The 55430-nt window shown below is 71.0% G+C and carries 52 protein-coding genes (2 of these 52 only partly in view); 28 read left to right on the forward strand and 24 right to left on the reverse strand.

The genetic code is table 11. The features are described from left to right. The 3 genes in view from ACFQMF_RS02125 to ACFQMF_RS02135 are tightly spaced (at most 6 nt apart) and all read right to left on the reverse strand, a layout consistent with a single transcriptional unit that may run on beyond the window. Nucleotides 1–1517, reverse strand: the 5' portion of a protein-coding gene (locus ACFQMF_RS02125) for a b(o/a)3-type cytochrome-c oxidase subunit 1 (protein ID WP_256407462.1). The gene continues 277 nt to the left of window position 1, outside the view; 1517 of the gene's 1794 nt are visible here — the first part of the coding sequence; its start codon is at nucleotides 1515–1517; its stop codon lies off the left edge, out of view. Next, on the reverse strand, nucleotides 1514–2029 hold the full coding sequence (locus tag ACFQMF_RS02130; protein WP_256407463.1) for a cytochrome c oxidase subunit II: 516 nt from the start codon (nucleotides 2027–2029) through the stop codon (nucleotides 1514–1516). The genes ACFQMF_RS02125 and ACFQMF_RS02130 overlap by 4 nt, the downstream gene beginning before the upstream one ends. 6 nt (nucleotides 2030–2035) lie before the next feature. Next, nucleotides 2036–2215, reverse strand: coding sequence for a hypothetical protein (locus ACFQMF_RS02135; protein ID WP_256407464.1), 180 nt, complete (start codon nucleotides 2213–2215; stop codon nucleotides 2036–2038). A gap of 98 nt (nucleotides 2216–2313) precedes the next feature. On the opposite strand from ACFQMF_RS02135, the gene ACFQMF_RS02140 reads away from it, so the two are divergent. Together ACFQMF_RS02140 and ACFQMF_RS02145 are read left to right on the forward strand one after the other, a co-directional pair. Then, nucleotides 2314–2520 (forward strand): hypothetical protein, encoded by a 207-nt coding sequence (locus ACFQMF_RS02140; protein WP_256407465.1) that lies wholly within the window; start codon nucleotides 2314–2316, stop codon nucleotides 2518–2520. A 27-nt stretch (nucleotides 2521–2547) separates the two neighbouring features. After that, a complete protein-coding gene (locus ACFQMF_RS02145) occupies nucleotides 2548–4971 on the forward strand; it encodes a heavy metal translocating P-type ATPase (protein WP_256407466.1) in 2424 nt (807 codons plus the stop codon). A 7-nt stretch (nucleotides 4972–4978) separates the two neighbouring features. Here the strand turns inward: ACFQMF_RS02145 and ACFQMF_RS02150 are convergent, their stop codons facing one another. From ACFQMF_RS02150 to ACFQMF_RS02165, 4 genes are all read right to left on the reverse strand, one after another. Beyond that, nucleotides 4979–5221, reverse strand: a complete 243-nt coding sequence (locus ACFQMF_RS02150; RefSeq protein ID WP_256407467.1) for an Rdx family protein — start codon at nucleotides 5219–5221, stop codon at nucleotides 4979–4981. 54 nt (nucleotides 5222–5275) lie between these two features. Next, nucleotides 5276–6679 carry a heme o synthase gene (locus ACFQMF_RS02155; protein WP_256407468.1) on the reverse strand — a complete coding sequence of 468 codons (1404 nt, stop codon included), beginning with the start codon at nucleotides 6677–6679 and terminating at the stop codon, nucleotides 5276–5278. An 89-nt stretch (nucleotides 6680–6768) separates the two neighbouring features. Next, a complete protein-coding gene (locus ACFQMF_RS02160) occupies nucleotides 6769–7230 on the reverse strand; it encodes an FAD synthase family protein (protein WP_256407469.1) in 462 nt (153 codons plus the stop codon). Further along, nucleotides 7227–7748: a Mov34/MPN/PAD-1 family protein gene (locus ACFQMF_RS02165; protein WP_256407470.1), complete on the reverse strand. Its 522-nt coding sequence runs from the start codon at nucleotides 7746–7748 to the stop codon at nucleotides 7227–7229. The genes ACFQMF_RS02160 and ACFQMF_RS02165 overlap by 4 nt, the downstream gene beginning before the upstream one ends. A 151-nt stretch (nucleotides 7749–7899) precedes the next feature. Here ACFQMF_RS02165 and ACFQMF_RS02170 point away from each other — a divergent pair, with 151 nt between their 5' ends. After that, the gene (locus ACFQMF_RS02170; protein WP_256407471.1) at nucleotides 7900–9846 is read left to right on the forward strand and encodes a DHH family phosphoesterase; all 1947 of its coding nucleotides are present in this window, start codon (nucleotides 7900–7902) and stop codon (nucleotides 9844–9846) included. Nucleotides 9847–9883: 37 nt separating this feature from the next. Here ACFQMF_RS02170 and ACFQMF_RS02175 read toward each other — a convergent pair whose 3' ends face one another. Next, nucleotides 9884–11632, reverse strand: coding sequence for a phospholipase D-like domain-containing protein (locus ACFQMF_RS02175; protein WP_256407472.1), 1749 nt, complete (start codon nucleotides 11630–11632; stop codon nucleotides 9884–9886). Nucleotides 11633–11695: 63 nt separating this feature from the next. Then, nucleotides 11696–13186: a HEAT repeat domain-containing protein gene (locus tag ACFQMF_RS02180; protein ID WP_303654641.1), complete on the reverse strand. Its 1491-nt coding sequence runs from the start codon at nucleotides 13184–13186 to the stop codon at nucleotides 11696–11698. Between the two features lie 276 nt (nucleotides 13187–13462). Here ACFQMF_RS02180 and dpsA point away from each other — a divergent pair, with 276 nt between their 5' ends. Continuing rightward, a complete protein-coding gene (gene dpsA / locus ACFQMF_RS02185; protein WP_256407473.1) occupies nucleotides 13463–14011 on the forward strand; it encodes a DNA starvation/stationary phase protection protein DpsA in 549 nt (182 codons plus the stop codon). A 140-nt stretch (nucleotides 14012–14151) separates the two neighbouring features. Here dpsA and ACFQMF_RS02190 read toward each other — a convergent pair whose 3' ends face one another. Continuing rightward, nucleotides 14152–14565 (reverse strand): Lrp/AsnC family transcriptional regulator, encoded by a 414-nt coding sequence (locus ACFQMF_RS02190; protein ID WP_256407474.1) that lies wholly within the window; start codon nucleotides 14563–14565, stop codon nucleotides 14152–14154. A 96-nt stretch (nucleotides 14566–14661) separates the two neighbouring features. Between ACFQMF_RS02190 and carA the strand changes: the two genes are divergently transcribed. After that, nucleotides 14662–15723, forward strand: coding sequence for a glutamine-hydrolyzing carbamoyl-phosphate synthase small subunit (gene carA / locus ACFQMF_RS02195; protein WP_256407475.1), 1062 nt, complete (start codon nucleotides 14662–14664; stop codon nucleotides 15721–15723). A 209-nt stretch (nucleotides 15724–15932) separates the two neighbouring features. After that, nucleotides 15933–16841: a 5'/3'-nucleotidase SurE gene (surE, locus tag ACFQMF_RS02200; RefSeq protein ID WP_256407476.1), complete on the forward strand. Its 909-nt coding sequence runs from the start codon at nucleotides 15933–15935 to the stop codon at nucleotides 16839–16841. 30 nt (nucleotides 16842–16871) lie between these two features. Here surE and ACFQMF_RS02205 read toward each other — a convergent pair whose 3' ends face one another. Next, nucleotides 16872–17099, reverse strand: a complete 228-nt coding sequence (locus ACFQMF_RS02205) for a hypothetical protein (RefSeq protein WP_256407811.1) — start codon at nucleotides 17097–17099, stop codon at nucleotides 16872–16874. Nucleotides 17100–17464: 365 nt separating this feature from the next. Here ACFQMF_RS02205 and ACFQMF_RS02210 point away from each other — a divergent pair, with 365 nt between their 5' ends. Together ACFQMF_RS02210 and ACFQMF_RS02215 are read left to right on the forward strand one after the other, a co-directional pair. Then, complete coding sequence (locus ACFQMF_RS02210; RefSeq protein WP_256407477.1) at nucleotides 17465–19237, forward strand: glutamate--tRNA ligase; 1773 nt, start codon at nucleotides 17465–17467, stop codon at nucleotides 19235–19237. A 110-nt stretch (nucleotides 19238–19347) separates the two neighbouring features. Beyond that, entirely contained in the window at nucleotides 19348–19677 is a 330-nt protein-coding gene (locus ACFQMF_RS02215; RefSeq protein WP_092567127.1) for a 4Fe-4S dicluster domain-containing protein, read from the forward strand. Nucleotides 19678–20091: 414 nt separating this feature from the next. On the opposite strand, the gene tmcA is transcribed toward ACFQMF_RS02215, so the two are convergent. Then, entirely contained in the window at nucleotides 20092–22365 is a 2274-nt protein-coding gene (gene tmcA, locus ACFQMF_RS02220; RefSeq protein ID WP_256407478.1) for a tRNA(Met) cytidine acetyltransferase TmcA, read from the reverse strand. 162 nt (nucleotides 22366–22527) lie between these two features. Between tmcA and ACFQMF_RS02225 the strand changes: the two genes are divergently transcribed. Then, entirely contained in the window at nucleotides 22528–22977 is a 450-nt protein-coding gene (locus tag ACFQMF_RS02225) for a UPF0179 family protein (RefSeq protein WP_256407479.1), read from the forward strand. 33 nt (nucleotides 22978–23010) lie between these two features. Here the strand turns inward: ACFQMF_RS02225 and ACFQMF_RS02230 are convergent, their stop codons facing one another. Next, entirely contained in the window at nucleotides 23011–23736 is a 726-nt protein-coding gene (locus tag ACFQMF_RS02230) for a nucleoside phosphorylase (protein WP_256407480.1), read from the reverse strand. A gap of 481 nt (nucleotides 23737–24217) precedes the next feature. Here ACFQMF_RS02230 and ACFQMF_RS02235 point away from each other — a divergent pair, with 481 nt between their 5' ends. The 3 genes from ACFQMF_RS02235 (at nucleotide 24218) to ACFQMF_RS02245 (ending at nucleotide 27734) form a co-directional block, all read left to right on the forward strand. Then, a complete protein-coding gene (locus ACFQMF_RS02235; RefSeq protein ID WP_256407481.1) occupies nucleotides 24218–25516 on the forward strand; it encodes a hypothetical protein in 1299 nt (432 codons plus the stop codon). Nucleotides 25517–25799: 283 nt separating this feature from the next. Further along, nucleotides 25800–27143: a hydroxymethylglutaryl-CoA synthase gene (gene hmgB, locus ACFQMF_RS02240; protein WP_256407482.1), complete on the forward strand. Its 1344-nt coding sequence runs from the start codon at nucleotides 25800–25802 to the stop codon at nucleotides 27141–27143. Nucleotides 27144–27278: 135 nt separating this feature from the next. Next, nucleotides 27279–27734, forward strand: coding sequence for a 30S ribosomal protein S19e (locus ACFQMF_RS02245; RefSeq protein WP_256407483.1), 456 nt, complete (start codon nucleotides 27279–27281; stop codon nucleotides 27732–27734). A 263-nt stretch (nucleotides 27735–27997) separates the two neighbouring features. Here the strand turns inward: ACFQMF_RS02245 and ppc are convergent, their stop codons facing one another. Further along, nucleotides 27998–30700 (reverse strand): phosphoenolpyruvate carboxylase, encoded by a 2703-nt coding sequence (gene ppc, locus ACFQMF_RS02250; RefSeq protein ID WP_256407484.1) that lies wholly within the window; start codon nucleotides 30698–30700, stop codon nucleotides 27998–28000. Between the two features lie 248 nt (nucleotides 30701–30948). On the opposite strand from ppc, the gene ACFQMF_RS02255 reads away from it, so the two are divergent. Continuing rightward, on the forward strand, nucleotides 30949–31791 hold the full coding sequence (locus tag ACFQMF_RS02255; protein ID WP_256407485.1) for a Rieske (2Fe-2S) protein: 843 nt from the start codon (nucleotides 30949–30951) through the stop codon (nucleotides 31789–31791). Between the two features lie 107 nt (nucleotides 31792–31898). Next, nucleotides 31899–32273 carry a hypothetical protein gene (locus tag ACFQMF_RS02260; RefSeq protein ID WP_256407486.1) on the forward strand — a complete coding sequence of 125 codons (375 nt, stop codon included), beginning with the start codon at nucleotides 31899–31901 and terminating at the stop codon, nucleotides 32271–32273. 40 nt (nucleotides 32274–32313) lie between these two features. Here ACFQMF_RS02260 and ACFQMF_RS02265 read toward each other — a convergent pair whose 3' ends face one another. The 3 genes from ACFQMF_RS02265 to ACFQMF_RS02275 all read right to left on the reverse strand — a co-directional run bounded on the left by ACFQMF_RS02265 (nucleotide 32314) and on the right by ACFQMF_RS02275 (nucleotide 34418). After that, nucleotides 32314–32787 (reverse strand): hypothetical protein, encoded by a 474-nt coding sequence (locus ACFQMF_RS02265; RefSeq protein ID WP_256407487.1) that lies wholly within the window; start codon nucleotides 32785–32787, stop codon nucleotides 32314–32316. After that, nucleotides 32784–33803, reverse strand: a complete 1020-nt coding sequence (locus ACFQMF_RS02270) for a DUF7490 domain-containing protein (RefSeq protein WP_256407488.1) — start codon at nucleotides 33801–33803, stop codon at nucleotides 32784–32786. The genes ACFQMF_RS02265 and ACFQMF_RS02270 overlap by 4 nt, the downstream gene beginning before the upstream one ends. Before the next feature lie 84 nt (nucleotides 33804–33887). Beyond that, a complete protein-coding gene (locus tag ACFQMF_RS02275) occupies nucleotides 33888–34418 on the reverse strand; it encodes a DUF5817 domain-containing protein (RefSeq protein WP_256407489.1) in 531 nt (176 codons plus the stop codon). A gap of 541 nt (nucleotides 34419–34959) precedes the next feature. On the opposite strand from ACFQMF_RS02275, the gene hemC reads away from it, so the two are divergent. The 4 genes from hemC to ACFQMF_RS02295 all read left to right on the forward strand — a co-directional run bounded on the left by hemC (nucleotide 34960) and on the right by ACFQMF_RS02295 (nucleotide 38308). Next, on the forward strand, nucleotides 34960–36144 hold the full coding sequence (gene hemC, locus ACFQMF_RS02280; protein ID WP_256407490.1) for a hydroxymethylbilane synthase: 1185 nt from the start codon (nucleotides 34960–34962) through the stop codon (nucleotides 36142–36144). After that, nucleotides 36137–36958: a uroporphyrinogen-III C-methyltransferase gene (cobA, locus tag ACFQMF_RS02285; RefSeq protein ID WP_256407491.1), complete on the forward strand. Its 822-nt coding sequence runs from the start codon at nucleotides 36137–36139 to the stop codon at nucleotides 36956–36958. The genes hemC and cobA overlap by 8 nt, the downstream gene beginning before the upstream one ends. Continuing rightward, a complete protein-coding gene (locus ACFQMF_RS02290) occupies nucleotides 36955–37746 on the forward strand; it encodes a uroporphyrinogen-III synthase (RefSeq protein ID WP_256407492.1) in 792 nt (263 codons plus the stop codon). Before cobA ends, ACFQMF_RS02290 begins: the two co-directional genes overlap by 4 nt. A 160-nt stretch (nucleotides 37747–37906) precedes the next feature. Beyond that, nucleotides 37907–38308 (forward strand): hypothetical protein, encoded by a 402-nt coding sequence (locus ACFQMF_RS02295; RefSeq protein ID WP_256407493.1) that lies wholly within the window; start codon nucleotides 37907–37909, stop codon nucleotides 38306–38308. On the opposite strand, the gene ACFQMF_RS02300 is transcribed toward ACFQMF_RS02295, so the two are convergent. Continuing rightward, nucleotides 38309–39364: a DUF4382 domain-containing protein gene (locus ACFQMF_RS02300; protein ID WP_256407494.1), complete on the reverse strand. Its 1056-nt coding sequence runs from the start codon at nucleotides 39362–39364 to the stop codon at nucleotides 38309–38311. It lies immediately after the preceding gene. Nucleotides 39365–39685: 321 nt separating this feature from the next. Here ACFQMF_RS02300 and ACFQMF_RS02305 point away from each other — a divergent pair, with 321 nt between their 5' ends. Beyond that, nucleotides 39686–41062: a cytochrome P450 gene (locus ACFQMF_RS02305; protein WP_256407495.1), complete on the forward strand. Its 1377-nt coding sequence runs from the start codon at nucleotides 39686–39688 to the stop codon at nucleotides 41060–41062. Between the two features lie 20 nt (nucleotides 41063–41082). Here ACFQMF_RS02305 and ACFQMF_RS02310 read toward each other — a convergent pair whose 3' ends face one another. Continuing rightward, nucleotides 41083–42408, reverse strand: coding sequence for a 5'-deoxyadenosine deaminase (locus ACFQMF_RS02310; protein ID WP_256407496.1), 1326 nt, complete (start codon nucleotides 42406–42408; stop codon nucleotides 41083–41085). A 93-nt stretch (nucleotides 42409–42501) separates the two neighbouring features. Next, a complete protein-coding gene (locus ACFQMF_RS02315) occupies nucleotides 42502–42954 on the reverse strand; it encodes an SHOCT domain-containing protein (protein WP_256407497.1) in 453 nt (150 codons plus the stop codon). Nucleotides 42955–43071: 117 nt separating this feature from the next. On the opposite strand from ACFQMF_RS02315, the gene ACFQMF_RS02320 reads away from it, so the two are divergent. After that, entirely contained in the window at nucleotides 43072–43725 is a 654-nt protein-coding gene (locus tag ACFQMF_RS02320; protein ID WP_256407498.1) for a non-canonical purine NTP pyrophosphatase, read from the forward strand. Between the two features lie 57 nt (nucleotides 43726–43782). On the opposite strand, the gene ACFQMF_RS02325 is transcribed toward ACFQMF_RS02320, so the two are convergent. From ACFQMF_RS02325 to ACFQMF_RS02335, 3 genes are all read right to left on the reverse strand, one after another. Next, nucleotides 43783–45123, reverse strand: a complete 1341-nt coding sequence (locus ACFQMF_RS02325; RefSeq protein WP_256407499.1) for an aminotransferase class III-fold pyridoxal phosphate-dependent enzyme — start codon at nucleotides 45121–45123, stop codon at nucleotides 43783–43785. A 153-nt stretch (nucleotides 45124–45276) separates the two neighbouring features. Then, nucleotides 45277–45552: a PadR family transcriptional regulator gene (locus tag ACFQMF_RS02330; protein WP_256407500.1), complete on the reverse strand. Its 276-nt coding sequence runs from the start codon at nucleotides 45550–45552 to the stop codon at nucleotides 45277–45279. Between the two features lie 547 nt (nucleotides 45553–46099). After that, nucleotides 46100–46246 (reverse strand): hypothetical protein, encoded by a 147-nt coding sequence (locus tag ACFQMF_RS02335; RefSeq protein WP_176697281.1) that lies wholly within the window; start codon nucleotides 46244–46246, stop codon nucleotides 46100–46102. Nucleotides 46247–46722: 476 nt separating this feature from the next. Here ACFQMF_RS02335 and priS point away from each other — a divergent pair, with 476 nt between their 5' ends. The 3 genes from priS to ACFQMF_RS02350 all read left to right on the forward strand — a co-directional run bounded on the left by priS (nucleotide 46723) and on the right by ACFQMF_RS02350 (nucleotide 50284). Next, nucleotides 46723–47886 (forward strand): DNA primase small subunit PriS, encoded by a 1164-nt coding sequence (gene priS / locus ACFQMF_RS02340; RefSeq protein ID WP_256407501.1) that lies wholly within the window; start codon nucleotides 46723–46725, stop codon nucleotides 47884–47886. Beyond that, nucleotides 47883–48953 carry a DNA replication complex subunit Gins51 gene (locus ACFQMF_RS02345; RefSeq protein ID WP_256407502.1) on the forward strand — a complete coding sequence of 357 codons (1071 nt, stop codon included), beginning with the start codon at nucleotides 47883–47885 and terminating at the stop codon, nucleotides 48951–48953. The genes priS and ACFQMF_RS02345 overlap by 4 nt, the downstream gene beginning before the upstream one ends. An 86-nt stretch (nucleotides 48954–49039) precedes the next feature. Further along, the gene (locus ACFQMF_RS02350; RefSeq protein WP_256407503.1) at nucleotides 49040–50284 is read left to right on the forward strand and encodes an MBL fold metallo-hydrolase; all 1245 of its coding nucleotides are present in this window, start codon (nucleotides 49040–49042) and stop codon (nucleotides 50282–50284) included. A gap of 103 nt (nucleotides 50285–50387) precedes the next feature. Here the strand turns inward: ACFQMF_RS02350 and ACFQMF_RS02355 are convergent, their stop codons facing one another. Further along, nucleotides 50388–50645 carry a hypothetical protein gene (locus ACFQMF_RS02355; protein ID WP_256407504.1) on the reverse strand — a complete coding sequence of 86 codons (258 nt, stop codon included), beginning with the start codon at nucleotides 50643–50645 and terminating at the stop codon, nucleotides 50388–50390. Nucleotides 50646–50781: 136 nt separating this feature from the next. On the opposite strand from ACFQMF_RS02355, the gene ACFQMF_RS02360 reads away from it, so the two are divergent. The 5 genes from ACFQMF_RS02360 to ACFQMF_RS02380 all read left to right on the forward strand — a co-directional run. Beyond that, nucleotides 50782–51579 carry an inositol monophosphatase family protein gene (locus ACFQMF_RS02360; RefSeq protein ID WP_256407505.1) on the forward strand — a complete coding sequence of 266 codons (798 nt, stop codon included), beginning with the start codon at nucleotides 50782–50784 and terminating at the stop codon, nucleotides 51577–51579. Nucleotides 51580–52078: 499 nt separating this feature from the next. Continuing rightward, nucleotides 52079–53356, forward strand: coding sequence for an aminotransferase class V-fold PLP-dependent enzyme (locus tag ACFQMF_RS02365; protein ID WP_256407506.1), 1278 nt, complete (start codon nucleotides 52079–52081; stop codon nucleotides 53354–53356). Nucleotides 53357–53736: 380 nt separating this feature from the next. Continuing rightward, nucleotides 53737–54300: a response regulator gene (locus ACFQMF_RS02370; RefSeq protein ID WP_256407507.1), complete on the forward strand. Its 564-nt coding sequence runs from the start codon at nucleotides 53737–53739 to the stop codon at nucleotides 54298–54300. 57 nt (nucleotides 54301–54357) lie between these two features. Further along, a complete protein-coding gene (gene sufU / locus ACFQMF_RS02375; protein WP_256407508.1) occupies nucleotides 54358–54780 on the forward strand; it encodes a Fe-S cluster assembly sulfur transfer protein SufU in 423 nt (140 codons plus the stop codon). Between the two features lie 85 nt (nucleotides 54781–54865). Continuing rightward, a protein-coding gene (locus ACFQMF_RS02380) for an Sjogren's syndrome/scleroderma autoantigen 1 family protein (protein ID WP_256407509.1) crosses the window boundary here: on the forward strand, nucleotides 54866–55430 show its 5' portion. 77 nt of this gene lie beyond the right edge of the window; 565 of the gene's 642 nt are visible here — the first part of the coding sequence; the start codon lies at nucleotides 54866–54868; its stop codon lies off the right edge, out of view.

Consider the following 55430-nt stretch of genomic DNA (forward strand, 5'->3'; position numbering starts at 1 on the left):
AGCCCGGAGACCCGCGGGTTCCCCATCGTGAGCACGAGGTTCCCGACGAACAGCACCGTCGAGACGAACAGCAGCGTCCCGCCGATCGCGATCTGGACGTTGAGCTCCTCGAACCCGCCGAACATCGTCGGGTAGTCGAAGCCGCTGTACTCGGGCTCCGCCGTCCGGCGCGGCACGCCCATGATCCCCTGCGCGTGCATCGCGTTCGACATCAGCGCCATGCCGACGAACCAGAGCACGACCTGGAACAGCCCGATCGGCCGGCTGTAGATCGGTTTGTTGGAGATCTGCGGCCAGATCCAGTAGGTCGCGGCCATGAACGTGAGCGCGACGGCGGTGCCGACGGTGAGGTGGAAGTGTCCCGGCACCCAGATCGTGTTGTGGATCATGTAGTTGATGTTCATGCCCGCGTTCACCATCCCGGAGAAGCCGCCGGCGGCGAACATCAGCCCCGCGAGCATCATCCCGGTGAACTCGGGCTTCCGCCACGGGAGGTCGGTGAGCCAGCCTAAGAGCCCGGTCCCGCCGCGCTGCCGGGCGCCGTACTCGACGCTCGCGACGACCGTGAACGCCGTGAGCAGGCTCGGCAACAGCAGGAACATCGTGTTCGTCATCGAGATGAACTTGAACCCCTCGGCGATCCCGGGGTCGAGGTACTGGTGGTGGATGCCGACCGGGGTCGACAGCAGGAGGAACAGCACGAAGACGACGCGCGCGAGCGGGTCGCTGAACAGCCGTCCGCCGGCGATCTTCGGGAGGACGGTGTACCACAGCAGGTACGCCGGCATCAGCCAGAAGTACACCACCGGGTGGCCGAAGAACCAGAACAGCGTCCGGGTGAGCGTCGGGTTCACCTGGTCGATGAAGCCGAGCGACCACGGCAGGAGGAAGAGGAGCACCGACGCCGCGACCGCCGACGAGGCGATGTACCACATCGCCATCGTCGTCAGCACCATGAACGTCTGCAGCGGGATTCGTTCGTCGGGGTGGTCGCGCCGCCACGCGAGGAACGTCCGGAACCAGTCGGCGCCGGCGATCCACGAGCCGACGATGAAGACGGCGAGGCCGGCGTAGAACAGGGGATGCGCCTGCAACGGGGCGTAGAAGGTGAACAGGACGTCCGCGCTCATGTCGAGCGCGGGGAAAAAGCCGGCGAGGATCGAGACGCCGGTCATCGTCATCCCGACCGCCATGATCGCGTACCACGTCCACGTGATCCGGATGTCGACGAGCGGGCGGTCGAGGCTGCGCGTCACCGCCCACGTGAACAGCCCCACGAGGAAGAACGTCGTGAAGCTGATCGCGAGGAACACGCCGTGTGCGGTGAGGGACGTGTAGTAGTCGGTCGAGGAGATGATCCCCCGGAACACCCCCGTCCGGTGGAGCGTCTGGACGATCCCGAAGACCGCGCCGAGCGTCAGCGCGAAGAAGGAACTGAGGAGGGCGGCGCGGACGACGCGCGCCTCGTCGGGGAACTCGTCGACGAAGGAGCGCTCGGCCTCGATGGCGTCGCTCACGCCTCGTCACCCCCCTCGTTCCGCTCTTCGAACTCGGCCTGGCTGACGACGTTCACCTTCCCCTCCATCACGTGGTGGCCGGCGCCGCAGTACTCGTTACAGATGAGCCCGTACTCCTCGGCGCCGTCGACCTCGACGGTGAGCTCGGAGACCTCGCCGGGCACGACCATCGTGTTCGCGTTCGTGCCGACGACCTCGAACCCGTGGATCACGTCGGCGGAAGTGACGTAGAACGTCACGGTGCTGTTCGCCGGCAAGACGATGGGGTCAGGTTGGAAGCCGAACTGACGCGCGACGACGTACGCCGCGTACTCGTTCTCGCCGACCCGTTCGACGCGGGGCTCCGAGAACCGCTCGTCCTCGTCGAGCGCCTGGGCGTTCACCGTCGGCTCGCTGTCGGCGACCATCGCGACCCCGGGGCCGACGGCGCCGTAGGTGACCGAGCCGATGAGCAGCAGTATCAGCAGGATCGACGCCGCGAGCCAGAGCTTCTCGTAGGCGTGGATATGCATCCGCGGTCACCCCACCACGACCAGATCGCGGCCGAGGAACTCGACGTAGTAGATGTACACCCACGCCAGCAGCAGGATGACGAAGTAGATCCCGATGAGCGTGAGCGTCCCGATCGGGTCGAACTCCGCGTCCCCCTCACCGCTCGCCTCGCCCGTCGCGCCGCGCGCGGTCTCGGTCTGCGCCATGAGTCGCGGTAGTTCACACCCGAATATATACGATCGATCCGTTCCCAGACCGTGGGAATCTTGCCGTTATCTATGACGCGGGCGTTCCACCTCCGGGTATGGAGTTCACGCTGCAGCGGGCCCTGCTCCTCGTGTTGGGCGGTACCGTCCCGGCGGCGGTGTTCCTCGCCGACCGGGCGGAGGTCGTCGTCGCCGTGACGCTGGTGAACGTCCTGATCATCTGGGGGAGCCTCCGGGTCGCGACCGGCGGGAGCCTCCGTCCCGGATCGGCCTCGTCCGACGCGGCGGACCCGGACGAGGCGTAGCGGCGGCGCCGAGCGCCATCTCCACGCATGTCGGACTGCACCCTCTGTGAACTCCCGACCGGGGGCGACCCCCACACCGCTCCCGACGTCGACGGCGAGTTCTGCTGTCGCGGCTGCCTCGCGGTGGCCCGGTCGCTGGACGACGTCGACGACGCCGACGACCTCGACGAGCGACGCCCCGAGAGCGAGCCGGACGAGTCGTTCGACGGCGAGACGACGTTCCTCCGCGTCGACGGGATGCACTGCGCGACCTGCGAGTCGTTCCTGGAGCTGACCGCGGCCGAGCGCGAGGGCGTCGCGGCCGCCGAGGCGAGCTACGCCACCGACACGATCCGCGTCGACTACGACCCCGACGTCGTGAGCGCCGACGAGCTCGCCGAGCGGCTCTCGGTCGCGGGGTACACCGCGAGCGACCGGGCCGACCCGGAACCGGACCGCGACGACGACGTCGTCCGCTTCCTGATCGGCGGCGGCTTCTTCGGGATGATGGCGATGCTGTGGTACGTCCTCTTCCTCTATCCGACCTACTTCGGCTACGAGCCGATCGCGGATCTCGGCGGCGTCTCGGGCACGTACCTGTTCGCGCAGGTGTGGGTGTTCGCCTCGATCGTCCTCTGTTACACCGGCTACCCGATCCTGCGCGGCGCCTACGTGAGCCTCCGGGCGCGGCGGCCGAACATGGACCTCCTCGTGTCGCTCGCGGCGGGGAGCTCGTACGCCTACAGCACGCTCGCGCTGCTCGTCGGCCGCACCGACCTCTACTTCGACGTGACGATCGCCGTGATCTTGGTCGTCACCGCCGGCAACCGCTACGAGTCGATCGTCAAGCGGCGCGCGACCGGGATGCTCTCGGAGCTGACGACGGCCGGCGACCGGACGGTCCGCACCGAGTCCGGCGAGACCGTCGCGGCCGAGGCCGTCGACCCCGGCGACCGGCTCCTCGTGCGCCCCGGCGAGCGCGTCCCCTTCGACGGGACCGTCGTCGAGGGGACCGCCGCCGTCGACGAGGCGCTCGTCACGGGCGAGTCGCTCCCGGCGACGAAGCGCGAGGGCGACGCGGTCCGCGGCGGCACCGTCGTCACCGACGCGCCCGTCGTCGTCGCGGTCGGCGAGGACGCGACGAGCACGCTCGACCGGCTCGTCCGGCTCCTGTGGGAGATCCAGAGCTCGCGGTCGGGCGTCCAGCGGCTCGTCGACCGGCTCGCGACCGCCTTCGTCCCGCTCGTCGTCGCGGTCGCCGTCGCCGGCGCCGGCGTCACCCTCGCGCTCGGATCGGCGCCCGTCGACGCCGCGCTGGTCGGGCTCACGGTGCTCATCGTCTCCTGTCCGTGCGCGCTCGGGCTCGCGACCCCGCTCGCGATCGCCGCCGGGATCCGCGACGCGGCCCGGCGCGGGATCGTGATCGTCTCGGACGCCGTCTTCGAGGAGGCGGCCGACGTGGAGACGGTGGTGCTCGACAAGACGGGGACGCTCACCGACGGCGAGATGCGGCTCGTCGACACGGTCGCGGACGGCGCGTCGCCGGCCGAGGTCCGCCGCCGGGCGGCGGCGGTCGAGCGCGCCTCCGCGCACCCGATCGCGGAGGCGATCGTCGCGGCCGCGGACGGCTCGGCCGCCGCGGACGGTCCGACGCCCGCGACCGACGGCGGGGCGGCGCGGACGGCCGAGACGGACCCCCCCGACGACGAGACGGCCGACGGCTCGTCCCCGTCGGTCGCCGACGTGACGGTCACGGACCGGGGCGTCCGCGGCCGGATCGACGGCGAGGCGGTCGTCGCCGGCCACCGGTCTCTGTTCGACGGGGCGGCGTGGACCGTGCCGGCGTCGCTGGACGCGGCCGGCGAGGCGGCCCGGGCGGACGGGCGCGTGCCCGTCTTCGTCGGCTGGGCGGGCGCGGTCGTCGGCGTCCTCGTCGTCGGCGACGAGGTCCGCGACGGCTGGGACGAGGTCGTCGCCGACCTCGCCGAGGGCGGGCGACGCGTCGTGGTGCTCACGGGCGACGCCCCCGAGGCGGCCCGCCGCTTCGAGGACCACCCGGCCGTGGACGAGGTGTTCGCGGCGGTCCCGCCCGAGGCGAAGGCGGAGACGGTCAGGCGGATCGCGGCGACCGAGCGGGTCGCCATGGTCGGCGACGGGAGCAACGACGCGCCGGCGCTCGCCGCGGCCGACCTCGGCGTCTCGATCGCGAGCGGGACCGACCTGGCGGCCGACGCCGCGGACGCCGTCCTCCTAGAGGACCGCCTCGCCGCGATCCCGGAGCTGTTCGCGGTCACCCGCGGGACGAACCGGCGGCTCAGGCAGAACCTCGGCTGGGCGTTCGCCTACAACGCGGCGGCGATCCCGATGGCGCTCGCCGGCGTGCTCAACCCGCTGCTCGCCGCGCTCGCGATGGCGACGAGCAGCGTCCTCGTGGTGACGAACTCGGCGCGGGCGGTCTACGCCGAGGAGTGACGGACCGTCACGCCGCCGCGCCGACGTACGGCCTGACGGCGCGCACGATGGCGTCCACGTCGTACTCGTCCTCGGTCTTGTCGAAGACGACCTCGCCGTCCGCACGGACGACGAACACGCCGTCGTCGCCCGTGACCAGCGCGACCTCGTCGAGCTCCTCGCCGAACTGTGTGAGCAGGGCTTCCGAGACGTCCTGAGCGCGGTTCAACATGCCGCACGGTACGCAGTACTCTATCTCGACTCGTGTCATACGAACCCACGTTCGCGCCGAACGCTTTTAAATTCGCGCCGCCCGGCCCGCCCGTCAGACCACGAGCGCGTCGAAGACGACGGCGAACAGCAGCAGGCCGAGGTAGGCGTTCGAGGCGTGGAACGCGCGGAACGCCGCCGACTCCGTCTGCTCGTAGTGCAGCCGGACGACCGCCCACAGGAACACCGCGCCGAGAGCGACGCCGACCGCGGCGTAGAGCGCGCCGAGCGGCTCGGCGACGGCGGCGAGCGCGACCGCGGCGACGAGCGTCGCGCCGAGGTACCAGACGATGTGCCGGCGCGTCGCCGTCTCGCCGCGGACGACGGGCATCATCGGGAAGCCGCCGCGCTCGTAGTCGTCCTTGTACGCCAGCGCGAGGTTGTAGAAGTGCGCGGGCGTCCACAGGAAGATGACCAGCGCGAGCAGCAGCCCGCCGCCGCCGACCTCGCCGGTCACCGCCGCCCAGCCGATGAGCGCGGGCAGCGCCCCCGCCGCCCCGCCGATGACGGTGTTCTGGACCGTGTTCGGCTTCAGCACGAGGGTGTAGACGACGCTGTAGAACAGGATCGCGACCAGTCCGAGGCCCGCGGTCAGCGGGTTCACCGTCCAGAAGAGGCCGAGGGAGACGGCCGCCAGCAGGACCCCGAACGCGAGCGCGTTTCGCACCGGGACGAGGTCGGTCGCCAGCGGGCGGTCGTTGGTCCGCTGCATCCGCCTGTCGATGTCGCGCTCGAACACGTGGTTGAACGTCCCCGAGGCGCCGATCGAGAGCGCGCCGCCGGCGAGCGTCGCGGCCACGACGTACGGCGTGAACCCCGGTCCGCCGGCCAGCGCCATCGCCGCGGCGGCCACCAGGCAGAGCAGCCACATCAGGCGGGGCTTCATCAGCCGGAAGTAGGCGGCCGCGGTCGCCCGCAGCCGCGGGACCGTCGCCGTCGGGATCTCGGGTTCGGGCGCCTCCTCGACCGGCGGGAGGTCGTCGGTCCCCGGCTGGAAGTCGACGGGAGCGTCGTCGGCGACGCCGGTCTCGGCCTCCAGCCGCCACGCGAGCGCGGCGAGGACGGCGCCGAAGATCGTCACGCCCAGCAGGAGGTGGACGGGGCCGAGCGAGGCGGGGAGCTCGCCGAGGGCGACGAGCGCCCCGACGCCGGCCTGCGCCGGAAACAGCAGGAGCGCGGCCGCGAGGGCGCCGCGGACGCGGCGGCTCGCCCTGTCGCGCCACGCGAGCGCGACCGACAGGACCACGAGGGCGCCGACGACGGCGGCGACGGCGCGGTGGCCGAGCGCGATCCAGCCGGCGGTCTCGGCGGGGAGCGCGGCCCCGCCGCCGCAGAGCGGCCAGCCGGAACAGGCCGCCGCCGCCTCCGTGAGCGAGGTCGTGGCGCCGACGACGAGCAGGAGGTACACCCCCATCGCCGTCGCCGCGAGGACCGCGGGGAATCGGTCGGGTATCGTCACTTGCGCGAGGTTGGGTGCGGACCCATATATGTCCCGCGCTTCGGCGGATCCCCCGGGATCGGGAGGCCTCACCGGCCGCCGTCGTCCGGTTATCCGCGCCCGCCCTCGCCGCCCTCACCCGGCCCCCCGCGCCGCCGGAGGACGCGCTCGACGATGTCGCCGCTGGAGAGCAGCTCCTCGTCGTACCGCGGCTCCCGCCCCGACGCCCGCTCGACGCGGCAGTCGATGTCGCGGGCGGCGAGCGCCTCGGCGATCCCCGCCTCGTCGTGGTGCTGGTCGTAGCCCAGCACGATCACGTCCGGGTCGAGCCGCTCGATGGGGACGAACACGTCCTCCGGGTCTCCGAGGTGCGCCTCGTCGACCGCGTCGAGGGCGGCCACCATGTCGCGCCGCTGGCGCGCGCAGAGGATCGGCTCGGGCTTGTGGGTGACGTTGGCGCGGCGCGCGACGATGGCGTGGAGCTCGTCGCCGCGCGCCGCCGCGTCTTCGAGGTAGTGCACGTGGCCGGGGTGGAGCAGGTCGAACGTCCCCTGCGCGACGACCCGCGTCATCTGAACCACGAGAGGAAGCCGCCGCCGTCGCGGCTCTCCTCGACGATCTCCGCGTCGATGTCCTCCTGAGTGAAGTCGAAGAAGTGCTCGTCGGGCACCTCGACGTCGAGCACGTCGAGGGTCGTCCGGTTCCCCTCGTTGTCGAACGCCCGCCAGTCGCCCCAGCCGTACGGCGCCCCGACGATGATGTGCACCTTCCCCTGCCCGAACGTCGCCAGGTCGGCCGCGCTCGGTCGGAGCGCCCCGTTCGGGTGCGAGTGGACGGACCCCACGGCCCGCATGTCGTTCGGCTTCATGTGCGTCCGCACGCTCGCGCTCGTCGGGCTCGACTCGGTGCCCGGGATGACGAGCACGTCGGTGATCACCTGTCCGTCTCGGTCGATATCGAGCTTCCGGGCGTCGTCCGCGCGGAGGAACCCCATGTACTCGTTGGGGTGGGTCTCCTCGCTCGCTTCGAGGACGAACTCCATCGTCTCTCGGGCGATCCCGAGGAGCTCGTCCGAGCGGAACAGTCGCATACGCCAGCGAAGGCGCCGTCGCCCCATAGGGGTTCCGGACCGCGCGACCGCGGGCTCGCGCCCGGCGGGTCGACCCGCACCGGATCGCCCGGCGAGACGGGCGGAGACGCGAGAGAACAGCCTTAACACCGGCCGTTCCCGATACCGTCACATGAGCGAGAACTCCGCCGGGGATTCCGGCACGCGGGGCGATTCGAGCCCCGAACCCGACGCCGCCGCGGCGAAGGGGGCGGCCGACGACCGGCCGACCGTCTACGATCTGGCGCCCGACTGCACCCTCGAAGACGCCGAGACCGACGCGCTGTACCACGCCGAGGTCAACGGCGTCGTCGACTACGGCGTCTTCGTCGACGTCTCCGACGCCCTCTCGGGGCTCGTCCACGAGTCGAACCTCGACGGCGACTACGCGGTCGGCGACCGACTGGTCGTCCGGCTGACCGAGGTGAAAGAGAACGGCGACGTCGCGTTCGACGACGAGCCCCTCGACGACTACCGCACCGAGGCGGTCGCCCACGAGCCGACGATCTCTCGCGTCCGCGGGCTCTCCCCGGGCGACGAGGTCACCGTCGAGGGCGAGGTCGTCCAGGCGAAACAGACCGGCGGTCCGACGATCTTCGCCGTCGCCGACGCCTCCGGCGTCGTCTCCTGCGCCGCCTTCGAGGAGGCCGGCGTCCGCGCGTACCCGGAGATCTCCGTCGGCGACATGGTCCACGTCAGCGGGGCCGTCGAGACCCGCGAGAACGCCCTCCAGCTGGAGGTCGACTCGCTGCGCCGGCTCCCCGACGAGCGCGCCGCCGAGGCCCGCGAGCGGTTCGAGGCCGCCTTGGACGAGCGCGCCGCGCCGGCCGACGTCGACCCGCTCGTCGAGTGGGAGGCGTTCGAACCGATCCACGACGACCTCCGCGAGCTCGCCCGGCTGCTCCGCCGGACCGTCCTCGCCGGCCGCCCGATCCGCGTCCGCCACCACGCCGACGGCGACGGGATGTGCGCCGCGATCCCGGTCCAGCTCGCCTTGGAGAACTTCGTTCAGGAGGTCCACGAGGACCCCGACGCGGCGCGCCACCTGTTCAAGCGGCTCCCGAGCAAGGCGCCGTACTACGAGATGGAGGACGTCACCCGGGACCTGAACTTCGCGCTGGAGGGGCGCGCCCGCCACGGCCAGAAGCTCCCCTTCCTCCTGATGCTCGACAACGGGTCGACCGAGGAGGACGTCCCCGCCTACGAGAACCTCGCGCACTACGACATCCCCATCGCGGCCGTCGACCACCACCACCCCGATCCCGAGGCGGTCGAGCCGCTGCTCGACGCCCACGTGAACCCGTACCTCCACGGCGAGGACTACCGGGTCACGACGGGGATGATGTGCGTCGAGCTCGCCCGGCTGATCGACCCCTCCATCACGGAGGAGCTGGAGCACGTCCCCGCGGTCGCCGGGCTCTCCGACCGCTCGAAGGCGGAGGCGATGGACGACTACGTCGCGCTCGCCGCCGAGGCCGGCTACGACGAGTCCGACCTGCTCGACATCGGCGAGGCGCTCGACTACGCCGCCCACTGGCTGCGCTACTCCGAGGGGAAGACGCTCGTCAACGACGCCCTGAACGTGGGCTGCGAGGACGAAGGGCGCCACGAGGAGCTGGTCGAGTTCCTCTCCGAGCGCGCCGAGCGCGACGTCGACCGACAGCTCGACGCGCTCGACGACCACGTCGACCACGAGCGGCTCGCCTCCGGCGCCCACCTCTACCGGATCGACCTCGACGAGTACGCCCACCGGTTCACCTACCCGGCGCCGGGGAAGACGACCGGCGAGCTCCACGACACCCGCGTCAGGGAGACGGGCGACCCCGTCATCACGATCGGCTACGGGCCGGACTTCTGCGTGCTCCGGTCCGACGGGGTCCGGCTCGACATCCCGAACATGGTGACCGAGCTGAACGAGGAGCTCCCGGAGGCGGGCGTCTCCGGCGGCGGCCACCTCGTCGTCGGCTCGATCAAGTTCGTGAAGGGCCGCCGGAGCGCGGTCATCGAGGCGCTCGTCGAGAAGATGGCCGAGGCGGAGATCGATGAGGCGCTCTCGTCGACGGCCGCGCTCGACGACTGAGACGGCCCCGCCCGGTCGCCCGCTCCCCGCGCGCCCGTCACGCGAACGTCACCTCCCGGTACGCGACGAGGCCGGCGCCGGCGACGACGACCCCGAGCCCGCCCGCGAACCCGACCGGCAGGTGGACTCCGCCGCCGCGCCAGTCGGCCGCGTACGCGCGGGCGTAGAAGTCGGCGACCGTCTCGTCCTCGACCGCGAGCAACACCTCTCGGTTCTCCGTCGCCGCGCCCGCGTTCCAGTTGAGGCTCCCGACGACCGCGGCGTCGTCGATCACGACGCCCTTCGCGTGGACCTTCCCGTACCGGCCGCGCGGCTCCGCGACGGCGACCGCGATCGGTTCGCCCGCGAGCGCCTCGGCGAGCGCGCGGTTCTCCTCCCGGTCGTACCACGCGTTCGACAGCAGCAGGTGGACGTCGACGCCGCGGTCGGCGGCCCGCCGGAGCGCCCGGACGAGCCGGTTGTCCGGGCCGCCGGTCCGCGGGACCAGCGCCAACACGCGGTCGTCGGCGGCGTCGATCCGCGCGACCAGCCGGTCGGCGGCGTTTCCGGGCGTCGTCAGGAGCTCGACGTCCGCGGCCCTCGGATCGGGCGCCTCGAACCGGGTCGGGTAACTCCCGTTCGCGGCGCCTCCGTCGTGGAACTCGGCGTCGGCGCGGAACGCCTTCCACGGCCGCGCGTCCGGCGCCGCGGCGTCGGCGCGGAACAGGGCGGCGAGGTCGTCCGCGGCCGTCGCGCCGGCGGTCGCGGACCGCGGCGTCCCGGTGACGACGCCCCACCCGCGGTTGGTCCGGCCGCCGGTGCCCGACGCCTTCCAGTTCTCCGTGAGGACCACGGCGCGGTCGTCCGCGACGGCGTACTTCGCGTGGTGGAAGCGGAACCGCTCGGCGTCGCCGTCGAGGACGCGGACCTCGACGCCGGCGGCGGCGACCCGGTCGAGGAGGCGCGCGCTCCGCGCCGAGAACCCCCCGACCGGCGACCCCTCGACGAGGACGCGCACCTCGACGCCGCGGTCGGCGGCGGCGACGAGCAGGTCGACGACGCGCTCCGACCCCAGCATGTAGCCGGCGAGCAGCAGGCGGTCCTCGGCCTCGCGGAGCGGCTCGACGGGCCGCCCCGGACTGTCCGGTAACACGAACGGGGTCACGGTCGCGTCCGCGGTCCGGACCGCGGGCCGCGGGTCGTACCCCCGCGGTCGCCACTCGCCCCAGTCGGCGCGCCAGCGCTGGCCCTCGGGCGCGCTCTCGTAGGCGACGACGTCGACCGCCGTCCCGTTCCGGCGGAGCTCGATCCGGTCGCCGGACGCCGAGAGGGGGAAGTAATCGCCGAGCGCGCGGAGCGCCGTCGGCCCGCGGTCGGCGCTCGCAGGCTCGTCGTCGAGCAGCGGCGTCGCGTTCGCGGGGTCCATCGAGAGCGCGACGACGCCGCTCGCGTTCGCCGGGATCGCGGCGTCGTAGTACCCGTCCGAGAGCGACCAGTTCCCGCGCTCGGGGAGCCGGACGACGAGGTACTCGCCCCGGTTCTCCGCCGCCGTCGGGTTCGGGAACAGCTCGACGATCCGCGGCCCGTCGCCCCCGGCCGTTCGGTTCTCCGACCCGCCGTCGGACTGCGCGACGGGGCCGTCGGAGTCGGGTCCGGCGACCGCGGGGTCGGTCCCGGCGTCGCCCCCGACCGCGACCGGCGCGGCGGCCGTCAGGACCAGCAGTCCGATCGCGACCGCGGCGACGCTCGCGGCGGCCGAGGGGCTCGCGGCCCGGTCGTTCGCGGAGCGCGACGGTGCGAGCGACACGGGGACGGTGGCCCCGCCATCGCATAAGAACGGTCGGACGGCCGCGGTCAGCGGACCTCGGGGTCAGGCGGTCGCCGACGCCGCGTCGAGCGCGCGCCGGGCCTTCTCGCCCTCGGTCGAGACGAGGAAGGAGCGCTCGTCGGCGTGCTCGGCGACGGCTTCGAGCGCCTCGCGGGTGCCGATCTGGCGGAGCGCCCAGCCGGCCGCGGCGCGCACGTCGTCCGAGCCCTCGCCGGCGAGCACGTCCGCGAGCGGGTCGACCGCGCGGGCGTCGCCGATGAGCCCGAGCGCGCGCGCCGCGTGCGGACGGACGAGTTCCTCCGTGTCGTCGTCGACGAGCGCGTCCGCGAGCGGTTGGACCGCCTCGCTCGCGCCGATCTCGCCGAGCGACTTGAACGTCGCCTTCTGGAGCTGCGGGTTCGACTCCTCGGGGACGTACTCCACGAGGGTCTCCGTCGCCTCCTCGGCGGCCATCTTCCCGAGGATGCGGATCGCGAACTGGTCGCGCTTCTCCGCGCGGCCGAGCAGCTCCTCCACGGAGGCCTCGGTCTTCCCGCGCTTGCCCATGCGCTCGAACGCTTCGAGGCAGTGGCGCTCCATGAAGTCGGAGGTGAGCGAGTCGAGCGCGAGCAGGATCATGTCGACGTTGCCGCGCGTCTCGTGCTCCTTCAGCGCGGCCCACTCCACCGGGAAGTCCTTGTAGTGACCGAGCACGTCGTAGTACCCCTGCGCGCGGAGCTGCTCGTGGGTCTCCAGGTCGTCCCACTCCTCGGCGTCGTCGAGCGCGGCCTCCAGCTCGTCCGTCGCCTCGATGAGCGCGGCGATGGCCGCCGCGTCGTCGTCGGGGTCGAGGGCGGCGTCCGCGACGCCCGCCGCGACGGCGTCGAGGGCGGCGACGAGCGCGGCGACCCGGTCGTCGTCGCTCGTTTCGTCGGTCTCGTCCTCCTCGGGGGCGTCGGAAGCGTCGGCCGCCGCGTCGTCGCCGCTCTCGTCGCCCGCACTGTCGTCGCTCCCGTCGCCTGCGTCCGGGTCCGTCTCGATCGCGTCCGCGTCCACCTCGTCGTCGACCGCGTCGGCGGCCGCCTCGACGAAGGCGCTCACCGCGTCGGCCGCGTCGTCGCGGCCGGCGGCGGTCCACTCGGTCCCTTCGAGCGTCGCCTCGGCACCCTCGATCGCGTCGACGACGTCCTCGGCGTACGGGCCGCGCGCCGCCTCGACGCCCTCGCGCAGCTCGGCGACCCGGGCTTCGAGGTCGCCGCGCGGGTCGTCGGCGTCCTCGTCGTCTTCGTCGGGCTCGGGGAGGTCGGCCTCCGCGATCCCCGCCTCGGCGTCGTCGAGGAGGGCGTCGACGTCGTCGAGGTCCGCCTCGGTCTCGGCGTCGTCGAGGAGCGCCGCGATCTCGTCGAGGTACTCGTTCAGGGACTCCTCGGTCGCTTCGTCGGGACGCGCCGGCGCGGCGGCCGCGTCCGTCGACTCGCCGGCGTCCGCCTCCGCGTCGTCCGCGGCGTCGGCCTCCTCGGAGGCGTCGGCCGGGTCGTCGTCGCCGTTGCTCATACACCACGAACTGCGCGCGTAGTCCATTAAGACGTTTCCCTTCGCGGGCGGACCGGCGCGCCGTCGGACGGGGAGCGGTCCCGGCGTGGGCGACCTCGTCTCACCGGACGCCTCCGCGAGCGGGACCGACGGCGATCTCGGACCGGACCGCGTGCGCCGATCCCCTCGACGTGGCGGGCGACATGGGTACTATGAAAAAATAATTTTCTATATACCAAACTCTGCTTACCATCGTGGAAACAGTTAAGTGCCCCACGCGCGTACGCAGAGGTAGACATGAGTACCCAGAAAGAGGCACGTCAACGCTACGGAGACGTTCACGAGAGCGAAGCGCTCCGCGTTCCCGAGGAGAAGGCCGAGCAGCTCGTCGACGCGCTCAACACCGACCTCGCGGCGACGTACGTCCTCTACCACCAGATCAAGAAGCACCACTGGCTCGTCGAGGGCGCCGAGTTCCGCGACATCCACGTCTACCTCGGCGAGGTCGCGGCGGACCTCGAAGAGGGCGCGGACGTGCTCGCCGAGCGCGCGCAGGCGCTCGGCGGCGTGCCGCTGTCGGGCGGCGCGAACTACGAGGAGCACGCCCCGGTGAGCCCGGAGGACGCCGACTCCTACGACATCCGGACGTCGCTGGAGAACGACCTGGAGCTGTTCGGCGACATCACGGAGATGCTCCGGGAGCACATCCAGCTCGCCAACAACCTCGGCGACTACAACACCGAGGAGCTGCTCCGTGACACCCTCAAGGACGTCGAGGAGCACGGCCACCACATCGAGCACTACCTGGAGGACGACACCCTCGTCACTCAGGGCACGCTCGAATAGACGCGTCGCGGCCGCCGCTTCCGACGGACGCACGGGCGCGCGAGCGCCGCTCGCTCGAATTCTCCCGTTCTTTTCAGCCCGTCAGCGACGGCGCCGCTCGGCCGATCGAGGCGATAAGCCGAATCGACGGGTCGAACCGATCACCCGAGCCGCTCGTCGAGGATGAGCCGCGTCTTCGTCGACTTCACCTCGTCCATCTCCCGGGCCTGCGAGATCAGCTCGTTGACGGCGCGCGTGTCGACCGCGTCGACGACGAGCACGACGTCGTCCTCGCCCGAGACCTGCCAGACGAAGTCCACCTCCTCCCACTCGACCATGCGCTCGCCGACGGCGGCGGTGTCGACGTTCATCTCCACCGAGATCTCGATCATCGCCTTCACGTTGCCCGTGCGGGTCGTGACGGTGAACCGCTCGATGATCCCCTCCTCGGTCATGCGGTCGACGCGGTTGCGCACCGTCCCCTCCGAGGTGCCGACGCGGTCCGCGATCTCCGTGTAGGGGGTCCGCGCGTCCCGTCGCAGGATCGAGAGGATCCGACGGTCGAGGTCGTCCATACCCGACCTACTCCCCCCGGCGACTTACTCGTTACGAATATCGTAACGAATCTACGAACGACGCATTTATTACCCTTTACGCGTACGTTTCTCGTAATGTCGGACGCCTATATCGCGCTGGCCGACGGACGCGTGCTCGAAGCGCGCGCCCGCGCGCCGGGGCGCACCCGTGGCGAACTGGTGTTCACGACCGCGTACACCGGCTACGAGGAGTCGCTCACCGACCCCTCCTACGCCGAACAGATCCTCACCTTCTCGTACCCCCTGATCGGGAACTACGGCGTCCGAACCGAGCGGTTCGAGTCCGAGTCGGTCCAGCCGCGCGCGGCGATCGCCCGCGAGCTGACCGACGACGTCGCCGAGTGGCTCGCCGGCGAGGGCGTCCCGGCCGTCGACCACGTCGACACCCGCGAGATCGTCACGACCGTCCGCGAGGAGGGCGCGATGGCCTGCGGGATCGCCGCCGGCCCGGACGCGACCCCCGACGACGCGGTCGCGGAGATGGAGGCGTGCGAGCCGATGAGCGCGCACACCGACATCGGCGCGCAGGTGTCGGTGTCGGAGCCGACCGTCCACGAGGGCGGCGGCGCCGCCGACGTCGCGATGCTCGACTGCGGCGCGAAGGGCTCGATCATCTCCTCGCTCACCGAGCGCGGGGCCGACGTCCACGTGCTCCCGTACGACGCGACCCCCGAGGACGTGGCCGCCGTCGAGCCCGACGTGCTCTTCGTCTCGAACGGCCCGGGCGACCCGGAGAACTTCGCCGCCGCCAAGGCGGTCGTCGACGAGTTCGCCGGCGAGCTGCCGATGGCCGGCATCTGCCTCGGCCAGCAGGTGATCACGAGCGCGCTCGGCGGCTCGACCGAGAAGATGATGTTCGGCCACCGCGGCGTCAACCAGCCAGTCAAGGACCTCCGCACTGACAAGGTCGTGATGACGACGCAGAACCACGGCTACACCGTCGACGACACCGGTCCGCTGGAGGTGACGCAGGTGAACGTCAACGACGACACCGTCGAGGGGCTCGACAGCGAGGAGCTCGACGTCATCACCCGCCAGTACCACCCCGAGGCGAACCCCGGTCCGCACGACTCGCTCGGCTTCTTCGACGAGGTGCTGGAGCTGGCGGAGGCGACGCCGCACGTCGCCGCGGACTGACCGTCGCCGCGGACTGACCGCCGACGTCGACCGACCGCCGCCGGCGCCCGTCGCTCCGCGCTCGACGATCCCCGCTCCGCCGCTCTCCTCCCGCTGACCGCCCCGGAGTACCACCCGCCCGACGCCTGCCGGTTCCCGCGTCGGATCCCTCGTCCGTCTCATCGCCCGCGACCGGCGACGTTTTCCCCCGGCCCGCCGCAGTGTCGCCCATGACCCTCGAGATCCTCCTCACCAACGACGACGGGATCGACGCCGTCGGGATCCGGGCGCTCTCGGACGCGCTCTCGCGCGAGCACGACGTGACGGTCGTCGCGCCGAAGCGGAACCAGTCCGGGGTCGGCGGCGCCCGGTCGTGGTGGGAGACCACCGTGGAGTACGCGGAGACGGACGCCGGCTACGCGGTCGAGGGCACGCCCGCCGACTGCGTCGCCGTCGCCGAGGTCGCGCTCGGGCTCGACCCGGACGTCGTCGTCTCCGGCTGCAATCACGGGCCGAACATCGGCGCGCACATCCTCGGGCAGTCCGGGACGGTCGGCGCCGCGATGGAGGCCGCCTTCCTCGGCACGCCCGCGGTCGCCGTCTCGCTGTACGACCGCGGGAACCTGCCCGTACCGCCGACGCTCGACGCCGAGGACTTCGCGCTCGCCGCCGAGGCGGTCCTCGACCTGCTCGACCGCGCGGAGGGGGACGACGCGAGTGACGGCGACAGCGGCGACTCGGTCGCGCTCCCGTTCGGCGCCGACGTGTTGAACGTCAACGCGCCGGCCGCGGACGACGAGGCCGCGAGCGACCCGACCTATCGGATCACGGAGCCCGCGCGCGGCTTCGACGTGATCGAGTTCCGCCCGGGCGAGGAGGGGCCGGAGGCGGAGGACGTCCCCGAGGGGTGGGAGTTCGGCGAGCGGCGCGGCGAGATGGGGATGGAGCTCCGCGATCGGTTCTGGCGGGAGTTCCTCCGCGGCGACGTCGCCGACGACCCGGGTTCGGACCGGCTCGCGGCGGTCGAGGGCGAGGTGAGCGTCTCGCCGCTGTCGTCGTCCCGGTCCGTCGCCGGCGACCGCGCGGGCGAGGTCGTCGCCGTCGGCGCTGGGACCCCCCTGCGGACGGACGGGGAGTGAGTCCGAGACGGGCCCGGGGCTTGCCGGGTCCTACCGGCGTCGTCCCGGTCGCCGCGACCCGCCGGTGAACTCGCCCGCGAGCCGGCCGAGGTACCACACGAACAGCAGCCCCAACAGGAGTCCGCCGCCGAGGGCGGCGAGCAGCTCCAGCGGCGTCGGGTTCCACTGGAGCGCGATGAGGGGCGGCGAGACGGCCACCAGGAGGAGGAAGCCGAGCTTGATCTTGCGGTTCCCCGCGTCGCGCTCCGCGTCCGACATGGGTCCTACCACGCCGACCCCTCCGCCGGCCGGAGGGCGCCCCGAGTCGCTCCCGTGTTCATGCGTCACCAACGGCGCGACGCGACATCAACCCGGCGAACCGCGACCGCACGGGTCGCGGCTCCGGCATGATAAGCCTCTCGACCGTTCACGGTCGTAATCCCACCCGAACGCGTCCGTCGAGCCGTGAACGGTCTCGGTCGTTTAAGTTCGTCCGCGCGCTGTGTTCGACTACCCCTACCCGCGGCCCCTCCCCCGCGGCCCCGCCGCGGTCGTCCCTCCGTCCCCGTTCGCGCCCCGGGCGGCGGCCTCCCGCGGGCCGTCGTTCCGCGGCGCTTTTGAGCCGACCCCGACAACCGACGGGCATGGACGACGAACTCCGCGAGCGCGTCGAGGCGGCCGGCGAGGCCGCCGCGCTGTTCAACGCGCTCAAACACGGCAGCGACCCGGACGTGGGCGCCATCATGGGGCCCCTGATGGGGGAGCACCCCGAGTTCCGACCGCACGGCGACGAGATTCCCGGGATCGTCGCGCCGGTCGTGAACCGGGTCGCCGACATGGACGAGGCCGAGCGCCGCGAGCGGCTCGGCGAGCTCGCGCCCGACCGGCTCGCGGAGCTGGAGGCCGACGACGAGGACGACGACCGCGTCCTCCCCGACCTCCCGAACGCCGAGGACGGCGCGGTCGTGATGCGCGCCGCGCCGAACCCGAACGGCCCCTGGCACGTCGGCCACGCCCGGATGCCCGCCGTCATCGGGACGTACAAGGAGCGGTACGACGGCGAGTTCATCTGCCGGTTCGACGACACCGACCCGGAGACGAAGCGGCCCGACCTCGACGCGTACGACGCCATCTTGGAGGACATCGCGTACCTCGGCTTCGAGGCCGACCGCGTGCTGAAGGCGTCGGACCGGCTGGAGACCTACTACGACCACGCCCGCGAGCTGATCGACCTGGGGGGCGCGTACACCTGCTCGTGTCCCGGCGAGGCGTTCTCCGAGCTGAAGAACGCCGGGGAGGCGTGTCCGCACCGCGAGAAGGACGCCGAGACGGTCCGCGAGGAGTTCGACGCCATGGTCGACGGCGACTACTCGGCCGGCGAGATGGTCCTCCGGGTCCGAACCGATATCGAACATAAGAACCCCGCGCTGCGCGACTGGGTCGCCTTCCGGCTGATCGACACGCCGCACCCGCGCGAGGAAGCCAGCGACTACCGCTGCTGGCCCATGCTGGACTTCCAGTCGGGCGTCGACGACCACCTCACGGGCGTCACGCACATCATCCGCGGCATCGACCTGCAGGACTCCGCGAAGCGCCAGCGGTTCGTCTACGACTACTTCGGCTGGGAGTACCCCGAGGTGCTCCACTGGGGCCACGTCCAGGTCGACGAGTACGACGTGACGCTCTCCACCTCGACGATCAAGGAGCTCATCGAAAACGGCGAGCTGACGGGGTGGGACGACCCGCGCGCGCCGACGATCCGGTCGATGCGCCGCCGCGGCATTCGGGGGCGGGCCCTCGTCGACTCGATGACGGAGCTGGGGATGTCCACCTCCGACGTCGACCTCGCGATGTCGTCCGTCTACGCGAACAACCGCGACCTGGTCGACGACGAGGCGAACCGGTACTTCTTCGTCCGCGACCGAGCGGACGCGCCCGCCGTGGAGCTGCCGGTCGTCGACGGCGACGCCCCCGCGCCCGCGGCCGGCCGCCCGCCGCTCCACCCCGACCACCCCGACCGCGGCGACCGCGAGGTTCCCGCCGGGCGGGTCGCGGTCGAGTCGCCGGACCTCCCGCCCGAGGGCGAGCGCGTCTGGCTCAAGGGGTACGGCTGCGTCCGGTACGCGGGCGACGAGCTGGTCTTCGCCGACGCCGACATCGAGGTGGTCCGCGACGGCGACGTGGACGTGATCCACTGGGCGCCGGTCGACGAGGGGCTCGACACGCTCATGCGGACGGTCGACGGCGACGTGCGAGGGGTCGCCGAGCCCGCGGTCGCCGACGTCGACCCCGACGCAGTCGTCCAGTTCGAGCGCGTCGGCTTCGCTCGGATCGACGCGTTCGAGCCCGCGGCGACAGACGAGGAGGACGGCCCCGACGGCTCCGAGGACCTGCTGGCGTACTACGCGCACCCGTAGGCCGCGGCATCGCGTCCGGACCGAGGCGGGTGCGGGCCGACGCGAGCGCGGGCCGACCGAACGCCTTCGTCGCGGAGTTTAAACCCGCGACCGGCGAAGCGGGGGCAACGATGGCCATCGATCCGAACTTCGAACAGAGCCGGGAGCAGGTCGGCGAGGAGGACGGCGTCGCCGTCTGGGGGCCCGTCGAGCCGCCGGAGAAGCAGGGGATCCGCGGCACGCACGTCGCCGTCGACTTCGACATCTGCCTCGCCGACGGCGCCTGTCTGGAGGACTGCCCGGTCGACGTGTTCGAGTGGGTCGACACGCCCGGCCACCCCGAGTCGGAGCGCAAGGCGAACCCGGCCGACGAGGACCAGTGTATCGACTGCATGCTGTGCGTGGACGTCTGTCCCGTCGACGCGATCGACGTCGATCCCGGCCGCGAGAACCGGATCTGATCGGTCGGGTTCGGTGCAGTGGGGGCGCTCGTCGTCGCCGTCGTCGTTCGTTTATAAAGGTCGATGTCGGATCTCCGACGAACACCGACAAAGCCCCAGCCGCTCGGTTGTACGTCGTTGCTATCGCCGGTGCGGTTAAGACCTCCAAAGCCCCAGCCGGGAGGCGGGCGCACGCTCGCTGCGCTCCTCAGTCGTTCACTTCGTTCGCTCCTTCCGGTGCTTGCATCGCCTGCGCCCGCCTCCCGGCTGCCCCTTTGAGTCCCATCCGTACGGCACCGCAACCGCACCTCGTACCTCCCCAGCCTCGCCGCTCGCTGCGCTCGCGGCGTCCCTCGCGCGTGCGGTTCGCGGCCTGTCGGCCGCTCACCGGCACGCGCCACCGCGACTCATCTATATACGCTAGCTGCACTCCCGTCAGTCGCTGATAAACCGCTCCCACTCTCGGAGCGCGAACTCGGTCCCGTACCGCTCGACGAGGGGCTCGTACGCGTCGCCGAGCGCGCGCATGCAGGCGGCCGTCGAGACGTAGCCGAGCCCGTCGGCGACCGACTCCCACGGGCGGCCCTGCAACACCTTCCTGACGAGGAGACGCTCCTCCCGCTGGTCGAGGTCGCTCCCCCCGACCAGCGCCGCCATCGCGAGGTCCCGGAACGCGCCCGGCGCGCTGTCGTACATCCCCGGACCGAACGACGCGCCGACGACGGAGCGCCACTCGGTCTCGGTCAGGTCGAGGGGAACCGAGGCCGAGCAGGCGCGGAGCGCCCCGACGACCACGTCGGGATCGACGTCGCGGTGGGCGTCCGAGAGCCCGTCGCGCTCGCGGTCCCGGAAGGCGGCGGCGTGGCGGGCGAGGAGGTCGCGGCCGGCCTCGGTCTCCGGGCGGAGCATGATCGCCGAGTGCTCGCCGGAGGCGTCGTTGCGCGAGGTCGAGAGGTGGACGGTCCGGTAGCCCGCCCGGTCCCAGAACCGGAGGAGGCGCGGCGTCGCGCCGTAGCCGACCGAGAAGTAGTCGACCGCCGCGCCGAACTCGGCGTGGACCTCGTCGAGCAGCCGGGACCCGAACCCCTCGTCCCTGACGGCGTGGTGGGTCGCGATCCGCACGGTCCGGAGCCCGCGCGGCCCCGCGGCGTCCTCGTCGCGGAGCTGGCTCGTGAGCACGTCCGGCACCATGTTGCCGCGGACGCGCTCGCCCTCGTACATCGCCCGGCGCGTCTCGGCGTCGAGCCCGCCCTCGCGCGCGAGCAGCGCGACCGCGACGACCCGCCCCTCGGCGACCAGCGCCCGCGCCGAGAGGTTCGGCGCGTCGAGCAGTCGCGCGAGGTCGTTCGGCTCGGTGCGGTAGTGGGCGGCGACCAGCAGCCCGAACGCCTCGCCGAGCAGGGCCTCGTCCGCGAGCAGGTCGTCCGGCGCGAGCGCGCGGTACGTCGCCTCGTCGACCGTCGTCCCCGCGACCGCCTCGTCGACCGCCGGCCGCGCGTCGAGCAGGAGCGCCCGCGACGCCCACGCCTCGACCGGGTCGTTCCGCGCGTACCGGATCGGCTCGTCGAGGCGGACGTCCCGCACCGCGAGCGGCCCGTCGAGCAGGCGCTCGCGGAACCGGATCGCGAAGCCGCGGCCCGCGCCCTCGTAGCCGTGGACGGTCGTGCAGAACGCGACCGAGAGCGACCCGTCGAGGAACGCCTCCAGCAGCCGCACCGGGAGCGCGGCCGCTTCGTCGACGACCGCGACGTCCGGGTCGCCGGGCAGCTCCGCGGCCTCGGCGGGCGAGCGGTATCGCACGCGACCGCCGCCCGGCGCGTCGATGCGGCGGGCTCCGCCCCCCGCGGCGGTCTCGCCGCCGTCGACGCCTCTCGACTCGATCAGCTCGCCCGCCCGCGCGAACACCTCCGCGGCGTTTCGGAAGGCGGGCGCCGTGACGAGCACGTCGGCGCCGGCGAGCGCGAGCGCGCCGGCCGCGAGCCCGGCCGCGCTCGACTTCCCCCGCCCGCGGTCCGCCTCGACGACGACCGCGTTGCCGGGCGTCGCGAGCGATTCGAACGCCCGCACCGCTCGGGCCTGGTCGGTCGTGAGACACGTCTCGTACGTCGCGGCGGGAAACGTCGCGTCCGGCGGGGCGGTCGGTCTCCCGACCGCGTCGCTCCCCGTCGCGGTTTCTCCCGTCAGCCCGTCGCGCTCGACGGCGTCGCCCTCGGGCCCGTCCGCACCGAGGGAGACGATCGCGATCCCCGGGTGCGCCCGCAGGGTGTCGACGAACCGCTCGCGGAACCGGCCGGTCACGTCGCCGACCTCGTACGGCGAGACCGCCAGCGAGTCGTCGAAGCGGTCGCGGACCGACGGCCAGTCGTCGAGCGCCGGCGTCAGGAGGACGAGGAGGCCGCCGCCGTCGACCGCGCCGACGCACCGCCCGAGCGCGTTCGGGACGAACCGCTCGTGGCAGTCCAGGACCACGACCTCGCGGGTGCGCCCGAGCAGCTCGTCCGCGTTCCGGGGGCGATGCTCCTCGAACCGGAACCCCTCGCGGGTCGAGACGACGGCGGTCGACCCGCCCCTGCCCCCGTCCTCGACTGCCTCGATCGCGTCGTAGGCCGCGTCGATCCCGCGGTCGCGGTCGCCGGCGAGGACGAGGACGCGCCGCTCGTTCGCCGCCTCGGCCTCCCGTTTCGCCTCCCGCGCGAGCGCCGCGATCATTCGTTCGGTCGTCGTTGCCGGGGCCCGGGGATGTGTCTTGCCCTCCGGTCCGTTCGCGCTCGGCTCCCCGGACCGCGGTGCTCTGGGCCCGCGGTGCTCCGGAACCGCGGAGATCACCCGCGAGGCGGGAGGCTTACGGCGTCGCGGGGCGTCGTGTCGCCCATGACCACGGTCACGCTCATCGGCACGCGGCTCGCGGACACGGGGCGCGAGTTCGTCTACGAGGGGGAGTCGCCCGACTGCGAGGGCTGCCCCTACCGGGGCCAGTGTCTCAACCTCTCCGAGGGGACCCGCTACCGCGTGACGGGGATCCGCGAGAACGCGCAGGTCCTCGACTGCGCCGTCCACGACGCCGGCGTCCGGGCGGTCGAGGTCGAGCCCGCGCCCGTCCCCGCGAACGTCCCGTCGAAGCAGGCGTACGCCGGCAGCCGCGTCTCGCTCGCCGGCCCGTGCCCCCACACCGAATGCCCGAGCCACGGGTACTGCGTCCCCGACGGCGCCGACTTCGACGACGAGCGCGTCATCGACCAGGTGCTCGGCGAGCCGCCCCACGACACCTGCGCGCTCGACCGGGACCTGACGCTGGTGGAGTTCCGGGCGGAAGACGAGTAACCGCGACCCCGCGGCCGCCGCCGCGCCGTTCCCTTACAGCGCGGTGACCGCGTTCAGCGTGATCCGGATCGCGCGTTCGACGTTGTCCTTCGCCTTCGCCGGGAGTTCGTCGTCGGAGTCCGCACCCTTCTGCGTGCCCGCGACGAGGTTGCCGTCGACGGTGCAGATCGCCCCGGCCCGGAGCCCCTTACGGCGTGCCAGCGCGAAGACGGTCGCGGCCTCCATCTCGATCGCGAGCAGGTTCGCGTCGTTCCAGTCGTCGACGTACGCGTCGCTCTCGTTGTAGAACGCGTCGTCGGAGACGATCGGGCCGACGTGGACGTCCTCGCCGTTCTCCTCCGCGGCGTCGACGAGTTCGCGCAGCGCGTCGTAGGCCGGGACCGCGGGGTAGTTCGCGGACTCGTAGCGCTTGCTCGTCCCCTCCTCCTTGGCCGCGCCCGTCGCGACCACCATGTCGCCGACCTCCATCTCGGCCTGTAACGCGCCGCAGGTGCCGCACCGGAGGAACGTCTCGACGCCGACCCGCGAGAGCTCCTCGACCGCGATCGCGGCCGACGGACAGCCGATCCCGGTCGAGCAGATCGTGAGGTCGGTCCCCTCGTAGCTCGCGTTGACGACCTTGTACTCGCGGTTCCGCGCGACGAGCTCGCTGTCGTCACAGATGTCCGCGATCCGGTCGACGCGCCCCGGGTCGCCCGGGATGACCGCGATCTCGTGGACGTCGCCCTCCTCGACCAGCAGGTGCGGCTGTTTCGCCATGCGAGCGGGTCCACGCGCCGCGCGCAAAAACGGACCGGTCGGAGGGCGGGGTCGGCAGTGCGAGACAAATTTTATATCGCGCTATACAATTTACTGACCGGGTAGGATCCTCGTAGTCCGGGTCTCAACCGATCCGCAACGCTCGGGCGATCGCCGGGCTTACCGTCCGAAAGCGCCGGCTCGGGCGTGACCGACCCGGACGGCGCCGTCGATCTCGCGCCGGGTCTCGGCGCCCTCGTCGTCACGTTCCTCCTCGTCACGCCGCTCGCTGCTATGTCCCTCAGCTTCGGACGCATGCCGCCTCTTCTGTGGGTTCGTGGGCTCCGCGGTCGTCGCGTCGACGCGGTTGACCGCGTGGCGGAAAACAGACGAGAACGACTGAGTCGGGGCGATGAACCGCGCCCGACCGCGTCGCCGTCGGTTATCGCGACTGAGACGGTGGACGGAGGATTTTATACCCGCGCGGCGCCGATGGCTCACAATGCGCTTCAGTCGCGACCGTCGAGGCCAGTCGGTCGTGATCGGGACCGTGATCCTCTTTGGGTTCTTGATCCTCGCGCTCTCGCTGTATCAGGTCCAGATCGTGCCGCAGCAGAACGCACAGGTCGAGTTCCAGCACTTCGAGGAGGTCCGGAACGACCTCGTCGAGCTCAGGGCGGGGATCTTGCAGGCGGGGAGCACCGACCGGCCGCAGTATCAGACGGTTCGACTGGGGACCAGTTACTCGACTCGCCTGTTTGCGATTAATCCGCCAGCGCCGGCTGGGACGATACGGACCGTTGAGGCACCACCTATCACCATCTCGAACGGCACGCCAGAGGGGACCGTGACGATTCCGACGCGATTCCTCCAGTACCAGCCGGGCTACAACGAAATCGATCAGTCGCCGACGTGGTACGACGCTTCCGTGCTCTACGTTGACGCTAGCGAGGAAGGAGGCGGAATCGCGGTGATCGAGGGTCAAGAGCTCGTTGATAATGAAGAAAAAGTAACTATCGTGGCGCTTCAAAGAGAATTTCGCCGGAGCGGGACTGGCCGGGTCACAGTAGAACTTCAGCCGGCTGTAAGTCCCACAGATGAAATTCCCGATGGGCCGCTTACTATTACTATTCCTACACGGCTGAGCGAGAGCGACTGGGAAAACAAGACGAACATCACAAGCAAAGATGCCTACGTTAGCGTTACGGACGACAACAACGACGACATCTACGACTTGGAACTCAGTACGACTGCTGAGAACCTAACGGTTGATACAGTTGGCGTACAGGAAGCACCTGAGGATCCGACACAGAACGGCGGCGGGACTGGTGGCGATGGTGGAACCGATGGTGGCGATGGTGGAACCGATGGTGGCGATGGTGGAGCCGATGGTGGTGATGGTGGTGGGACAACTACACTGTACCCGTCAAGTGGTACTGCAGATGCCGGTACTCTGTCTGACTTCGAGAATATGCAAGCTGATGATGGAAACGAAGCATTGTTGCAAGGGGTAACTAGCGGTTCAGATAAACAATCATTTGATGTGACGACTACAACTGAGAATGTTCCTGCTGGTGATTATACTCTTGAGATTCAGGTAGGTAGCGGGTCGTCTTTCCAAGGCAGTGGAGTTGATGTGACGGTGAGCGATACGAATGGTGAGATTGGTACCGGAACGATTAGTGGAACTGGCTTGTTTACAATTAATCTCGATCCGTCTGTTGAAGGTGACATCACAGTAACTTATCAAGCAAGAAACCAGAATGCTGAACTGGAGGTGCAGTTCCAGCGTTTGGTATAGTTGTGTAGATAGTAGCTTATGATCGTAAATCTTGAACTGGTATCTTCATGTGTCAGAAATATTCTAATTAACAATTTGTTATTTAATTGGACCTGACAAACGAGAATCACTGCTTCAAAATCTAGCAACAAGAGTTGAATTAAGTTATATAATCAGTAACATAAGTACTGAATAGGCTATTAATATTAGAACCGGCGTACTTGTTCCTTTGAGAGGCATTATTCCACAATCGACGTAAACCACCATCGACACACCCATATGCCGGCCGCATGAACGACCGTGCATGACCGAAGTCGGCATCGACGCCGTCGAGATCTGGACCGGGAAGCTCAAGCTCGACTTGCCGGGCACGTTCGCCCCGGAGAAGGGCGACGATCCGAAGAAGTACACGAAGGGGCTCGGGCTCAACAACTCATCGTTCCCGGACGTGTACGAGGACATCGTCACGATGGGCGCGAACGCCGCGAAGGGGCTGATGGACCGCAAGGGGCTCGAACCCTCCGATATCGGTCGGATCGACGTCGCCACCGAGTCGGCGTTCGACCACTCGAAGCCGGTGTCGACGTACATCGCGGGCTGTCTGGAGCAGGTGTACGACGGCGACTTCACCCACGCCAACAAGGGCGAGCGCAAGTTCGCCTGCCTGGCGGGGACGCAGGCGATCGACGACGCGTACAACTGGATCCGGGCCGGGCGGCACCGCGACCGCGCCGCGCTCGTGATCACGACCGACACCGCGCTGTACGCCCGCGGCGACCCCGGCGAGGCGACGCAGGGCGCCGGCGCCGTCGCGATGCTGATCGACGAGGACCCGTCGCTCGTCGCGCTCTCGACGGAGCAGGGATACGGCTCGAAGGACGAGACTGACTTCCTGAAACCGAACCAGCAGTTCCCGAGCGTCGACGGGAAGCGCTCCGTGCAGGTGTACCTCGCCCGGATGCGGGAGGCGCTGGAGGACTACGAGTCGGTCACCGACGACATCTCGCTCGACGACTTCGCGTACGCCCCGTTCCACACGCCGTTCCCGGGGATGGTCCGGAAGGCGGCCCTGCTCGCGTACCGCCACGTCATCCGCGACACGGGGTACGAGGCCGAGCTCGCCGACGAGATCGGCCGGCAGCCCCGCGAGGACGACTTCGCCGACCGCGAGGCGTACGAGGCGGCCATCAGCGACTACATGGACGAGCTGAAGACCACCGAGCAGTATCAGACGTGGTACGACACCGCCGTCGAGCCGACGCTGGGGCTCTCTCGGGAGGTCGGCAACTGGTACACGAGCTCGGTCCACATCGCCCGCGTCAGCGCCCTGCGCGACGCCCTGACGCGCGACCGGTCGTTCGTCGGCGAGACGCTGCTCGTCGCCTCGTACGGCTCCGGCGCACAGGCGGAGATCCACGCGGAGACGATCCGCGAGGGGTGGCGCGCGGAGGTCGAGGGGCTCGACATCGACGACCAGCTCGCGGCCCGCTACGACCTCGCGTGGGAGGAGTACGAGGACGTCCACGACGTCCACGAGTACGACATGGACGTGGAACGCGAGATCGAGGAGTTCACGCAGCCGGAGTCGGAGTTCGTCTTCACCGGCTGGGGCCGGATGAACGAGCGCAAGTACGAGTACGTCGAGTAGCGCGTCTCGGTCGCGACCGCCCCGCGCTCGCGTCGCCCGAGGCCGCGGTAGAGGGCCGCAACACCGTGAAAACGGCTACCACGGGGCTCTCTCGATACGATGGTTTTAAACGACGCTAGGGTGAATCGGTACTCAATGGTAACCATCTACGACGTGCCGGCGGACGCCCTCATCGAGGAGGTCGCCGCGCGACTCGAAGACCGGATCGACGAGCCCAACTGGGTGGAGTTCGCCAAGAGCGGCTCCGGCAAGGAGCTCCCGCCGGAACAGGAGGACTTCTGGTACGTGCGCTCCGCGAGCCTGCTCCGGAAGGTCGCCCAGAACGAGCCCGTCGGCATCGAGCGGCTCGCCACCGAGTACGGCTCGAAGAAGCGGGGTTCGAACCGCTACGCCGTCCGTCCCGGCCGCCACTCGGGCGGCTCCCGCAAGCTCATCCGCGCGTCGCTGCAGGCCCTCGAAGCGGAGGGGCTCGTCACGACCGCCGCCGGCGAGGGCCGCCGCGTCTCCGACGAGGGCGAGGCGTTCCTCTCGGAGGTCGCCACCGAGGTCTTCGAGGACCTCGACCGTCCGGAACTCGAACGCTACGCGTAGATCGCCGATTCGCTTTCCGGCTCTGCTTCTCCCGTCGAGCGGCGGCTCTCGCGGCGTGTTCGCCGCCGGATCTCCGATTTCTCGACCGTCGCTTCCGCCCGTCGATACCCGGTGGTTCGCCCCGCGTTCGAAGGCTTACATCAAATGACGCTATACGAAATATGAGGATTCCCGCCCGCACCCTCCACGTTCGCGTAGCTGGTTCGCCGACGCGGTCTATACGGTCGAAAAAGGAACCGGGAGTCCGCCGCCTCGTCGCCGCGCTATCCGGTGTTCTTCATCCCCGCGGCGATGCCGTTGACGGTGAGCCGGAGGGTGCGCTCCTCCTCTTCGGTGCGGTGGGTGCGGCCGAGGAGGTTCGCCTGTAGCAGGTTCAGCGGGTCGACGTAGGGATTCCGCCGGTCGAGGCTCTCTTCGAGCCACTCGCGCCGGAGGAGCTGGTCGCGGCCGCTGATTTCGAGGACGAGCTCGCGGCCGCGCTCGTACTCCCCGATCAGCTCGGGGAAGAAGCGCTCGCGGAGCTCGTCGTCGGCGAGGTCGGCGTACTCGGCGGCGATCTCCGGCTCCGTGCGGGCGAGCGCGAGCCCGGCGTTGTCGAGGGTGGTCCGGAAGAACGGCCACTCCTCGTACATCTCGCGGAGCGTTTCGAGCCCCTCCTCCTCGCCGGCCTCGTCGAGGTAGGCGTCGATGCCGGAGGCGAGCGAGTACCAGCCGGGGAGGATGAGCCGCGTCTGGGTCCACGAGAACACCCACGGGATGGCGCGGAGGTCCTCGACGGTGCGCTCGCCGGAGCGGGAGGCGGGCCGCGAGCCGAGGTTGAGGTCCTCGACGACGGAGATGGGCGTCGCCTGCCCGAAGTAGGAGACGAAGCCGTCGGTGTTCAGCAGGTCGCGGTACGTCTCGCGGGCGGCGGGCGCCATCGTCGTCATCGCGTCGACCCACGCGTCGGGCACGTCCTCGGTGGGCTCCGCGTTGGCCTCGTGGCGGGCGCGGATCTGCGCGTCGAGCATCTGTTCGAGCTCGCGCTCGGCGATCCGCGGGTTGGCGTACTTCTCGGCGATCGCCTCGCCCTGCTCGGTGAACTTCACCTGGCCGGTGACGGTCTCGTTCGGCAGCGCGAGCAGCGCCTCGTTCATCGGGCCGCCGCCGCGCGAGATGGAGCCGCCGCGGCCGTGGAACAGCCGGAGCGTGACGTCCTCCTCGCGGCAGAACCGCGCGATCCGCCGCTGGTTCTCGTAGAGGTCCCAGTTGGCGGCGAGGAACCCGTTCTCCTTGTTGGAGTCGGAGTAGCCGAGCATCACCTCCTGCAGGTCGCCCCGGCTCTCCAGCGCGGCCGCGTACGCCTCGTTGTCGAACAGCGCCCCGAGGATGCGCTCGGCGCCGTTGAGCGCCGACTCGGTCTCCAGCAAGGGGACGACGTCGAGCCCGCAGTGGTCCGGCAGCGAGACGGCGCCGACCTGGTCGGCCAGGAAGAGCACTTCGAGCACGTGGCTCGGCTCCTCCGTCATCGAGATGCAGTAGGTGTCGATCGCCTGCTGGCCGTACTCCTCCTGCCAGCCGGCGAGCTCGCTGAACCGCTCCAGCACGCGCTCGGTCGTCTCGGAGACGTCGCCGGGCTCGTCGGCGTCGACGACGGGGTCGTCCTGGAGGATGGCTCCGGTGAGGAACTCCTGACGCGCGTCCTCGTCCATCCCGCGGTAGTCGACGCCCTCGCTCGCGACCGCCTCGGCGACGGCCTCGGTGTGGTTCTCGCGGTGGTCGCGGAGGTCGAGCGAGGCGAGCGTGAACCCGAACGTGTCCACCTGTCGGCGGAGCGGCTCGACGAACGACTCGCGGACCGCGTCCTGGCCGTCGGCGCGGAGCGACTCGGCGATCACGTCGAGGTCGGCGAGGAACGCGTCGCCGTCGGGGTACTCGCCGGGGCGGACATCGTCCACGCGGTCGAGCCGCTCGCGCATCAGGCGGAGCTTCTGGCGGTACGGCTCGTCGGGGTAGCGCTCCCGCGCCTCCTCGACGACCGTCGGGAACCGCTCGGCGTCGGCCGCGAGCGACTCGGTGAGCCGGTCGTCGATCGCGTACCGCTCGCCGTCCTGGCTCAACACGGCCGAGAGGCGCTTACACCGGTCGCGGTACTTCTCGATGGCGACGGCCCGCTGGCGCTCCAGCGTCTCGTCGGTGACCTCGGGCGTGACGAACGGGTTGCCGTCGCGGTCCGACCCCGCCCACGACCGGAACTCGAACAGCTTCGGGCAGTCGACGTCGTCGTACTCCCCCGAGATGGTCTCCTCGAACTCCTCGTAGGCGTCGCCGACGACGTCGAAGAGGGTGTTCTCCAGGTACCAGCCGACGTTTCGCGCCTCGTCTTCCGGCTCCGGGCGGCGCTGGCGGACCTGCCGGGTACCCCAGAGGCTCGTCACCTCGGCGGTGACGTCGCGCCAGGTCGCGTTGCGCTCGCGCTCGGTGAGGTTGCGCTCGTCGAGCTCCTCCAAGTGGTTGGCGATCGAGCGGAGCTTCGCCTTCACCGTCGCGCGGCGCGCCTCGGTCGGGTGGGCCGTGAACGTCGGCTCGATGAGGACGTCCTCCAACAGCTCGCGCAGCTCGTCCGCCTCGACGCCCTGCTCGGCGAACTCCGCGATCGTCGCCTCGAAGGAGTCGTGGAGGGCGCCCTCGTCGTCGGCGTTCCGGATGGCGCGGACGCGCTCGCGCTCCTCGGCGAGGTTGATCAGCTCGAAGTAGGTGGTGAACGCGCGGGCGACGATCTCCTCGCGGTTCGACGAGAGCCCGTCGACCGACTCGTGGAGCCGGGCGCGGCTCTGCGCGTCGCCGCGACGGTACCGGATCGCCTCGTTCCGAAGGTCTTCCACCGTCTCGTACGCTTCCGTGGAGGCCTGCGCGGCGAGGACGTCACCCACGAGCGCACCGAGCTCCCTGACGTCCGTCCGCACGTCTCGATTGTGCAACTCCATACCACAGGTACACCGGTCGCCGCGGGTTAAAAGCGATGTCCCGACGAATGTTTGCCTCGCTTCCGAGTGAACATCCCGATCGATCATGTTCCGCGTCGAGACCGACTGTCCGTGCGGGTCGTTCCCGGTCGTCCGTGCGGGTCGCTCCCGGCCGTCCGTGCGGGTCGCTCCCGCGTCGGGTCCGACCGATCGACCGCCGCGGTGGCCGGTTCGTCACCCTTTTTACCGATCCATCCCGAACTGCGCGTATGAGTAAGTCCGACAAGTATCCGGCCGAGTCCGGTCGACGACGCTTCGTCAAGGGCGTCGTCGGGGGCGCGGCCCTCGCGGGCGTCGGGGCGATGGGGTCGGCGACCGTGAACACGCTGACGACCGCCGGGGGGGTCGGCGGCGGCGCGACGGTCGCGACGACGATCGCGAAGACCGGCGGCCCGGCGCCGCGCGGGCTCCCGCAGATCCCGCTTCGGGTGACCGACGACGGGTTCATCGAGGGCATCTGGCCCGAGACCCAGACGGTCACGCAGGAGGGACAGGAGATCCAGGTCGCTCAAGAGGAGCTCGGCGGGAAGACCTACTCCGGCGAGTGGTTCCAGTACTGCGGCGTCGAGTCCCAGGAGAACATCGCGCCCGACTTCGAGTCGGACAACCTGTTCCGCGCCGCCCCCGGGAAGTACGACTGGCAGGACGAGACGTACGACGCGGGCGAGCGCATCCACGTCGACGACTTCGAGAACTACGACACGTGGGGCAACGGGATCGGCGACGACGGCGTCGGCAAGCCGGCGTCGGTCACGTGGCGGTCCGAGGACGCCGAGACCAACCTGAACGCGATCGTCATCCGCTCGCCGCGGATCGAGGAGGCCGTCGCGAACTCCGACGACGAGTGGCTCCAAGCGTCCACCGACATGGGGTTCATCGCGTACCTCAACGTCTGTACGCACTTCTGCTGTATCCCCGACTACAAGGTGTTAGAGGAGTCCGCCCGGTACGACGCCGCCAACGGCACCTACTGCGTCTGCCACCAGTCGGTGTACGACCCGTTCACGCTCGAAGAGGCGCTGTTCATCGCCCGTCCGCGTCCGGAGGAGTAACGCCGGTCCCCCGCGGCTTCGACGCGGTTCGCCCCTTTCCGCCCGCGGCTCCCGAACCGGTCCCGGCGAGCGCCGCGCTTTTGCCTCGGCTTCGCGTACGTGAGTCCATGAGCGACGACGACGCGACGGACGCCGACGCGAGTCCCTCCAGTGACGGCGCGTCCGCCGGCGACGGCACCTCCGGCGGCGACGCGTTCGCCGCCGAGCTCGACCGCGCCCGCGGGCTCCTCGACGGCGACGACATCGAAGCGGTCCACGTCGGCGTCGTCCGCGACGGCGAGGTCGACACGACGTTCGCGCAGCGGGCCGACGACGACCCCGAGGGCGAGGGGCTCCGCGCGCTCGCGCTGCTCGCGGCGCACGTGCGACTGGTCTCGAACGAGGCCGGCGTCGAGCCCTCCGCGGTCGCCGGCGACGCGGCGACGCTCGCCGGGCGGGTGGAGCGGATCCCCGCCAGCACGGACGACCTGCCCGACGAGTGAGAGCGGCGACGCCGCCCTCGCGGCCCGTCGCGGTCTCCGCCTACTCGCTCGCCCGGATGCGCGAGAGCTGGTGGGCCACGCCGGCGAGCGCGACGAGGAGTATCGCGAGGTTGAACGCCGCCAGCGCGATCGGCTGGTAGGCCGGGTCGAGCCACGTCCGGATCGCGGCCCCGGTCTGGCTGTAGAACCCCCAGCCGGCGATCAGCGCGAGCAGGACCAGCGCGGCGAGGCCGACCCGGTCGAGGATCCCCCGAAGGCGGTCGGTCGAGAGCCGACCGATCCCGCCGTCGGTCGACCGGTTCGGGTCGCCGTCGTCGGTCGCGATTGGTTCTGTCGGTTCGGCGGCCGGGGTCGGTTCGGCCGTCGCGGTCGATTCGCCCGTCGCGGTCGCGTCGGTGTCGGTCATGGGTTGGGTCGCGGGTGGGTCGTCGTCGCGGTCGGCGGTGGATCGGTCGTCGTCGCGGTCGGTCGTCCGTCCGTTCTCGTCCCCGGCGGGACGCTCGTCGCCCGTCATGCTCGCCTCCGCGCGTACAGCGCCGCGGCGAGGAGCGCGGCGAGCGCGACGACCGGGCCGAAGCCGGGCGTGCCGTCCTCGGTGCTCCCGTCGCCGGTCGGCGCGCCGGCGTCCGCGCCGTCGGCGCCGCCGGCCGCGTCGTCGCCGCCAGCGAAGTCCTCGACGGAGAACTCCACCTCCTCGACGGTCTCGTCGGCGGAGATCGTCTCGCGGGGGTTCAGGTTGGCGACCCCCTGCGTCTCGTCGATGAGGACGTCGTCGCTCCACAGCGCCGCGTCGACGTAGTAGTTGTAGTTCGCGGGCACCTCGACCGTCATCGTCACCGTGTCGGTCCGACCGGGCCGGACCGACCCGACGGTCTCGCTGGCCTCGTCGGCGATCACGTTCGACTCGGCCTGCCGCATCAGGAGCCGGAGGTCGAGTGGCTCGGAGGCGGTGTCCCCGCGGTTGGTCACCGAGACGGAGACCGACAGCGTCGCGGTGGTGTTGTCCGCCTCGCGCACGCTCACCGCGACGGTCGGCCAGACGTTCCCCTCGGTGAAGCCGACCCGCGTGTCGGCGTAGTCGGGCGTGAGCGCGGCCACGCCGCCGACGCGGGTCGTCCGGCTCTCCCGGCGCTCCCCGTCGGCGAAGACGACCGTCTCGATCCGGTAGCCGCCCTCGCGCTCCACGTCGACGGAGCCGTTGATCGTGCGTTCGCCGCCGCCGTCGACGGTGCCGACGTCGACCGTCGTCTCGTCGACGAGCAGTCCCGAGTCGGCGCCGATCGCGCGGTGGCGCACGGTGACGTTCTCGACGGGCGGTCCTCGGTGCCGGAGGTCGACCCCGAGTCGGAGCTCCGCGGTCTCGCCGCGGACCTCGCCCGGCGAGACGACCACGCCGGCGACGTGGAGGTCGCCGGGGCGCTCGGTCTCCTCGCGGGGATCGTCGAGGGCGTCCGGCGCGGCGACGACCCCGACCGCGCTCACGACGAGCACCGCGGCCGCGGCCGCCAGGAGGGCAGTTCGCGTATCCATACGTCGCACGTCAGACCGGCGATATAAGTGCTTTGTCGAGTCCGGGGCCGCCGGACGGCGGCGCCGACCGTTCCTCCGGCCGGCTCACAGCACCCGATACCGCCCCCGCGACTCGGAGAGCTCGCCGCGCCGCGTCAGCTTCGTCAGGATCTCGCGGGCCGCCTCCGGGGGAATCCCGTGCTCGCTCGCGCGCGCGACGACGTTCGACTCGGTCGGCTCCTCGGCGGCCTCGACCGCGTCGCGGACGACCTCCGTCCGGGTCCGGGAGTTCGCCTCGCCGCCCTCGGCGCGGGCGCCGGCCTCGTCGACGGCGTCGGCGTCGATCCCGCCCGCTTCGAGGTACTCCCGGTCGTCGATCCCGGCGTCGTCGACGGCGCGTTCGAGCTCCGAGACGTGGTCGACCTCCGCGAACGCCGCGCTCTCGTCCCGCTTCTTCGCGAGCAGCGCGGCGCGGGCCTCCCGGGCCGCGTCGCGGTCCTCCGACTCGAAGAACCGCTTGAGCTTCGCCGTCCGGTGCGTCTTCCCGCAGCGCGGGCAGGTCGCGCTGTCGCTGGTCCGGGGGTCGGAGAGGAGCCACATGGCCGCGCACTCGTTGCAGCCGACGACCGCGTACATGTACTCGGGTTCCGCGGCGCGGGATTTGAACCCTCGGCTATACTCAGTTGACCAGGTCTCACCGACGAACGCTTCCAGAGTCCCAGGCGGTTATTTACAACCAATTGTTGACAGATTGACGGCGAACTCTTCCAAAGCCCCGGCCGGGAGGACTCGATGCGCTCGCTGTCGTTCGAGACGCCGAAGGCGTCTCGTGACGACGAAACGGCTTCGCCGTTTCGAACCACGGTCCTCGTCGCTCACTCCGTTCGCGCCTGCGGTCCTTGCGTCGCGCGTCTTCGTCCTCCCGACTGCCCCTTTGAGTCCCACCCGACCGCAACCGCACCGCAGCCTCACACCTCCCCAACCTCGTCGCTGGCGCCGTCGGCGCCAGCGACTCCCTCGCGCGGCGCTCCTTCGCGGCCGCCACCGGCGGCCGCTCGGAGGCGCGCGCCACCGCGTTCAGTTATAAATAATCGCGTCGGCGTTCCCCGTTTCATCCGCGCGCCGGTCCCACGCCCGAACTAATGCCCTTTTGAACGCGGGGGACCTCCGTCCGGGTATGACCGAGACCCTCAGGCTCGCCACGCGCGGGTCGGACCTGGCCCTCCGACAGGCCGGGGCCGTCCGCGACGCGCTGTCGAGCCGCCGACGCGACGTGGAGCTCCGGCGCGTCGAGACCCGCGGCGACCAGATCCCCGACGAGCTGATCCACCGGCTCGGGAAGACCGGCGCCTTCGTCCGGTCGCTCGACGAGGAGGTGCTCGCCGGCGACGCCGACCTCGCCGTCCACTCGCTGAAGGACGTGCCCACCGAGGGGATGGACGACATGGTCGTCGCCGGCGTCCCCGAGCGCGCGCCCTCCGGCGACGTGCTCGTCCACCCCGACGGGCTCGGGATCGCGGACCTCCCCGATGGCGCCGTCGTCGGGACGGGCTCGCTCCGGCGGACCGCCCAGCTCAAGGCCGCGCGCCCGGACCTCGTCGTCGAGCCGCTGCGCGGGAACGTCGACACCCGGATCGAGAAGCTGCTCGCGCCCGGGCTCCAGGCGGAACACGAGCGCCGGCTGATCGCCGCGGGCGAGGCGAGCGCGATGACCGCCGAAGAGGGCGGGACGGGCGAAGAAGGCGATGGGGAGGCCGACGCCGACGCCGAGGGCGACGAGCCCGAGGTCGACGAGGAGTTCGAGACCACCGTCGAGGAGTGGTTCGACTCCCTCTCCGACCTGGAGCGCTCGGCGATGGAGCGGAAGGTGGAGACGGAGTACGACGCCGTCGTCCTCGCGGAGGCCGGGCTCCGGCGCTCCGACCTGTTCCGCGAGGTCCCGACGACCCGGCTCCCGCGCGAGGAGTTCGTCCCCGCGGCGGGCCAGGGCGCCATCGCGGTGACCGCGACCGACCCCGACGTGATCGAGGCCGTGCGCTCCGCGGTCGACCACCCGCGGACCCGGGTGGCGGTCACCGTCGAGCGGACGATCCTCGGCGAGCTCAACGGCGGCTGCGTCGCGCCCATCGGCGTCTCGGCGCTCGTGCAGGGCGAACACGTCCACACCCGCGTTCGGGTGCTCTCGACCGACGGCACCGAGGAGGTCGCCGACACCCGCGACCTCCCGATCCGGTCGCACGCGAAGGCGGCCGAGTCGTTCGCGGCGGACCTGGCGGACCGGGGCGCGGCCGACCTGATCGCGGCCGCCCGCGATGAGGCCGAGACGGACGAAGGGACCCGTCAGGAGGCGGACGATGAGTGAGGGAGGAGGGGCGGCGACGCCGACCGAGGGGCGAGCCGACGCCGACCTCGGCACCGTCTACCTCGTCGGCTCCGGCCCGGGCGACCCGGATCTCATGACCGTGAAGGCCGCCCGGCTGATCGAGTCGGCCGACGTGGTCCTCCACGACAAGCTCCCCGGTCCGGAGATCCTCGACGAGATCCCGGCCGAGAAGCGCGAGGACGTCGGCAAGCGCGCCGGCGGCGAGTGGACCCCCCAGGAGTACACCAACCGGCGCCTCGTCGAGCTGGCGCGCGAGGGGAAGTCCGTCGTCCGGCTGAAGGGCGGCGACCCGTTCGTCTTCGGCCGGGGCGGCGAGGAGGCGGAACACCTCGCCGACGCCGGGGTCCCGTTCGAGGTCGTCCCCGGCGTCACCTCGGCGATCGCGGGCCCCGCGGTCGCCGGGATCCCGGTGACGCACCGCGACCACGCCTCCTCCGTCTCCTTCGTCACGGGCCACGAGGACCCGACGAAGGAGGAGTCGGCGGTCGACTGGGACGCGCTCGCCGCGACCGGCGGCACGATCGTCGTGCTGATGGGGGTGGGTAAGCTCCCGGCGTACGCCGCCGAGCTCCGCGACGCCGGCCTCGCCGGCGACACTCCCGTCGCGCTGGTCGAGCGCGCGACCTGGCCGGAGATGCGCGTCGCGACCGGGACGCTCGACACGATCGTCGACGTCCGCGACGAGGCGGGGATCGAGCCGCCCGCCGTCACCGTCATCGGCGACGTGGCCGCGACCCGGGACCGCGTCGTCGAGTTCCTCCGGAACGACCGGGATCGGGGTGGAGAGGCGTGAGCGACGGCGGTGCCGAGACCGAACGCGACGACGTCCCCCGCGTCGCCGTCTTCCGCCCGGCCGACGAGCGGATCGACGACGCGGCGGCCCTGCTGGAGTCGCTCGGCGCCGAGCCGGTCGCCGACCCGATGCTCGCGGTCGAGCCGACGGGCGCGGTCCCGGCCGCGGCCCCGTGGGTCGTCCTCACGAGCAAGACCGGCGTCGAGCTCGCGGCCGAGGCGGGCTGGGAGCCGGGCGACGCGGCGCTCGCCGCCATCGGCCCCGCGACCGCGGCCGCGGCGCGCGAGGCCGGCTGGACCGTCGACGTGGTCCCCGACGAGTACACCTCGGCGGGGCTCGTCGAGGCGCTCTCGGAGCGCGTCGACGGCGGACGCGTCGAGGTGGCGCGCTCGGACCACGGCAGCGACGTGCTCCTGTCGGGCCTCCGCGAGGCGGGCGCGACCGTGAACGAGACGGTGTTGTACCGCCTGACGCGGCCGGCGGGCGCGGGCGAGTCCGCCGAGCTGGCCGCCGCGGGCGAGCTCGACGCCGCCGCGTTCACCTCGTCGCTCACGGTGACGCACTTCCTCGACGCCGCCGCGGAGCGCGGGGTCCGCGACGCGGCGGTCGCGGGCCTCGCCGACGCGGTCACGGGCGCCATCGGCGCGCCGACCGCGGAGACGGCGGCCGAACGCGGGATCGACGTCGACGTCGTCCCGGAGGACGCCGACTTCGCGGCCCTCGCGGCGGCCGTCGTCGAGGCGGCGACGGACGACGGGACGACCGCCGCCAGCGATTCGGACCGATAGATCTCGAAATCGATACTCCGGTCCGACCCGACCGCGCCGTCGCGAGAACCGTCGGCCTGAACGCCCTCGGGGCGGTTCCTCTCGCCCGCGTCGCTGCCCGGAAATCAGAACCGATAATTCGAGACGCGTATTTATCAGCCGATAGGTGAGACGTAGCGGCATGCAACCGAGCGAGCGCTGGTCGCTGCGGACCGACGACGCGGTGGTCGTCGTCGAGTTTCCGCACGGGACGGGGCTCAGCCCCGCCGACGGCGAGGCGCTCCTCGACCGGTGGCGGAGCGTCACCGCCGACCGCGCGGTCGGCGCCGTCGTGCTCGTGGTGCGAACGAGCCGCCCGTGCTCCGACGCCGGACGGCGGGCGCTCCGCGAGTCCGCGCAGATCGCCGTCGCCCGCGGCGTGGACCGGTTCGCCGTCGTCGGCGAGCGCTCGAAGCGCCGCTACCTCGAGCGCACGATCGACGTCGAGGGGGTCGACACCGAGGCGTTCAACGACGACGACGCCGCGCTGCGGTGGGCGAAGTGCCCGTCGGCGACCGCGCCCTCCGTCGAGACGTCGTCGTAGCTAGCTGCCGTCTCCGGTAGCGGTCTCGGTTTCAGTGTCCGTTCCGTTTTCCGCGTCTCCGTCGTCGCTCTCCTCGTCGTCGGCCCCGTCCTCGCCGTCCTCGTCGTCATCATTTTCGTCGTCCTCGTCGTCTTCGTCGTCCTCGTCGTCGATCTCGTTGACGTCGACGTCGCGGCCCGCGACTCCGCTCCCGGAGATCACGGGCTTGAGGATGTAGCCGTTGTTCGGCCCGCGCTTGACGACGTTGATGTCGAAGACGAAGCTGACCGGCTCGTCGGGCGTGACCTCGAAGCCGTTCGTGATCTGGAGCTTCTCGCTCGGAAGCTTGACGTCGACCGTCTCGCCGCCGACGACCCCCTCGACGTTCGAAACCTCGAGCTCGATCTTCTCGTAGCTCCCCGCCGGGATCTCGCCGTCGAACACGGCGATCGCGTCGTCCTCGATCACCCGCGTGAGGTCGACCGTCGCGCCGTCGAGTTCCACGACAGTGAAGCCGCGGTCACTCTCGTCCTCGTCGTCGTCTTCCTCAGGTTCCTCGTCCGCGTCGTCCCCCTCGTCCGCGTCGTCCTCCTCGTCCCCGCCGTCTCCGTCGTCTGTCTCGTTCGCCCCGTCGTCTTCGTCCGCCGTTCCGTTCACCGACTCATCGTCGCCGTCGGTCTCCGTGGCGTTCTGATCGGAGTCGTCGTCGTCACCGTCTTCCTCGTCGTCATCCTCTTCCTCGTCGTCATCTTCCTCCTCGCCCTCCGGCGCCTCGAAGACGCGGGCCTCGCTGAGCGTGACGTCCAGCCGGTCGAAGTCGGCGATGTCGGCCGGGGCGTCGCTGATGAGGAGCCGGAAGTTTCCGGTGAGCGTCTGGGAGCCGTCGGAGCCGTCGGAGCCGTCAGCGCCGTCCGAGCCGTCCGAGCCGCCTGACGAGGGGAGCGCCCCGTCGCCGGCACAGCCCGCGAGCAGCGTCGCGCTCGCCCCGGCGCCGAGCGCCACGAACTCCCGTCGGCCGAAGCCGTCGGTCGAGGTATCGTACGAGTCGTCGCCCGTCGACTGCGATCGGTCCGTCATGGTGATTCGTCGAACGGCCCCGACGCGGGTATAAGAGGAAGATCCTCGCCCCGAATTTGCGCGGATTAACCCCGTTTGGGAGACTCCCGTCGCGGTTTCGGACCGAACCGTCGCGGCCGGGTTCCGTTGCGGAGGTCCGGGCGTCCCCGACGTGGCGGACGAACGCCCCCGAGAGGTCGAGACGGGAGCGTCCGAACGGAACCGACGGGCCGGGAGGTCCGCCGTGTCGAACGGTCGGCTCCGGAGCGTCCCCGTCAGGGCGCCTCGCGCGCCGTCGAGGGTGGAAAATACCTATGAGATTTCGCTCGCATACGCGCGGGTATGACGGGCGGTGACGCGGGTTCGGGACCGAACGGCGACGCCGACGAACTCCCGCCGGGCCCCGACGGGCTCCCGGTGCTGGGGAACGCCCATCAGTACGTCAGGCGACCGATGGGGTTCTTCGACGAACTCGCGAAGTACGGCGACGTCGTCCGCTGCGAGTTCCCGCGTATCGACGCGGTCGCCGTCTTCCATCCCGATCACATCGGTGACGTGCTGTTGGACCCGAGCACGTACGAGCGGTGGAACTTCGACGAGCTCAAGGAGATCCTCGACTACGAGATCGCACCGCGGGGGCTCACCTTCACCCGCGGAGAGGAGTGGCGGCGACAGCGACACTTCCTCCAGCCGATGTTCGGATTGGATCGGCTGGAGGGGTTCAGTTCGGCCATGGTCGCCGCCACCGACCGACTGGTCGCCGAGTGGGACGACGGCGAGGAGGTCGTCATCAACGAGGAGTTCTCTCGCCTGACGCTCTCGATCCTGACGAACTCGCTCTTCGACTTCGACCTCGGGGAGCGGCGGCAGGTGATCACCGACGCCGCAGACGAACTCCAAGCCATGGCCGATATGAGCGGTCTCGCGGCGGCGGAACTGCTCCTCCCGTCGTGGGTGCCGACGCACAGGAACCGTCGTTACACGCGGGTCATGGACGCTTTCGATGAGACCGTCGACGCGCTCGTCGAACGGCGACGAGCGAATCCGGACCGCTACGACGACCTGTTGACGACGATGCTCGAAAGGGAGGACGACCACGAGTACGCGATGAGCGACGAGGAGATCCACGACCACCTGATCACGTTCCTCATCGCCGGTCACGAGACGACCGCGACGGCGCTGACGTTCACGTGGCTGTTGTTAGCGACCAACGAGGACGAGCGGCGCCGGCTCGAAACGGAGGTTACGACCGCGTTGGACGGCCCGCCGACCGCCGACGACCTCCCCGAACTCGCGGTCACCGAGCGCGTGGCCAAGGAGGCGATGCGGATGTATCCGCCCGCGGGGATGCTGTTCCGGGAAGCCACCGAGGAGACGCGGCTCGGCGGGTATCGGATCCCCGAGGGGACGAAGGTCCTGCTCCCCCAGTTCACCGTCCACGCCGACGACCGATGGTTCGAGGCCCCCGACCGATTCCGTCCCGAACGCTTCACGCCCGAGCGGAGCGATCGGCGACCGGAGTTCGCCTACTTCCCGTTCGGCGGCGGTCCCCACCAGTGTATCGGCATGCACTTCGCGATGATGGAGCTGAAACACGTCGTCCCGATCCTCGCGCGACGCGTGCGGTTCGAGCTGTTGAGTTCGCCCGCGCCCGACGTGAACATGGAGCTGACGCTACAGCCGTCCGAGGACGTTCGGATGCGCGTCCACAAGCGGTGAACAAGGCGGCTACGCGGGGATCACGGCGCGGGCGCGTCGATTCCCGCCTCCTCGACCACGCGCTTCGCCTCCCGAGTGGCGCGCGCGCGGACCGCCTCGGCGTCGATCCCGACGTGTTCGCCGTCGTCGTACCGGACCTCGCCGTCGACCATCGCGAACATCACGTCGTCGCCGTGGGCGGCGTAGACGAGGTGCGAGAGGGGGTCGTGGACCGGGGTGGCGCGCGTGCGGTCCGTGGTGAGGCCGATCACGTCGGCGCGGTGGCCCTCGCGGAGGGTCCCGAGGCGGTCGAAGCCGGCGGCGCGCGCGCCGCTCGTCGTCGCCATCTTCAGCACGGTCGCGGCCGGGAGCCGGGTCGGGTCGCGGGCGTCGACCTTCCCGAGGAGGCTCGCCTGCCGCATCTCGGTGAACGGGTCGAGCGTGTTGTTACAGGGCGGGCCGTCGCTGCCGAGCGCGACCGTGATCCCGCGGTCGAGGTAGTCCTGGACGGGCGCGATCCCCGAGGCGAGCTTCATGTTCGACGACGGGCAGTGTGCGACGACCGTGTCGGTCTCGGCGAGCACCTCGCGCTCGCGCTCGTCGGTGTGGACGCAGTGCGCGAGGGTCACGTCCGGCCCCGTCAGGCCGACCTCGTCGAGCCACAGGACGTTCCGCTTGCCCGTGTCCGCCTCCACCGCGGCGATCTCGTCCTCGTTCTCGCTCGCGTGCGTGTGGATCGTCACGCCCTCGTGGCGGTCGGCGAGCGCGCGACAGCCCCGCAGGCAGGCCTCGCTGCAGGTGACGGCGAACCGCGGCGTGACCGCGTACCGGACCCGGCCGCCGGCGGCGCCGTGGTACTCTGAGATTAGGGCCTCGCTCTCGGCGAGCGCGGCGTCGGTGTCCTCCAGCAGCCCCTCGGGGGAGTCCCGGTCCATCAGCACCTTCCCGAGCCGCGCGCGGATCCCGGTGTCGACCGCGGCCTCGAACGCCTGCGCCGCGTGGTTGACCGAGAGGTGGTCGACGACGGTGGTCGTCCCCGATTCGAGGCATTCGAGGTAGCCGAGCTCGGCGGCGGCGCGGGTCGCCTCGGCGTCCATCGCGGCCTCCATCGGGAGCACCGCGTCGAACAGCCAGTCGAGGAGGGCGTCGTCGTCGGCGATCCCCCGGCCGAGCGACTGGACCGAGTGGACGTGGCCGCCGACGAGGCCGGGCGCGACGATGTCGAACGCGCGGCGCTCGTGGTCGGGGTAGCGGTCGCGGAGGGTGCTCTCCTCGCCGACCGCGGCGATCGTCTCGCCCTCGACGACGACGGCGCCGTCGGCGATCACGGTCTCGGGGTCGGCGACGACGGTTCCGGCGATCAGCATGTCCGTCCGTTCCTGACGGTCGACTCATAAGAGGGTGTCCCTCGCGGGTCGGCGACGACCGAGGCGGACGTCGACGCCGCGGTCCCCCGCCCGCTACTCCGGTTCCGGCTCGCGCTCGCGCCGTTCCCCGGACTCGCGTCGGCCCGGAGACTCGCGTCGGCCCGGAGACTCGCGTCGGCCCGCGGCGCCGGCGTCGGTCCGGTCGTCCGGTTCCTCGGTCTCTAACAGTCGGTCGAGCCGCCGCTCGAACTCCGCCTCGTCGATCTCGCCGCTCGCGTACCGTTCCCGGAGCGTCGCCAGCGGGTCCTCGGTCGCCGCGGTCGACGACGCGGACTCCCCGTCGGGATCCGCGGACTCGACCAGCGGGAACTCGTCCCCGAGCAGCAGCACCAGCGGGATGAGCACGAAGAAGCCGAGGATGAACGTGGCGGGTATCAGCGCCGACAGCGCCTCCGGGAGGAGGACGGCGAACAGCGACGTGAGTCCGAACGAGAGGATCGCGACGAGGCCGATCAGCTTCGTCTTCTCGAACGTCGGGAGGGCCATGTCGCATACGGTCAGACGAACTGACAAAAGCGTGTCGCCGAGCGATCGGCGGTCGTCGTCGACCGGCGCGCGAGCGCGACCGACGGCTATTCGTTCCGGCCGCCCCCACCCGGATCCGTGCTCAGATACGTGACGACGAACCCCGGGAAGGTGCGCGAGGCGGAGCGCTACCTCCCGGACGGCTCGGTGGAGCGGCTCGACTTCGACTACCCCGAGATCCAGGCGGCCGAACTCGGACCCATCGCCGCGCGCGGCGCTCGGGAGGCGTACCGTCACGTCGGCGAGCCGGTGCTCGTCGACGACGCGGGGCTGTTCGTCGAGGGGCTCGACGGCTTCCCGGGGCCGTACTCCTCGTACGTCGAGGAGACGCTGGGGATCGAGCGCGTCCACGAGACCGCGAGCGACCTCGACGACCGCCGGGCCGCGTTCCGCTGCACCCTCGGCTACTGCGACGGCGACGGCTTCGCCGCGAGCCCGGACCCGGTCGACCGAGGTGACCGGAACGCGGCCGCGGCGGCGGGCCCGGGGGGAGACGGCGACGGGGACGGAGCCGGTCAGCGCGGCGAGGCCGACGCGCTCCCGGTCAAGCTGTTCGAGGGGTACGTGCCCGGTCGGATCGTCGCGCCGCGCGGGGAGGGCGGCTTCGGCTACGACCCGATCTTCGAACACGACGGCGAGACGTTCGCCGAGATGGACACCGACCGGAAGAACGCGGTGTCACACCGGGGTCGGGCGTTGGAGAAGTTCGCCGAGTGGTACGCGGACCGGTGAGGCGGCGACCGCTCGGGCGGTGTCGTCGTCTCAGGCGGCGTCGTCGATGGCGGCGTCTCAGGCGACGTCCGCGATCGCGTCCGCGAGCAGGTCGCAGCCCAGCTCGATCTCGCGCTCGGTGACGTCGAGCGGCGGGAGGACCCGGAGCACGTCGTGGCCGGCCGCCAGCGTGAGCAGGCCCCGGGAGAACGCCGCCTTCAGGGCCGCGTCGCGGCGCTCCTTCGTGTCGAACCCGAGCGCGAGCATGAGCCCCTTCCCGCGCACGTCCTCGACGCCCGGCAGGTCGGCGTCGCGCATCGTCTCCTTGAACTGTCGGCCCCGGACGGTGGCGTTGTCCATGAGGTCGTGCTCGCGGATCGCGTCGAGCGTGAGCGCCCCCTGCGCGGCGGCGACGATATCGCCGGCGCCCCACGTCGACGAGAGGCGGCTCTTCTCCTCGGGGAACACGTCCTCGCGGGAGACCGTCGCGCCGACGCGGAGCCCCTTCGCGCTGGCGATCACGTCGGGTTCGAGCGCGTAGTGGTCGGCGCCCCACAGCTCGCCGGTGCGGCCGACGCCCGACTGGATCTCGTCGGCGATCAGCGTGATGTCGTGCTCGTCGACGAGGGCGGCGACCTCGTCGGTGAACGCGTCGGAGGGGAACCGGTAGCCGCCCTCGCCCTGGATCGGTTCGAGGATGAGGTACGCCACGTCGTCGGGGTCGATGTGTCCGCGCTCGGGGTCGAGCTTCTCGCGCAGCCGGGAGACGCCGCCGGCGAAGAAGCCGCACGAGCAGCTCTCGGGGGTGCAGGTCCGGTCCTCGCAGAACGGGGCGTCGTGGACGCCGCTGACCTCGGGGAAGTCGCGGCGGTAGACGGACTTGGAGCGGTTGAGCGAGAGCGCGCCGAGGGTCCGGCCGTGGAACGCCCCGTCGAACGTGATCGCGTGTTTGGCGCCGTCGGAGTCGTCGTACGCGATCTTGATCGCGTTCTCGACCGCCTCCGCCCCGGAGTTCGAGAGGAAGACGGTGTCCATGTCGTAGTGGGCGGTGACCTCGGTGAGCCGCTCCATCAGCCCGGACGACCCCGGGACCCCGTCGCCGGGTGAGTCGCCGCCGGCGACGTAGAAGTCTTGGCCCGCGATCTTTAGCGGATCGACGAGGTCGAACTCGGCGAGCGGCTCCATGATCAACGGATTATTGTAGCCGAGCGGCGCGGCGGCGACGTGGCTCGTGAAGTCCATGAGGACGTTGCCGTCGACGTCGGTGCAGAACGGGCCCTCGGCGGGCGCGGTGCGGTCCCAGACGAACTCGTAGACGTACGTGCTCGGCGCGGCCGACTCGTGGTGGTAGTCGACCCACTCCCGCGCGCGGTCGCCCGGGAGCTCGGTGACCTCGGGGGTGGCCGTGTGGCGATCCATGTCCACGGGTCGCACGCGAGCCGAATAAATCCGAGGCGATCCCGCGGTCGTTGGAGATAGCTCCAACCGCGGTCGCGGGCGGGGAGAAACCGAGTGGGGCGGGAGAGACGAGGAAAAGAGGGAAGCGAACGGGGCGGCGAGCGGCGAGGTCGGTCAGTGGTCGACGTACTGCGTCTCCCACTCGGTCCGGGCCTCGATCTCGCGGCGACCGCGGCGCGTCAGCGTGTAGTAGTTCGTGCGGCGGTCGCGCTGACCCTTCTCGACGAGCCCCTTCTCGACGAGCGTGTCGAGGTTGGGGTAGAGCCGGCCGTGGTGGATCTCCTTCTCGTAGTACTCCTCGAGCTCGTCTTTGATCGCGAGCCCGTGGGGCTCGTCCAGGCCGGCGATCACGTAGAGCAGGTCACGCTGAAAACCCGTAAGGTCGTACATACAACTGACCGTACATTCCCGTTCTAAATAAATAAATATGCCGTTATAACGGACCTCGATCCGCGCTTCGACCCGCGGAGTCACTCGATCCGCACGGTTTGGATCTGTCAGAAGGCCAACTATGGTGCGCGGATCCGGGCCCGAACCGCCGCCCCGATCGAACGCTCGAAAACTGATACGTCGCCGTCGGGACGCGTCGCTCGTGACGGGGCGTGGAGCGGCGGAAAGCGACGGGACCCGTCCGAGCGGTCGCTCCCGACTGTCGGGGAGTGTCGCGAGTGTCGGTGAGTGTCGGTGATCGGCCGTCGCGTCGCTCGCGAAAAGGCGGTATCGCGAGCAGAAAGCCGGCGCGCCCGACGCGGAAAAAAGCCGCGTCGGGCGGCCGATTGGTCCCCGCTGACGCTTCGGCCCTCCAGACGAAGCGTCACCTGTCGATACAGGGTTCAAACTGATAAAGGTAACGAGCCTTCGCTATTGGTGTTCGATCGGTCACACGTTACGGGTCGAAACGGGTCGGTCGGGGGGAGTCTCGGGCCGTGCGACTCGCTCACATGTGTTCCTCTTCCAGCACCCAGCCGAGCGCGCGCTTGTAGTGGGTGAACAGCTGCTCGACGCCCCGGTGGTTCATCTCCTCGTCGTCGAGCTGCTCGCGGAGGAACTCGTACTGCTCGCGGATCTCGTCTTCGGAGCGCATGGGCGCGGGTACGATTCGGGTCGGGATAGTGTTGTGGCCGCGGACGACGTATACGAGGCGTGATGCGGATCGACGGGGAAACATCTCTGACTCCCAGCCGCTCGGCTGTACGTGAGCGACGACTCCGCGGTGAACACTTCCAAAGCCCCAGCCGGGAGGACTCGATGGGCTCGCTGCGCTCCTCAGTCGCTCGTTTCACTCGCTCCCTGCGGTGCTTGCGTCGCCCGTCTTCGTCCTCCCGGCTGCCCCTTTGAGTCCCGCCCGACACGGCGACCGCACCTCACGCCTCCCCAACCTCGCGGCTCCCTCCGCTTCGCTCCGGTCGCCGCGTCCCTCGCGCGTGCACCTCGCGCCCTGCGAGCGCTCGGCGGCACGCGCCACCGCCCCGTTTATTTATAAGTCGACACCGTTCCGTCGGTCCGAACTCGCCCGCGAACGATACGTTGATACGTCGACCGCCGGTACTCGGTGAGACGATGGACGACCGGACGCGGGAGTACCTGAAGGGGCGGTTCGGCGACTACTACCGCCGCGCGTCGCCGTCGCTCCCGCCGGACGCGAACCTCCGCGAGTGGGGCCACATCCCGTGGACGCCCGGCTCCGGGACGACGATGGTCCGCCACCAGTCGCTGTTCGACCTGGGCGACGTCGACACGTTCTTCGCGGACAACGCGCCCCGGCACGCCTACTTCTCGGCCGCGCGCTACGACGACCCCAGCGCCTCGACGATGTCGAAGAAGGGGTGGCGCTCGGCGGACCTGATCTTCGACCTCGACGCCGACCACCTCCCCGGCGTGGACCCGGAGGCGACCCCGTACCCGGAGATGCTCGCCGAGTGCAAGGAGGCCCTCCTGCGGCTGCTTGACTTCCTCGACGACGACTTCGCCTTCGAGGACCTCACCGTCGTCTTCTCGGGCGGGCGCGGCTACCACGTCCACGTCCGCGACGAGAGCGTCCGGGAGTTGGACAGCGAGGCGCGCCGGGAGATCGTCGACTACGTCCGCGCGATCGACCTCGACACGGAGGGGCTGATCCGCACCGTCTCCGAGCGCGGCACGACGAAGCGCGTGCTCCGGACCGAGGGCGGGTGGGGCGCGCGCGTCCACGAGGCGCTCGTCGAGTACGCCGACGACCTCCGCGACATGGACGAGGAGGCGGCCCGCGAGCGCCTGATGGAGCTGGAGGGGATCGGCGAGGGACGCGCGGAGACGATCCTCGGCGCGTTCGAGCGCAACCCGGCCGCCGTCCGCGAGGGCAACGTCGAGGCCGGGGGGCCGGGCGTGCGCCGGCTCGTCTCCGCGCTCGCCTCGCGCGTGACCGCGACCGACACCGCCCCGATCGACGAGCCCGTCACGACCGACACGCGGCGGCTCATCCGACTCCCGGGGACGCTCCACGGCGGGTCCGGGCTCGTCGTCACGCCGATCGCGCGCGACGACCTCGCCGGCTTCGACCCGCTGCGAGACGCGGTGCCCGACCGGTTCGTCGGGCGGGAGATCCGGATCGAGACCGACCTCGATCGGACGGTAGAATTAAACGGCGAGCGCGTCAGAGTTGAACCCGGTAGAAACACCGTGCCCGAGTTCGCCGGGGTCTTCCTCATGGCCCGCGGCGAGGCGCGGAAGGCACCCGAACGATGAACCTCGACGAGCTCAGATCGGCGCAGGCGAAGGAACGCCGCAAGGACAGCCTCCAGCACCTGCGGGACTCCTTCTACGACGACGTGGCCGCCTACGTCGCCGACCTGCGCGCGGCCCGCGACCGCCGCGCCGAGCAGGTCGACAACCCCTTCTCCGACGACGACGTCCGCCGCCTCTCCGACGAGGTCGAGACGGCCGAGGAGGTCGCCGAGGCGCTGTACGAGCGCCGCGTCGGCAAGGTCGTCAAGCTCGCCTCGTTCGCGGCCGCCGACATGTCGGTCGACGCGGACGGCATGACGACCGAGGAGCGACGGCTGTTCGACGACCTCGTCGACCGGATCAAGGCGAACAAATCGAGCGTGCTCGACGTGCTCTCCGGCGAGGTGTCGACGGACGAGTCCGGGTCCGATCCGGCGTCCGGATCCGACTCGACGCCCGCGACCGACCCGACGCCCGATCCCGATTCGACTTCCGAACCCGATTCGACCTCCGAACCCGATTCGACCTCCGAACCCGATCCGGCGCTCGCGTCCGACGAGGCCGCGGGGGACGGACGGCCGGCGGAGGACGGCGAGGTCCCCGACGCGCTCGCCGGCGCCATGGGCGGCGCGGACGACGAAGTCGCGGACGCGCTCGACGCGCCCGCAGACGAGGCGGGGGCGGCGCCGGATTCGCCCCCGCCGACCGACGCCCCGGACCGCGGACCGAGCGACGCCCCCGGTGAGGGGGCGACCACCGACGGCGGCCCGACCGCGGTCCCGCCGGACCCCGCGCCGCCGGGCGCCCCCGGGGTCGACGACTCGGGAGGCGCGAGCGACGGCGATTCCCCCGGGGACGCGAACGAGACCGGCTCCCGCGACGGCGCGGCGGAGGCGCCCGCCGAGGGTGACGCCGGGACCGGCTCCGCCGTCGACGGCCGCGAAACCGTCCGGATCACGCGCGACGTCGGCGCCATCCTCGGCGTCGACGAGCGGGAGTACGACCTCGCGAGGGAGGACGTCGTGACCCTCCCCGCCGAGAACGCGGCCCCGCTCGTCGAGCGGGACGCCGCGGAGCGGCTCGACTGAGCCGGGAGCGCGACGCGCGGGTTTCTCCGAGGTCGCCCGAATCGGGACCGACGAGCACTAACGCCGCGGGCGACTACGGATCCGCAATGGAGGTCGAGTTCCTCGGCGGCGCCCGCGAGGTCGGTCGGAGCGCGGTCCTCGTCGACGACGCGCTGCTCCTCGACTACGGGCTGTTGACCGCGGAACCGCCGCAGTATCCGGTCCGCGATCCCGAGCCCGACGCGGTCGTCGTCTCGCACGGCCACCTCGACCACGCGGGCGCGGTGCCGGCGCTGCTGAAGGGCGACCGCCGGCCCGCGGTCCACTGGACCCCGCCCACCGCGGACCTGACGCGAACGCTCGCGCGCGACACGCTCAAGCTGCACGGCAACAGCCCGCTCTGTCCCTTCTCCGAGGAGCACGTCGCGCGGCTCGGCGAGGTCGAGGAGCGGCACGCGTACGGGGAGCCGTTCGTCGTCGAGGCCGGCGGGACCGACTACGAGGTGACGCTGTTCGACGCGGGCCACATCCCGGGGTCGGCGCATGTGCTCGTGGACGACGGCCGGACCCGACTGCTGTACACCGGCGACTTCCACACCGACGACCAGCGGCTCGTGTCCGGGACGACGGCGCGGCCCGACGCCGACGCCGTGATCTGCGAGTCGACGTACGCGGACGTGACCCACGGGAACCGCCGCGCGGTGGCGAAGCGCTGGGCCGAGAGCGTGCGGACGACGATCTGGGAGGGCGGCACCGTCGTCGCGCCCGCGTTCGCCATCGGGCGGACCCAGGAGATGATGCTCGTCGCCGAGGCGAACGACCTCACGCCATACGTCGACGGGATGGGGACCGAAGTGACGCGGCTGGTCCGTCGGTACCCCGAGTTCCTGTCCGACCCCGAGGCGCTCCGCCGGGCGGCGGGCGCCGCGCGGTTCGTCACCGGCCGCGACGGCCAGCGCGAGCGGATCGCCGCCGACAACGAACTGATAATCACCACCTCGGGGATGCTCGCGGGCGGTCCGGTCCGCTCGTACCTCCCGGCGATCCGCGGGAGCCCGACGAACCTCGTGACGCTGACTGGGTATCAGGTCGAGGGGACGCCGGGCCGAGAGCTACAGGACCGCGGGCGACTGGAGCTGAACGGTCGGGTCCGCCCCGTCAGTGCCCGGGTGGAGTCGTACGACTTCTCCGCGCACGCCGACCGCGAGGGGCTGGAGTCGTTCCTGGACTCGTACCGCGGCGCGCGGGTGCTGGCGAACCACGGCGACCGGTGCGAGGCGTTCGCCGAGGACCTCCGGGCCGACGGGTACGACGCGAGCGCGCCCGACGTCGGAGCGCGGGTCGAGCTGTGAGGAAGGCTGGTTGAGCTGTGAGGAAGGCGGGTCGGATTACGGAAGAGACGGATCGGGCCGTAGGGAAGGCGGGTCGTCGTCCTCGCTCTCGGCGGCGCTCCGGCTACTCGCCGCCGTCGGTGTACGCCCGGTCGTCGAGCACGCGGTCCGCGGTGGCGTCCGCCTCGGCCGGGCTGGGACACTGTCCGGAGACGACCTCGTCGGTGAGGTCGCAGGCGAGCGCGTAGACGGCCGAGCCGTCGGCGCGTTCGGCGACGCGCTCGAACGTCGGGCGGTAGCCGGCGGCGGCGCGCTGTCCGGTCTGGTCGAGGGAGGCGTCGATGGCGTACTCGAGCTGGCGAACCGCTTCCTGTGGTTCCATATCCGAACGCTCGGCCTCGTCGCACTTAAGTATACTCGGATTCGGAATTGAGTTAATAATCACGCGCCAGCTGGAGTCGCCGGCGCGGAGGGGCGCGGATCGACGTTTATACGCGGCAGGGTCCCGGAAGGCGTCCATGACCGACGCAGACGAGCGGGCGGCCGTGGCCGAGCGCGCGGCGCGAGCGGGGGGCCGCGTGGCGCACGACCGCTTCCGGGACGACATCGCGGTCGAGACCAAGGGAGAGGACGACGTGGTGACGGCGGCCGACCGCGCCGCCCAGCGAACCGTGATCGAGTCGATCCGGGAGACGTTCCCGGAGGACGCGATCGTCGGCGAGGAGAGCGACGAGCGCAAGACCGTGCCCGAGGAGGGCGCGGCGTGGGTGATCGACCCGATCGACGGGACGCACAACTACGTCCGCGAGATCCGCGTGTGGGGCACCGCGGTCGCGGCGGTCGTCGACGGCGAGCCGGTCGCGGCCGCCACCGCCTGTCCCGCGCTCGGCGACGTGTACACCGCCGACGGCGACGGGGCGTTCCGGAACGGCGAGCCGATCGCCGTCAGCGACGTCGCCGACCCGCGTCGGGCCGCCGTCGACCCGACGCTGTGGTGGGACCACGACGCCCGCGACGAGTACGCCAACGCCTGCGAGGCGATCGTCCGGCGGTTCGCCGACATGCGGCGGTTCGGCGCCGCACAGGTCGTGCTCCCCACCGTCGCCGCGGGGGGCCTCGAAGGCGTCGTCTCGAACCTGCGGGCGAACCCCTGGGACTCCGTCGCCGGCGTCTTCATGATCCGACAGGCCGGCGGGCAGGTCACCGACCTCGACGGCGACCGCTGGCGACACGACTCGACCGGGCTCGTCGCCTCGAACGGGACCCTCCACGACGAGGTGCTCGCCGCCGCGCAGGCGATCGAGGAGTCGGAGTGAGTGCGGGTATTTATATATAGATCTGCGGCGGCGCGTGCCTCCGAGCGGGCCATCGGCCCGCGAGGAGCACCGCGCGAGGGACGCGGTGAGCGCTCGGAGAGCGCGAACCGCGAGGCTGGGGAGGTGTGAGGTGCGGTTGCGGTGCGGTCGGGTGGGACTCAAAGGGGCAGCCGCGAGGACGAAGCACGGCGCAGTAAGCACTACAGGGAGCGAGCGTAGCGAGCGACCGAAGCGCGCAGCAAGCCGCGCGAGTCCTCGCGGCTGGGGCTTTGGAGGTGTTCCCCGTCGATTTGGTTTCAATCATTTATAACCGAGCGGCTGGGGCTGTGGCGGTGTTCGCGTCGAAGTCACCGTTCACGCACCGTCCCTCGACGAACGCGTCGGCGATGGCGGCCGCATTATCGGCAGCGATAGAGCGGCGACCTCGATATCCCTCCCAGCTATCCGCAACACCTACCGAACCGAAGACGTGTTAGTGCTCGGGGCCCAAATCGAGGTAATGGGAGTTCAGGAGCAGTACCCGTTCGACGTGGAAGCGCTCCGGGCCGATTTCCCCGTCCTCGACCGGAAGGTCGGCGGCGATCCGGAGTCGCCCGGCGAGGGGCCGGGCGACGACACGCCGCTCGTCTACCTCGACAACGCGGCGACATCGCACACGCCGGACCCGGTCGTCGACGCCATCTCGGACTACTACCGGAGCTACAACGCCAACGTCCACCGCGGGATCCATCAGCTGAGCCAGGAGGCGTCCGTCGCCTACGAGGAGGCCCACGACGCCGTCGCCGACTTCGTCGGCGCGTCGGGCCGCGAGGAGATCGTCTTCACGAAGAACACGACCGAGGCGATGAACCTCGTCGCGTACGCGTGGGGGCTCGAAGAGCTCGGTCCGGGCGACAACGTCGTCCTCACCGAGATGGAACACCACGCCTCGCTGGTCACGTGGCAGCAGATCGGCAAGCGGACCGGCGCCGACGTGCGGTTCATCGACGTGACCGACGAGGGGCGGCTCGACATGGACGACGCCGCCGAGCTCATCGACGACGACACGGAGATGGTGTCGGTCGTCCACGTCTCGAACACGCTCGGGACGATCAACCCGATCGGTGAGCTGACCGACCTCGCGCACGACCGCGACGCGCTGATCTTCGCCGACGGCGCGCAGTCGGTGCCGAACCGCCCGGTCGACGTGAAAGAGCTCGGCGTCGACTTCTTCGCCTTCTCGGCGCACAAGATGTGCGGCCCGACCGGGATCGGCGCGCTGTACGGCCGGGAAGAGCTGCTGGAGGAGATGCAGCCGTACCTCTACGGCGGCGACATGATCCGGCGCGTCTCCTTCGAGGACTCCACGTGGGAGGACCTCCCGTGGAAGTTCGAGGCCGGCACGCCCTCGATCGCGCAGGGGATCGCCTTCGCGGCCGCGATCGAGTACCTGGAGGAGATCGGGATGGACCGGGTCGAGGCCCACGAGGACCTGCTCGCCGAGTACGCCTACGACGAGCTGTCGGCCCTCGGCGGCGTGGAGATCTACGGGCCGCCCGGCGACGACCGCGGCGGGCTCGTCGCGTTCAACGTCGAGGGCGTCCACGCGCACGACCTCTCCAGCATCCTCAACGACTACGGGATCGCGATCCGCGCCGGCGACCACTGCACGCAGCCGCTCCACGACGAGATGGGCGTCTCCGCCTCCGCGCGCGCCTCCTTCTACCTCTACAACACCGTCGAGGAGGTCGACGCCCTCGTCGAGGCCGTCGGCGAGGCGCGGGACCTGTTCGCCTGAGATCACCGGCCGTCCGGGTCCCCGACCCGTCGCACCATCGTCGCGTTCGCGCTCTCCCAGCGTTTCCCGCTCTCCTCGCGTTCTCCGCTCTCCCCTCCCCCTCCCCGTTATCGTCCGTATCGAGATATCACCGAGTAATCACCCGATCGGACCCTGGACGGTCCGCCGCGCCGACTCCGTCCGGGTTCGACCGACCGTCGCCGCCCCGAGAACCGGCGTTTTCTCGTGACGGCGTGATCCGTGCTAACAGGCTCCTACGGCCGTGAGAACGCCCGTCGCACAACCGTTATCACCCCGGCGATCGAGGGTGTAAGCCAGGACGCGGACTCCCGGTACCGTTCTCCGATCCGTCGAGATCTCGCCGCCGCGACCACCCGATCATGACCGACCACACGACGCGCACCACGTCCGACGACGCCACCACTGACACCGCCGATTCCGATGCCGACGACGCCGACGACGCCACCGACGACACCGCCGCCGATCGCGTCACCGATGCCGACGCCACCGCGCTGCTCCACGTCGAGCCGGACCCGCGCTCCGCGGAGCTGTTCTCGGTGTTCGTGGACCGGTTCGCCGACGGGATCGCGGTCCGGTCGGTCGACGGGACGGCGGCGGCGCTCGACGCGGTCGACGAGGCCGACTGCGTCGTGACCGAACACCGCCTCCCCGACGGCTCCGGGGTCGAACTGGTCGACCGGATCCGGGGGCGGGGCGTCGAGGTGCCCGTCGTGTTCCACACCACCTGCCGCGAGGCGGAGACCGAGGCCGCGGCGCTCGACGCCGGCGCGGACGCGTACTTCGCCAAGCGCTCGGAGCGGGGTCAGTACGGGCGCGTCCTCGAACGACTCCGCGGACTCCTCGGCGACGGCGACCCCCGGACCGCCCGCGCGGCGACGGGCGTCCCCCCGGACGTGTCGGCGTCGTCCGCCGGCGAGGAGTAGCCGCTCGTCGGGGGCGACGGAACCCTTTTGACCCGCACCGGCCTACCTGTGACCGATATGGGACTGGGCTCGGACATGTACCGGCAGCAGATCCTCGACCACTACAAGAACCCGCGCAACTACGGGGAGCTCGAGGAGCCGGACTTCACGCACGTCGGCGAGAACCCCTCCTGCGGCGACACGATCCGGATGGACGTCGACCTCGACGAGGCGGGCGAGACGATCGAGGCGGTGCGCTTTACGGGCGACGGCTGCGCCATCTCGATGGCCTCCGCGAGCATGCTCTCGGAGCGGCTCCACGGGATGGCGGTCGCGGAGCTCCACGAGATGGACACCGACGACGTCACGGAGATGCTCGGCGTCGACATCTCCCCGATGCGCGTGAAGTGCGCGGTGCTCGGCCGGCAGGTCGCGCAGGACGGCTCGAAGATCCACCGCGGCGAGCTCGACCCCGACGACCGCACGATCACCGAGGAGTAGTCGGCCTCGCGGCGGGACCGCGCCCCGCCGACCGCGGTCGTCCCGAGCCCACGGACTTTTGCTCGTCAACGACGTGCGTCCACGCATGAGCGACGGGTTCGACAAGGAGGCCGAACGCGAGAAGCTCCGCGAGAAGTTCGCGGACGACGAGGAGGAGCGCGCGCACACCCAGCGGATGTCGGAACTGCTCTTGCAGGGGGCGACGATGACGAACCGCCACTGCGACGACTGCGGCGACCCCATCTTCCGGAAGGACGGACAGGAGTTCTGTCCGACCTGCCACACGGTCGACGCCGAAGACGCCGCGGACGCCGGATCGGCCGCCGCCGGGCAGTCGCCGGCGTCGGAGGCCGACGGGGAGTCGCCTTCGGCAGCCGGCGAGGAGTCCCCGCCGGTCGGGGAAAACGGAGCGACCCGCCCCGGGGGGACCGACCCGCGACCGGATCCTGCAGGTCGGGAGTCGCCCGCCGAGAGGCCGGATCCGCCGACCGCTCCCCCCGAGTCGCCCGCGACCGAATCGGCCCCGGCCGCGGGCGGGTCCGCGGACGGGACCGCGGCGCCGGCGAACGGCGGGTCGGGGAGCGTCGCCGACGCGCGGGCGTCCCTGACGCGCACCCTGCACCGGTTCGCCGCCGCGGCCGAGGAGACGG

It is taken from the genome of Halorubrum rutilum, assembly GCF_042665015.1.
In the GTDB taxonomy this organism is placed as follows: Archaea; Halobacteriota; Halobacteria; order Halobacteriales; family Haloferacaceae; genus Halorubrum; species Halorubrum rutilum.

Bases quoted from the DNA above. Each gene is read 5' to 3' on its own strand.
- ACFQMF_RS02165 (WP_256407470.1), bottom strand. From the start codon at position 7,748: ATGCGACTGTTCCGCTCGGACGAGCTCCTCGGGATCGCCCGAGAGACG.
- ACFQMF_RS02360 (WP_256407505.1), top strand. From the start codon at position 50,782: ATGACCGACGCAGACGAGCGGGCGGCCGTGGCCGAGCGCGCGGCGCGA.
- ACFQMF_RS02145 (WP_256407466.1), top strand. From the start codon at position 2,548: ATGTCGGACTGCACCCTCTGTGAACTCCCGACCGGGGGCGACCCCCAC.
- ACFQMF_RS02315 (WP_256407497.1), bottom strand. From the start codon at position 42,954: ATGGCCCTCCCGACGTTCGAGAAGACGAAGCTGATCGGCCTCGTCGCG.
- ACFQMF_RS02130 (WP_256407463.1), bottom strand. From the start codon at position 2,029: ATGCATATCCACGCCTACGAGAAGCTCTGGCTCGCGGCGTCGATCCTG.
- priS (WP_256407501.1), top strand. From the start codon at position 46,723: ATGGACGACCGGACGCGGGAGTACCTGAAGGGGCGGTTCGGCGACTAC.
- ACFQMF_RS02210 (WP_256407477.1), top strand. From the start codon at position 17,465: ATGGACGACGAACTCCGCGAGCGCGTCGAGGCGGCCGGCGAGGCCGCC.
- ACFQMF_RS02275 (WP_256407489.1), bottom strand. From the start codon at position 34,418: ATGTACGCGGTCGTCGGCTGCAACGAGTGCGCGGCCATGTGGCTCCTC.
- ACFQMF_RS02260 (WP_256407486.1), top strand. From the start codon at position 31,899: ATGAGCGACGACGACGCGACGGACGCCGACGCGAGTCCCTCCAGTGAC.
- ACFQMF_RS02370 (WP_256407507.1), top strand. From the start codon at position 53,737: ATGACCGACCACACGACGCGCACCACGTCCGACGACGCCACCACTGAC.
- ACFQMF_RS02325 (WP_256407499.1), bottom strand. From the start codon at position 45,123: ATGGATCGCCACACGGCCACCCCCGAGGTCACCGAGCTCCCGGGCGAC.
- surE (WP_256407476.1), top strand. From the start codon at position 15,933: ATGACCCTCGAGATCCTCCTCACCAACGACGACGGGATCGACGCCGTC.
- ACFQMF_RS02135 (WP_256407464.1), bottom strand. From the start codon at position 2,215: ATGGCGCAGACCGAGACCGCGCGCGGCGCGACGGGCGAGGCGAGCGGT.
- ACFQMF_RS02365 (WP_256407506.1), top strand. From the start codon at position 52,079: ATGGGAGTTCAGGAGCAGTACCCGTTCGACGTGGAAGCGCTCCGGGCC.
- ACFQMF_RS02265 (WP_256407487.1), bottom strand. From the start codon at position 32,787: ATGACGGGCGACGAGCGTCCCGCCGGGGACGAGAACGGACGGACGACC.
- ACFQMF_RS02160 (WP_256407469.1), bottom strand. From the start codon at position 7,230: ATGACGCGGGTCGTCGCGCAGGGGACGTTCGACCTGCTCCACCCCGGC.
- ACFQMF_RS02335 (WP_176697281.1), bottom strand. From the start codon at position 46,246: ATGCGCTCCGAAGACGAGATCCGCGAGCAGTACGAGTTCCTCCGCGAG.
- ACFQMF_RS02190 (WP_256407474.1), bottom strand. From the start codon at position 14,565: ATGGACGACCTCGACCGTCGGATCCTCTCGATCCTGCGACGGGACGCG.
- ACFQMF_RS02245 (WP_256407483.1), top strand. From the start codon at position 27,279: ATGGTAACCATCTACGACGTGCCGGCGGACGCCCTCATCGAGGAGGTC.
- cobA (WP_256407491.1), top strand. From the start codon at position 36,137: ATGAGTGAGGGAGGAGGGGCGGCGACGCCGACCGAGGGGCGAGCCGAC.
- tmcA (WP_256407478.1), bottom strand. From the start codon at position 22,365: ATGATCGCGGCGCTCGCGCGGGAGGCGAAACGGGAGGCCGAGGCGGCG.
- ACFQMF_RS02180 (WP_303654641.1), bottom strand. From the start codon at position 13,186: ATGAGCAACGGCGACGACGACCCGGCCGACGCCTCCGAGGAGGCCGAC.
- dpsA (WP_256407473.1), top strand. From the start codon at position 13,463: ATGAGTACCCAGAAAGAGGCACGTCAACGCTACGGAGACGTTCACGAG.
- ACFQMF_RS02150 (WP_256407467.1), bottom strand. From the start codon at position 5,221: ATGACACGAGTCGAGATAGAGTACTGCGTACCGTGCGGCATGTTGAAC.
- ACFQMF_RS02205 (WP_256407811.1), bottom strand. From the start codon at position 17,099: ATGTCGGACGCGGAGCGCGACGCGGGGAACCGCAAGATCAAGCTCGGC.
- ACFQMF_RS02215 (WP_092567127.1), top strand. From the start codon at position 19,348: ATGGCCATCGATCCGAACTTCGAACAGAGCCGGGAGCAGGTCGGCGAG.
- hmgB (WP_256407482.1), top strand. From the start codon at position 25,800: ATGACCGAAGTCGGCATCGACGCCGTCGAGATCTGGACCGGGAAGCTC.
- ACFQMF_RS02170 (WP_256407471.1), top strand. From the start codon at position 7,900: ATGAGCGAGAACTCCGCCGGGGATTCCGGCACGCGGGGCGATTCGAGC.
- ppc (WP_256407484.1), bottom strand. From the start codon at position 30,700: ATGGAGTTGCACAATCGAGACGTGCGGACGGACGTCAGGGAGCTCGGT.
- ACFQMF_RS02355 (WP_256407504.1), bottom strand. From the start codon at position 50,645: ATGGAACCACAGGAAGCGGTTCGCCAGCTCGAGTACGCCATCGACGCC.
- ACFQMF_RS02230 (WP_256407480.1), bottom strand. From the start codon at position 23,736: ATGGCGAAACAGCCGCACCTGCTGGTCGAGGAGGGCGACGTCCACGAG.
- sufU (WP_256407508.1), top strand. From the start codon at position 54,358: ATGGGACTGGGCTCGGACATGTACCGGCAGCAGATCCTCGACCACTAC.
- ACFQMF_RS02295 (WP_256407493.1), top strand. From the start codon at position 37,907: ATGCAACCGAGCGAGCGCTGGTCGCTGCGGACCGACGACGCGGTGGTC.
- ACFQMF_RS02330 (WP_256407500.1), bottom strand. From the start codon at position 45,552: ATGTACGACCTTACGGGTTTTCAGCGTGACCTGCTCTACGTGATCGCC.
- ACFQMF_RS02310 (WP_256407496.1), bottom strand. From the start codon at position 42,408: ATGCTGATCGCCGGAACCGTCGTCGCCGACCCCGAGACCGTGATCGCC.
- ACFQMF_RS02305 (WP_256407495.1), top strand. From the start codon at position 39,686: ATGACGGGCGGTGACGCGGGTTCGGGACCGAACGGCGACGCCGACGAA.
- ACFQMF_RS02350 (WP_256407503.1), top strand. From the start codon at position 49,040: ATGGAGGTCGAGTTCCTCGGCGGCGCCCGCGAGGTCGGTCGGAGCGCG.
- ACFQMF_RS02300 (WP_256407494.1), bottom strand. From the start codon at position 39,364: ATGACGGACCGATCGCAGTCGACGGGCGACGACTCGTACGATACCTCG.
- ACFQMF_RS02235 (WP_256407481.1), top strand. From the start codon at position 24,218: ATGCGCTTCAGTCGCGACCGTCGAGGCCAGTCGGTCGTGATCGGGACC.
- ACFQMF_RS02255 (WP_256407485.1), top strand. From the start codon at position 30,949: ATGAGTAAGTCCGACAAGTATCCGGCCGAGTCCGGTCGACGACGCTTC.
- ACFQMF_RS02140 (WP_256407465.1), top strand. From the start codon at position 2,314: ATGGAGTTCACGCTGCAGCGGGCCCTGCTCCTCGTGTTGGGCGGTACC.
- ACFQMF_RS02270 (WP_256407488.1), bottom strand. From the start codon at position 33,803: ATGGATACGCGAACTGCCCTCCTGGCGGCCGCGGCCGCGGTGCTCGTC.
- carA (WP_256407475.1), top strand. From the start codon at position 14,662: ATGTCGGACGCCTATATCGCGCTGGCCGACGGACGCGTGCTCGAAGCG.
- ACFQMF_RS02345 (WP_256407502.1), top strand. From the start codon at position 47,883: ATGAACCTCGACGAGCTCAGATCGGCGCAGGCGAAGGAACGCCGCAAG.
- hemC (WP_256407490.1), top strand. From the start codon at position 34,960: ATGACCGAGACCCTCAGGCTCGCCACGCGCGGGTCGGACCTGGCCCTC.
- ACFQMF_RS02225 (WP_256407479.1), top strand. From the start codon at position 22,528: ATGACCACGGTCACGCTCATCGGCACGCGGCTCGCGGACACGGGGCGC.